Here is a 57,671-nt window from a genome sequence, read left to right on the forward strand (position 1 = left end):
TCTGTACTGCTGGAATACCAAGCATTCCACTCGCTCATTTGTGATAAGTGTTGCTGGCGATCGGCGATGATTTGACCTACACCCGGCACAAGCCCTGTGTAATAGTCTTGTAAACAGTAGGGCAAATCTTCATAACTGCGATTGATTTCTACAGGAACCTGAAGAAAAAGTTGTTGTAGCAAATAAAGGGGGTCGGTAGCGCCCTGCTGTAATGCATAATCCATTACATCCCGACCGGCTACAGGGCGCGGCCAGCTTTGGGTAAGCAGGTCCAGTAACGGTAACAAGCGCGCATCACGCAAAATAAATTGCCCAGATAAAGCACTTGTGACCGCATAACCACCATCTGCTAAAAGCTGCCAGGTAAACCAGCCGGCCAGACGCAGGTCAGCCACACGGGATAAGTCCGGCGCTACCGGTGTGGGGTAGCTTGTCTGATGCGTGAGGAGACTTTTTCTAAATGTTCTTCCTACCGCATAGTCTAAATACTGCAGCTGCTCTAAGCGGGATTTATGTTGAGTCAGCCTCTGAAACCTTGCATTTGTGGTGAGACCATAAGTTTGGGCTAAGTCTTCTTTAGCATCTGCCTCGCCCACAAAAGCCAAGCCATATTGCTGTGCTAACGCACAAAAATCCTTAAAATATAGCGGGTGATTATGCGTTTCTAAGTATTCGTGCGCCAAATAATAATCATTTTGTGCCGAGGCTGGCACCTGCTGTGCCAACTGCTGCAACACAGGAGCCAGCGGGTTCTGTACTGCTAAACCCTCTTGAATAAACGGCAATAAATCACGCGCTTGTTCAATACGCTCTTGGTAACAAACAGCGGGCTCAGTATGCCACATCATCCAATCACGTAGCAGCTCATGTGCTTTCCACCCGGGATACGTATTAAAACTGATATAAGCAATGCCCTGAGGGCTTAATAGTCGCTGGCAGGCATGAAGCAACTCCCGTTGCAGTGTTGGGGGAACCCAGCTAAACACCCCGTGCGCAATAATATAATCAAACGGCCCCCACGCGTCTGGAATATCCGTAAACGACATCGCGTGCAGCGAGATATTGGATAAGCCAGCTCGCGCAATGACCCCCTGTCCTTCACGAATTTGGACCTCAGAAATATCCACCCCTACAATGTGGGCATCTGGATATAAAAAAGCAGCGGGTAAACAATTGCCTCCGGCAGCACAACCGATCTCTAGAATACGAGCCGAAGCAACTGGAGGCGCATTTAGGCCATACAAATAGGCGACCGCACGAAGATGTCCCGGCGCGCACCATTTGAATGCATTAGAAAAATAAGGAAAAGCGTCATACGAGGTGGCTAACTGATGAAGAACGGCTTCTAGTTGTCCCATGCTCCTGCTCTACAGCTATAAATAAGTTAAAGCTATATACATTAGCCCAAAGACTGACAATACGCTATTTAGTGCAAACCACGCCAACGCGGCACGGCCGGCTCAGCACTCGCCCATTTCCACTGCTGCTGTTGTTTACAGATCACCGCCGTGTACGCTTGTGTCTGTTCTTTTTCCTCTACGGTAAACAATAACTCACGACAGAAGGCCAACGCATTAGGTATATCACGAATCACTTCGAGCTGCCCTTTTTCTCGACCATATGGAATCGTTCTATGTACCGCCCAAGCACGGCTTTGGCCTAATGGCAGCTCACCAGCAAGTTGAGCAATTAGGTCTTGCTGCTGCGTTGTCCAATGGCGCAGCACGGCTTTAATCGACGCATCAGTAGCCGCTTGCACCCCAATACCTACGGCATAGCCAACAGCGGGGTTAGCAGTAGCCGCGCTGGTGGCTAACCCGGACACGGCACCCACAGCGCTCCCGACTGAAGAGGTAGTACATGCCGAGAGCCACGATGCCATAGCTAATACAATAAACGCCATGATGCTGCGCATTATTGCAGTGCTCCCCACCGTGCTGTAGCGGGCTCAGCGCTTGCCCAGCGCCACGTTTTTCCATCTTGGCAAATCGTGCTCACATAAAACTGGCGCTCCGCCGCAGGCTCATCAGCAGATCTATCCACCACCGAAAACACCACCTCTTTACAGCTTAAGCCCATTCCACCGATCAAACGGCTAACCGTCACCTGCCCATAAGCATCCGGTTCCAAAGGCAACTGATGGGCCACCTGCCACTCAGCCACTTGCCCTACGGCTAATGGGCTCGCCGCCTGAGCAATCGCATCTTGTTCTTCGGCTCGCGTTTTTCGTTCTAAATATTGCAATGCTGCTTTAGCCCCAGCCTGCACACCCAAACCAATTCCTGTCGCAGCAGCAGCGTTGTCCGTGACTTGATCCGCAATGGCGACACCCGCTACTCCAGCCCCTGCGCTCACACCTTCGCTTAAAAACGAACTACAACCACTTAATAGCCACCCTACCCCAAAGATGAAAAATAATAATCTATGCATCCTATGTCCTCAGGCTTTGGCTTTACCGCTACCAGGCCACCTCTAAAATATCTTGTTGTGCTGAAATTAGACTTAGCCAGTGTAGCGAAAGGGCGACGACGATAAGGTAAAAGATCGTAAAGCACACCACCACGTCGCAACAAAGAAAAAATGATACAAACAACATTGACCTAGCATCACCATTTACCGCTATAATCAGCGCATCAAGGGGAGTAGCTTAGCTCCGTCGCATCGTCATCACGGTAAACCTCGGTTTCCCGGTGCGCGGGTAACGCACAATAGTGAAATGTGGCCTCAACCCACATCGTTACAAGCAAGACCTTGCCACTCAAAGGGCAAGGTGCGTTTACTCCAAACGAAATAGCCTGTCCTTTGTGGGATAGGCTTTTTTTATTGTTGGAGTTTTATATGTTGGAATTTTTTCAAACACTTAGCTGGGCAGCCGTCTTTCAAATCATTATGATCGACATTCTGCTAGGCGGTGACAATGCGGTGGTGATCGCTTTGGCTTGCCGTAATTTGCCGCATAAGCAGCGTATTCAAGGCGTACTCTGGGGCACCGCTGGCGCCATTATTCTTCGGGTAGTGCTGATTGCCTTTGCCCTAACCCTATTAACCATCCCCTATTTAAAAATTGTTGGTGCTGTGCTCTTAGCGTGGGTCGCCTTACGTTTACTCATCCCCCACGATGAGGAACACGGCAATATCCAAAGCAGTGTGAGCGTATGGTCAGCAGTCAAAACCATTATCATTGCAGACTTTGTCATGAGCTTGGATAACGTCATCGCGATTGCCGGTGCCGCAAAACTCGCCAGCCCGGATCACCAGCTCGGCTTAGTGATTTTTGGCTTAGTCATTAGTATTCCTATTATTGTCTGGGGCAGCACCCTGATTTTAAAGCTCATCGACCGCTTCCCTGCGATTGTGACGTTTGGGGCGGGCTTATTGGGCTGGATCGCCGGTGGGTTATTAGTGACTGATATTGCCTATATTGAGCATTTTGGTGAGCCCAGCTCTCTTGTGCATTATGGTGCGCAAGTAGCCGGTGCCCTTGTTATTGTTGTACTCGGCAAATGGTTAGCGCATCGTAAAAAAGCTGCGGCCGTCGCTTAATACCAAACTGATCCTCTGCTTTTCACACTTGCCCAAAACGCTTTTCGCTTTTTGGGCTTTCTTATACTCAGGATGATTGAGGTTTTACTCCAAATACCCTACCCCTTGAAAATATCCACCCCCACCCCATATATAAAAATAAGAAAGATATATTGAATGAGAAAGGAGAATGATCTATGACTAACTTTCCTATTCGCAGTCGTTTTATGAGTGATATTTTTAATGATTTAACCGATGGCTTTTTTATTAAACCCTTACAAGGTGAGCCATTACCAAATCGTATTGCAGTAGATATCACTGAAAATGAAAAAGCTTTTGAAATACAAGCCGAACTACCCGGCGTCAAAAAAGAAGATATCCATGTAGACCTCCATGGCGCTACTGTTAATATCAAAGCAGAAATCAAACAAGAGAAAAAATCTGAAGATAACCGAGTACTACGTACAGAGCGTTATGTAGGCAGCGTGGCACGCCGCTTTGAACTACCCGTAGAAATTGACGTGGATCAAGCCAGCGCCGATTACCAGGACGGGGTTTTAACATTAAGCCTACCTAAAAAAGACACGCTTCAAGGCGCACGCAAGCTACAAATCAAATGATCTTTATATGCCCACCCTCATGGTGGGCATTTTTATATTACACCACTACTAACGGGGCGCTTTTAGCCAGCGCTCAAACCGGCTGGGGTCTCCCCCCGCGGGCACATACCATACACGCTTTACCGGATCCCAACGAGCGCCACGCTGCTTGGCCTGATCTTTTTCAGCAAAGGGTACAACCAAATCAATACGCGGTGTTTTATAAACCGCTTGGGGTTCTCTCACCGTAGGCGCTCCCTTTTGCGCTTGTTGTGCTTCCACACGTAATTGTTGTAAACGCTGCTGCGCCAGCGGCTTCACCTGCTCTAAAGACATGGCTGCTACATAATCACTCACCCAATGAGCTTTGTCAGGCACAAACAAACTTAATCGCTTTTGCGCGCGCGTGATCGCCACATAAAAAAGATTCTGCTCGATAAGTGCGGGGCTTTGTGCTGAAGGAAACTCGCCTTGGGCTAAAAATGGTAGCAACACATGCTCAAACTCTTTACCTTTGGCCTGAGCTACACAACTCAAGTGCAAAGCCACCGATTGCTGATTGATTTTTTCTCTATCTATGCACCATTGATATAAACCATGCAAGTTGCTTTGCTGTTGACTGGCCAAATCCATAAAAGCGTCAATGGACTTTTGGATAACTTGCGCTTGATGCTCCAAAACATATAAACGTTTTGCTGTATGTACGGTATCCATTATTGCTACCGCCTCATTTAAAAAATCAAACGCCATATGATGAGGAGCCGAAGATTGCGCTAAAGCTAATATTTTTTCTAAACGTGATACATTTTTAATCGAAGATGTTTTTTTAACTTGATAACGTAAGAAAACAGGTAGTAACTGGGGGCTAACGAGTAAATCTTCCACTACCTCTTCAAACTCAGAGGGTAAAATATCAATTTCAAAAAACAAAACCAATGCGCGCAGCATTTGACGTCGCAAATCTAAACTTACTTCACCATAATCTTTTAAAGCCAAAGCTAATAAAGCGCGCAAAAATAAAATCTCATCACGCTGCAAATACCCAACCATACCCTCTAAGCGATAGGGAATATTCGCCGCCATCAGCGCATTTTCTATAGCAACAGATTGATGCGTATCACGCAAAAGCACGGCACACGCTGCTAAGGCTCCCCCTTGCTGCACCCATAGTTGGATGGCTTGCACAAGCGGTGTGGTCATTGCCTCCCCCGTCATAGCATAGGGGTGCACATGAATCTGTGTAGCCAATGGTAAGGCGCTCTCTACCCGTTTTTGCTTAAAAGCCCCCGCAGCGTAAGCCAAATATGGACCATGTCGATAAGTTTGGCTTAAAGGGTAGCGTGCAATCGAATCAAAATACGCCGCAAAGCGCTCATACAGATAAGTGGCCTCGGCAGCTAAGTCCTGATGAATGACCTGATCCTTATCTCCGGCCGCCACCAAATAACTTTGCTGGCGTGACATCAATGCCCGCAAAATTTGAAACGCCGCTTCGTTGGCATCATGCAATTCATCGACCACAATGACACGATACACAGGTATATGCGCTAATAGCTCGGGTTGATCTAGCAGGGCACACGCCAAATCATAGGTCGCATCAAAAGGCCCCCTAAACAATACCCCCTCGTAGGGGCTTTGGCGCAGGCGTTCGTATTGCTGCGCCCACAAAAAATCCGTCACTGTGACCCCGGCTAAGGCTGCTTTTTCAAAAAGATCCTCGTCCTCGCCCAAACGTAAATCCATGCGCGCTTTTAAGCGCAACTGACTTTGGTAAAACTGGCTCAGGGCTACATGATGTGAGCGTATTTCCAAGTAAAACTCTTCACGATGCGCATACCGCTGGCTCAGCATCTCTTGTGCTTCTAGCATCATCGGTTGCAAAGCGTGCATCTGCGTCATACGCGGCGGCTCTTGCTCCTCCCAATACGTCAAGACCTGCTGCGCAAAGTCCTCGACACGATACAAAGCCAAACGCCGCACCACTGCTGGCGCTACGCCCAACTCCAACAGCCGTTGTCGTAATACCTCCAAGGCCTCTGGAGTAAAAACCAGACCTAAGATTTGTTCCGGCGCCAAACCACGCGTCAAAGCCTCCCCAATGCGCAAGGCCAAAGTCGTGGTTTTTGCCGCACCAGCATTTGCCTCGATTAAGCTAATACGTTGCTGAGCACACTGAATCGCCTGCTGCTCGGGTGTTGGCAACAGGTTTTTAGGAAAAAAACGCGGTCGAATCATTGTCCTCGCGCAGAAAGGCGCTGCGCCAAGATATCCAGATTAGCCAAAGATAAACGATGCTGCTCAATCAACGCTAACGTACCGTTGTGATACATCTGCGCAATTTCCGCGTCCTCTAATGCCGCTACCTTATCCATATCAACCACCCAAATCCCAGCCAGGCTCTCTGAGTGATCCCCATCAGTTAATTGAATCGACTGCGGTTTTAGTAAGCCTTGGTTTTTCAACCGCATAACCCATTGCTGAGTTTGATCTAATTCCACCTGTAAGGTGCGTAATGCATGCACCAATTGCGTTAAATAGGCAGAGGGCGCCCCAGCCTCAAAAAAAGCCATGCCATCGCTATGACTTAAACCTGGGTACTGTTTATCCACATAGACCAAGGGCTGTTGTGTTTTTTCATCAAAGCCCAAATGAAAAGGATGACGTTTTACCCATGCCGGAATATAACAAAATGGCTCCCATGCCCCTGAGCTTTGGACAAAAGCATTATCTTGTGCCTGAAAACTGGTTAACACCACGGACTGTAAAGTATTGCCTTGTGCGTCGGCCGCGATAAACACAATAGGATAGTTTTTACAGGCAAGCTCATATTCGCTTTGCGCTAAAGGCAACGCATTCTGTGTTTTTGCAAAATCATAATGATCTGGACGCAAGGTGATTTTTAACTGGGTATCGCTCCCATCTAAAGCCAAAAGATCCGGCATCGCCATCTGCTGTGACATAAATCCCCCAATAAAAATTCCATTATATAGGCATAGGCAACTCCCTAGAAAATCCACTATACTAAACCATAGTAATAACTATTCTCATTTCTATTTATGTCTGCTGCACCCGCTACGCTTGCGGTTTACCAACAGGTTTTACACCGACGGCTATTTATTTTATTCGGGCTTGTACTCGCTATTGTATTGTGCTTAATTGCTGATTTCATGTTGGGCCCCTCTGGGCTCGCTTGGTCTGAGCTCTATCACGCCTTATTTAATCCCAGCTTGGCGGACCCCACTACACGTGTCATTGTGTGGGACATTCGTCTGCCTTACGCGCTGATGGCTGTTGCCATTGGTATGGGGCTAGGCCTATCAGGTGCCGAGATGCAAACCATCTTAAATAACCCGTTGGCTAGCCCGTTTACGCTGGGTATTTCTTCAGCGGCGGCTTTTGGTGCTTCTTTGGCCATTGTGCTGAACTTTTCTGTTCCCGGGGTGCCAGCCAGCTGGATGATTGCCACCAATGCTTTTATTTTTGCGGTATTCTCGGCTTTATTGCTCGATGCTGTGGCCCGTTGGGGCGCACTAAGCACGTCTTCTTTGGTGCTTTTTGGGATTGCGCTGGTTTTTTCCTTTAATGCCCTCGTGTCCTTAATGCAGTTTGTAGCTAGCGCCGAAGCCCTTCAAGGTCTGGTTTTTTGGACGCTTGGCAGCCTATCACGAGCAAGCTGGCCTAAAGTCGGCCTTATGTTTTTAATGGTGCTACTCCTATTTCCGCTCGCCATGCGCGATGCATGGAAGCTCACCGCCCTACGCTTGGGCGAAGAACGCGCTTTAAGCTTTGGTATTAATGTTCAACGCTTACGCCTTAGCTCATTATTACGCATTAGTCTGCTAGCCGCGTTGGCGGTGTCCTTTGTAGGCACTATCGGTTTTGTAGGGCTGATTGCTCCTCATATTGCACGCCGGCTCTTTGGGGAAGACCATCGTTTCTATTTGCCTGGCAGTGCACTGGTGGGCGCTTTAATTTTATCCATGGCCTCCATTGCCTCAAAAAACATCGTCTCCGGTGTCATTGTTCCGGTTGGCATTGTGACGTCTTTAGTCGGCGTGCCCTTTTTCTTATCCGTCGTATTACGTCGCCAAACCGCATAAAGGAGTCCTATGTTATCCATCGACCACCTTCAAGTTGGCTATGGCAACAAAATCATTTTGCAAGATATCCACGTCGACCCGATCGCTCCCGGTCAGGTTGTGTCACTGCTGGGAGCAAACGGCTGTGGCAAATCCACCCTACTCAAAAGTCTAGCGGGGTTAATCCGCCCCAAAAAAGGGCATATTACGCTCAATCACCAAGACCTTACCCAACAAAATTTTGAACAGCGCGCTCAACACGTGGTGTATTTACCGCAATCTTTACCAGCTTCAGTGCATTTACGTGTTTTTGAGTCCGTGCTTGTGGCGGCCAATGCCACGCTACGCCCTACCCAACAAAGCAGCGCCGATGCCGATCGCATCATGGCTTTGCTTGAGCGCCTCGGGATCGCGCATTTATCCATGCGTTATTTAGACGAGCTATCTGGGGGACAAAAGCAACTGGTCGGGCTTGCCCAAGCGCTGATTCGGCAGCCAACGCTATTGCTTTTGGATGAGCCGCTTTCCGCGTTGGATCTTAATTATCAATACCACGTTATGGAGCTGCTTAAAGAGCAGACGCAACAACAACAAATGATCAGTGTGATTGTGCTACATGATTTAAACGTTGCGCTTCAACACAGCCAACACTGCTTATTACTTAATCACGGGCATATCTTAGCCCAAGGTCCGGTTGAACAAGTCATCCACGCTGAGCATTTAGCTACGGCTTATGGGGTTCGCGCACGTATCGAAGCCTGCAGCCGCCAACAGCTCCATGTTTTTATTGATGGTCTCAGCACCAATGCCGAGGTAAACACATGAAACGTTTTTTCTTGTTTTTTTATGGGCTCCTGTTTGCTTGGCAAGCCCACGCCGCACCCATTACCGTTACGGATATTACAGGGCGCGAGGTCACGCTTGCCCAGCCTGCCAAACGTATTATCTTGACTCAGGCACGTCACATGCCTGTGTTAGCCTTATTACATCCTGACCCAGTGAGCTTGATTGCAGGCTGGTCGGATGAGTTTAAAACCGCGTTTGTCAACGAATACGAGCAATATCAGAAGCAGTTTCCTGCCATTCGCGACATCCCTACCGTAGGGCGTCATACCGCTGAAAGCTTCTCTGTGGAACAAAGTCTTGCCCTTCGTCCCGATCTGGTTGTATTGACCGCTCGCTTTGCGGGACTTTTACCGAATCAGGATCCCAACGAATCAGCACTCATTCGCCGCTTTGAGGCCGCTGGCGTGCCAGTGCTGATCGTAGACTTTTTTATGGATCCATTACAAAACACCGTACCCAGCCTAAAGGCTTTGGGGGCAGCCATCGGCGCAACGGAACGCACTCAAGCTTTTATCGATTTTTATCAAGAACAAATGCAAGCGGTACAACATCGGCTCCAAGATCTGGATGAACAAGAGCGCCCCCCTGTTTTTATCCACGCACACGCTGGCAGTACCGATTGTTGTAACTCACCTGGCACCGGCACATTTAACGATATGGTGCGCTATGCCGGCGGTCATAATATTGGCGTCGATGTGCTTAAAACCCCGACAGGTAAACTTAATTACGAGTTTATTAACGCGCGCAACCCCCATGTATATGTAGCCACCGGAACGGGCGCAAAACGACGAGAACAAGCCGGTGGATTACTGATCGGCACGGCCATTGAGCCCGAACAAGCGCAAAAGAGCTTACAACGTGTTATCCAGAGCAATAAACTCCAGCATCTGCGTGCGGTACAACAACACAATGCACACGGGATTTGGCACGCGTTTAATGATTCCCCTTTGCATATGATTTTTATCCAAGCCTTAGCCAGCTGGATTCACCCACAACGTATGCAAGGCCTGTCTGCCCAACAAACCTTAGATTATGTCAATCAGCATTTTCTAACCGTGCCCATGCAAGGCACCTATATTGTGGACTTACCCGCGTCCGGATTATGATGCAACACCAGTTTTTTCAGCTGCCCACTTCTTATACGCCCTCGGCTCCCCATACCGAACTATTGGCACAACCCTACCATATTCACCTATGGACCCCACCCTCCCAGCACGCCGTGCCTTTGTTGCTCTTACTGGATGGTGATTGGGTCCATAACCATGTGCAGCAATTTTTACAGCGTCAGCCCCGCCCACTTAATTATGCAATTGCTACGTTAGGATTTGGACTCGCACGCCCCGAGGCGCGCCAACGCCGCTCTTTTGAGTACACACCGATTCCACCTGCTCCCCGCCCTGCCGTCGACCCACGTGTGCCCAACTGGTTAGCGGGGGGGGCGCCGGCCTTATTACACACTATCCAAACACGACTTTTGCCTCTTCTCAACCAACATGCGGTGATTCACCCACAACGCCTAGGCTTATTTGGGCATTCTTATGGGGGGCTCTTTGTGCTATGGGCGTTATTGCAACAACCAGAGCTATTCCAACACTATATTTCCGCAAGCCCTTCGCTTTGGTGGTATCACCCGTTTATGCAACAACACGCCTCACACCTCCCACCGCTCAGCACACGCCTTCAGCTGGATCTGCTTATTGGTGAACAAGAACAATGGCGCCCTAAACCCGCCACCCCTGACGCCCCGCGTCCTGCGGGCATCCCCACATTGGGTTTTTTACAAGCCTTTTTACAACATTTACCTCGCTCAAGTCAGCTTAAGCAACAATTGCGGCTCTATCCCGAGGCCGATCATGGCGCCATGCTAGGCTTAGCCACCGAGTTTGCGCTCACGGAGTTCATGGCATGAACTACTGGTTGCTCTTGGATCGTCAACAAGCCCCCGCTATGTCCGCCTTTATGCCCTATTTACATGAAAGCGAATTTAAGCACGCCCAACGTTTACGCTCTTTAGCGCTACAACAACGCTATATCATTGGGCGCGCCGTTGTGCGCCAACAGCTGGCTGTACAACTGCATTGCTCTCCACTCGATATCGAGCTCGCCTACAACCCTTACCAAAAACCCTTGGTCAAAAATCACGACCACTGTTTTTTTTCTATTAGTCATAGTCAGCAATACACTGCTGTGGCGTTCAGCTCAACGGTTATTGGGGTAGATATTGAGCATATCGCGCCCACCATCGACCCAGCTTTACTCGATGTAGTGCTGACTACGCATGAGCGCCCTCATGTCCAAAGCGCTACTGACTTTTATGCTTATTGGTGTGCCAAAGAAGCCATACTCAAAGCCCATGGGACGGGTTTTCTTACCAACCCACTGCAACTGCATTTACATAACCATCAGGATTGGACTTTTCAAGCAGAACTAGCCAATCAAAATTTTTATGCTCAGTGTGCTTTACCCGTTACGGGACTTATGAGCTGCGTGGCATCGCCTTTACCTCTACCAGACTTACCTCCACAAGGATGGGAGGTGTTGACTTTTTCTCTGCCTAAAGTGATACACTAATATAATTAGTAATCATTCTCATTATCATGACCAGTCACATTCCACTTCAACAAATTTGGCCTACTGAGTTCGTTCAAAAGTACACCCAAGCCGGATACTGGGAAGGTCAGTGCTTTGGGGATCTATTAGCACAACGGGCACAAGACTATGCCGACCAGCTGGCGGTGATTGGCCCGCAAGAACAATGGAGCTATGCTCAGCTAAATCAAAAGGCTTCTCTAGTCGCCGCCGGCTTACAGCAGCTTGGGCTCAAACAAGGCGCACGGGTTTTGGTGCAGCTGCCCAACATCCCTGAATTCATCAGTGTAGTTTTTGGCTTATTTCGGGCCGGCATGATTCCTATTTATGCTCTGCCCGCTCACCGCATCACTGAACTCGCGCATTTTGCTGATCAAGCCCCTGCCGACGCCTATATCGGCGTGGATCATTTTGATGGGTTTGATTACGTACAACAGGCTCAAACGCTGCAAAGCCGCTGCCCTCAATTACAACATGTCATTCTCGTTGGCGAGGCCGGCCCTTTTATATCGTTAGAGCAGCTCATGCACCAAGGTCAAGGTATCACCGTCCCCGATAATGTCTCGCGTGCAACCGATGTCGCCTTTTTGCAGATTTCTGGCGGTAGCACAGGCTTATCCAAGCTTATCCCACGCACTCACAATGACTACATCTACACCCTGCGTGAAAGCGCACGCATTTGTGGTGTTAACGCCCAATCCCGATTTTTAGCTGCTTTGCCTATTGCACATAATTTTCCGATGAGCTCACCGGGGTTTTTAGGTACGTTATATGCAGGAGGTTGTGTGGTGCTTAGCTCAACCCCCGAACCCGAGGCCTGCTTTGCCCTGATTGAAAAACACCGGGTCAGTTTTACTAGCTTGGTACCACCACTATTATTGATGTGGCTTGAATACGCCCCCCATAGCCGCTATGACATCTCATCGCTGCAAACCATACAGGTTGGGGGAGCAAAACTCATCCCCGAGGTCGCAAAACGCGTCACCCCTACGCTGGGTGTGCAACTACAACAGGTTTTTGGGATGGCAGAGGGGCTAGTGAACTACACCCGCTTACACGATGATGCGTATCTGGTTACTCATACTCAGGGTCGCCCCATTAGCCCAGATGATGAAATGCGTATTGTGGATGACAACGATCAGCCTGTTGCTCCTGGACAAGCTGGCCATTTGCTTACGCGCGGGCCCTATACCATTCGGGCTTATCACAACAACCCAAGCGCAAATGCACGCTCCTTTACTGCCGATGGTTTTTATCGTACCGGCGATATTGTGCAGCTTACCGAGCAAGGGTATTTAATTGTCCAAGGGCGTGCCAATGACCATATCAATCGCGCTGGGGAAAAAATCTCTGCCGAAGAAATCGAAGACCATCTATTAGCTCATCCGGCTGTTTTTGATGCGGCCGTTGTTTCTGTGCCTGATGACTACCTGGGCGAGCGTAGCTGTGCTTTTATTATCCCAAAAAGCGACCACGCTAAACCACGTGCCCTTGATATCAAACGCTGGATTCGTCAACGTGGTCTTGCTGATTTTAAAGTTCCGGACCAAGTCATTTTTGTAGATAAATTCGATATTACAGCGGCGGGAAAAATTAGCCGCAAACAACTACGTGCCCAACTTAGCCAACTGTTACAAAATCACCATGACTGATCAACACACTGTATTACCTATCACTATAGAAACCATGCGCGCCGATGTGGCTGCCATGCTCCACGAAGATCCAACCGAAATTCTCGATGACGATAACCTGATGGAATGGGGGCTCGATTCAATGCGTGCTATGAGCCTAGCCGCTCGTTGGCGCAAAGCCGGCGCTCAAATTGAGTTTGCCGATATGGCCGCCGAACCCACCTTGGCTCACTGGTGGGATGTCATCAATCGTCATCACATTTAAATCGTTGTCAGTGTATGTCTTCTTGTTTTGCTCTTAGCTCTGCTCAGCAAGGCCTTTGGTACGCCCAGCACCTTGATCCGAGCAATCCGATTTTTAATACCGCGCACTATGCCGATATTCAATCACCTTTAGACGTCTCGTTATTCACACAAGCCGTCAACCGCGTCCTAGAACAAGCGGATGTATTGCGCTTGCGCCTTTGCATTCAAGATGACATGGCCCAACAATGTTTTGATGGTCCCCAACCGGTCTTAGAGGTCCATACCGCTTGCTCTACCACTGAAGAAGCTTTAACCCACATGCGTGCAGACCAGCAACAAGCTCTTGATTTGCGTTACGACAGTGTCTCACGCTTTATTTTGTTTGTACTCAACACCCATCATTTTATTTTTTATATGCGTGTTCATCACTTAGCCGCCGACGGCTATGCCATGAACCTACTGGAAACACGCATCCTACAACATTACTTAGCGCTCACCGAAGGTAAACCCTGCCCCGCCCCCCTAAGCTCTATCCATCACGTTTTAGCCGATGATCAACGCTATTTACACAGCCCAAAATATCAAAAAGATCGGGATTTCTGGTTAGAACAGCTTCAGCCTGATCTGGATGTAGCTAGCTTAGCATCCACTACCGCACTGAGTGCGCCTACGTTTTTAGCTCATCATCAACCAGTCAGCACACAATGGAGCCAAAAACTGCTCCAGTTTTGTGCTACCCACCAATACCCATGGCCAGACGTGCTAACTCTGCTTAGCGCTGTATATATTGCACGCCATACGGGTCAATACGATTCGGTCTTTGGGGTCCCCTACATGGGACGCATGGGTAACCAAAGCGCGCTTGCTATCGCCACCGTGATGAATGTTGCCCCTTTGCCGCTACAAATTGACGAGCAGTTATCTATTCCCGACTTTTTACACCAAGGCATGAAAGCGCTGATGCGCACACGTCGTCATGGCCGCTACCGCAGTGAGCAATTACGCCGAGACTTAGGTCTGCTCGGTGAAATGCGCCGCCTACATGGGCCACTGATCAATATCTTGCCTTTTGATACGCCCTACGATCAGACTCCGCTGCATGCAACTTCACATGTGTTGTGCGCTGGTCCCGTCGAAGACCTTAATATTACATTTAGGGCCGGTACGCAGGCGCAAGGCATGCGCTTAGAAATCGAGGCCAACCCCAAACTCTATTCACTGGACATGCTGCAAGCGCACAGTGATCGCTTACTCACCTTTATCGAAAAAGCCTGGGATGCCCCTACTCTACAAGCCATCCCAACCCTGACCCCAAGCGAACAACATTATTATGTGCATACGCTTAACCACACTGACCACCCTGTTCCGGTAACCACGCTCAATGCACTGATCGCAGACACGGTATCCCTGCATGCTCAGCAAACCGCCCTAAGCGATGACAACCATTCCTATACCTATACCCAATATCAACAACGGGTAGAAGCACTTTGTCTGCAACTCTATCAAGCGGGGGTGCGCCGAGGCGATATTGTGGCTGTGGGCATGACACGCCGTGCGGAGCGGGTTTTATTGCTGCATGCTATCCTGCGTGCGGGTGCCGCATACTTACCTCTGGATCTTAGCCAGCCCCCAGCGCGCTTAATCAATGTCTTGCAACAGGCTCAGCCCGTCCTTTGTATTAGCGATACGACCATTGCTTCTGCTGACCCACTACCCTGCCCCACGTTGCCTATAGATGCTTTGCCCTCGGTCGCACCGCACCTTCGTCTTCAGCAGATAGAGAGCGCACACGCCACGGACGCAGCCTATGTACTATTTACTTCCGGTTCTACTGGTGACCCCAAAGGCGTGGTTGTCTCCCACCAAGCCATTGTGAATCGTCTACTATGGATGCGTGAACACTATGCTATCCAAGCAGGCACCCGCTTTATACAAAAGACCCCTTATACCTTTGATGTGTCTTTATGGGAATTGTTTTTACCCTTTATCAGTGGTGCCCATTTATACGTAGCGCCCCCCGAAGCGCATAAAGACCCCCAACAGCTGGCGCAACTGATTTGCCAGCACCATATTGAGGTCATTCACTTTGTGCCCTCTATGCTCGCTGCGTTTTTAGCCGATGCAAGCAGTCAGGGGCTAAGTATTCCTTTGGTTTTTTGCAGTGGCGAGGCCTTACCCGCTTATTTACGTGATCGCTTTTACACTCGCATCCAAGGCCAACTGCATAACCTATATGGTCCAACCGAAGCGGCGGTCGATGTCAGCTACTGGCATGCCAGCGCACAGGATCAAAGCGATCCTATCCCCATTGGTTTTCCGGTATGGAATACCGCCTTATATATTTTAGATGAACAACTACGACCCGTTCCTGCTGGTATCAGCGGTGACCTGTATATCGGTGGTGTGCAACTGGCCGACGGCTATTTAGGGCGCCCTGATTTAACCGCCGCGAGCTTTATCCCCCATCCTTTTGCCACAGGACGTATTTATCGTACGGGTGATAAGGCACGCTGGCGCACCGATGGGGCCGTAGAATATCTCGGGCGTGCGGATTTTCAAGTCAAATTACGCGGTTTACGTATTGAGCTAGAGGAAATTGAACAGATCCTACAGCAGCACCCTGCCGTACAGCACTGCGTCGCTCTGGTGCGCGAGGACCAACCTGGTCAACAACTGCTCGTGGCCTATGTGGTATTAACCACCCCAACCAACCCCGAAGACCTACTTGAGCAGTGTCGCCAATACTTACCTGACTATATGGTGCCAAGCCACCTCGTCATTCTGGATACCTTGCCCTTGAATCGCAGCGGCAAACTGGATCGCAAAGCGCTACCGGCTCCGGCACGGCAAAATCAGGCGGGCACCCTGCCTACCACCGCAACGCAGCAACAGATCGCGGCCTTGTTTCAACACGTGCTACAGCTGCAGCACCCTGTATACATTGAAGATAATTTTTTCCGTCTTGGCGGACACTCTTTACTAGCAGCGCAACTGATTGCCCAGTTACGTCAATCCTATCCCGAGCTTAACTTAGGGGCGATTTTTGCGCATCCCAGTGTGGCGCAATTAGCCCATTATCTGGATCACGAACTAGCCACCCGCACACATAGTGCTGGCTTTGAGCCGATGTTGACCTTACACCAAGGGGACTCACAGCGCCCAGCGCTATTTTGTATCCACCCAGCGGGAGGGCTCAGCTGGTGCTACGGGGCACTGGCACGCGCCGACTTAGATCAACGCTCAGTTTATGGGCTGCAAGCAGATACATTCCATAATGAGTCTACCTCTCAAACTCATTTGGATACGATGGCACAACGCTATGCCGACCGTATTCAAGCTTTGCAACCCACTGGCCCCTATCACCTGTTAGGCTGGTCTGTAGGTGGTATTCTTGCCCACGCCGTGGGCGTCACGCTCCAACGTCGCGGGGAATGCCTTGGTCTGATTTGTTTATTAGACGCTTACCCAAGCTCCGCGTGGCGCGCCCAACCATTACCAGCCGCCAATGCTATCTACAAAGCCTTATTACATATTGCTGGCTTTGATCCTAATGAGCTGCCTCATGTCGCCTTAACGCGTCAAAGCGTTATTGATTTTCTGCGCCAACAAAATCACCCTCTTGGTGCCTTAGATAACACACAACTCAATGGTGTCTTTGAGGCGGTAGCCCTAAATAATGCCGCCGTACGGGAACATCAGGAACAAAAGCTACATGCCAAGGTGCTGTATATCCAAGCGGGCTTAGATCACAAAGACACCGATTTAAACCCGGCTATGTGGCAACCATGGGTGGAACAACTTCATGTTCACACCCTGCCTTTTCTACATGCACACCTGACTGGCTCCGAAGCCTCAGCTCAAATCGCACCGCTGCTCAAGCATGCTTTACAGCAGTCAGAAACACACCCTACCTTATCTATGGAATCATGAGTCGTTTTTTATTAGATATCAGTCCTTTACGCCAAAGCCGTGCTTTTCGTTACGCTTACGCCGCCCGTACAGCCACCGTGTTAGTCACTGGCATGCTCATGGTGGCCGCCAGTATTCAGCTGTTCGAAATGACGGGATCCAGTATTGCAGTCGCCGGACTCAATGCGTCCATGGCAATCCCTATGGTTTTGGCTCTGATGGTTGGGGGCGTGCTTTCGGATCGCATGGACCGACGCAAGCTGATGCTGTATTCACGCAGTGTGTATGTATTTAGCGTGAGCCTGTTTTTAATTAATGCCCTCTTACCCAGCCCCACCATTTGGCTTATTTATCTTGCCGCCACCATTGGTGGTGCCGCCGGCGGTATTAGTGTGCCTGCCATGATGTCTGCAACACCGGCCTTAGTCGGTCGCGAACACTTGGCCGCCGCCGCTGCTCTTTCAGGGTTATCCATGCAGATTGGTGGCGTGATCGGCCCATCACTTGCGGGTTTGATTATCGCGGGGCCGGGCTTAATTTTTTGTTATGTAATTGTGTTGGCCGCCGTCCTCACCACCCCTTTTTTCTTAAAACAATTACCCGCTTTACCCCCTAAAGGGACACAGCCACAACAACCCGCCATATTCCATGCCTTTATCGAAGGTTTTACCTATATGGCTAAACAACCCCTTTTGCGCTCTTTACTGCTTATTGACCTGACGGCGGTGGTGCTGGCTACCCCTTTGGCCTTGCTTCCTGAATGGGGAACACAGGTTTTGCAACTAGGCCCCGAAGCCACTGGGCTTCTGTATTCTGCCCCAGCGGTGGGCGCTACCCTAATGGCATTAAGCTCTGGCTGGACCAAAACCGTAAAACATCCTGGACGCTTTATTATCGCGGCTGTGATGCTTTGGGGTGCCGCTGTGTTTGCCCTTTCCCAGTGGGTCTGGTTGCCTTGGTCTTTGCTTTGCCTTGCCTGCATGGGAGCGGCCGACACCGTCTCTAAAATCTTGCGTATGGCACTTGTACAAAAACACACACCAGATCACCTGCTAGGCCGTATGTCCAGTCTCTGGATGACCCAGTCGGCATTAGGCACGGCGGTAGGCAATATGCAAATGGGTGTGGTTTCACGTTGGTCCAATCCGACTACGGCTTTTTTCATTGGTGGGGGTGCCTGTTTTCTACTGAGCAGCGCCTTTGCTTGGCGTAATCGAAGTTTAAAACACATCGAAAACTAATCCATGTTAACTCAATCCTGTACTTACTCTCTTTTTAGCGAGCTATAGAAATGCAAATCAATCTTATTACTAAAAACAACACGTGGAAGCGTTTTGCGCTAAGCACAGCCGCCCTCCTTTTAAGCACCCAACTGTTTGCACAAAACGCTGTGTTTGACCAGCCTGACCCTGATTTTAATGCCATGCTCGGTGTCAGCGGCGTGGTGCACCCAGGCGATAAAGCAGAAGTATGGGGGCGTGGATTTAAACCCGGCCAAGAAGTACAGCTTATGCGTAATGGCCAAGTCCTAACCGGAAACCAGCCAGTAGTTGCCGACGATCAGGGGCAAATTCGTGTAGAAATCCATATCCCCCACGATGCGGCGCTAGGCTTACACCCCATCATTGCACAAGTGGCTAAACCATCGGCGGCTACGGTTTTTGATCTAAAAGTCTCGCCCAAAATTGAGGCCACCGGTGAGGACAAGTTCACCCTGACCCAAGCCCCCGTCACCGCAGGTTTATATCAAGTGGCCTACAGCGCTAAAAACGATGTGCTCTTTGTGACATCTGCCGTAGGACGCCCGCCCGTTAAACAATCTCAGCTTAGCAAGGTCGATCCAAAACAACTCAAAATAACACAACATATCACGCCCGCTGCGGACCCTGCACGTGAGGGGCAAGTCATGGCCGTCTATGGGATAACGGTTGACGACAAGCAAAATACCGTATGGGTGACTAATACTCGGGCTGGCACTGTCGCTGTCTATAGTCAGGATGATCTCAAACTGCTTAAACAGTTTGAACATGGTAGCGCGCCTCATGCTCGCGATGTAGTTGTGGACGAAACGCAGCAAAAAGCGTTTGTGTCTTCGCCCACCTCTAACCAACTCTATGTTTTTGATAGCAAAGCGCTCAAAGCACTTGATCCCATTACGATTCCTTCTAAAACCCGTCAAAATTTTGCGGCGATGAGCTTAGCTTATGATGCCAAGCAGCAACGCTTATACACCGTTAGCCGCAGCACAAACGAGCTCGCTGTCATAAACACCAAAACCAATGCCGTTGAAACCGTTGTGGCGCTTTCTGGTATTAAAAATGCCTCTGGGATTGCCATCGCCCCCGAACACCAACGCGCTTTTGTGACCGGACAATCCACCGATAACGTGGTCATCGTCGATCTAAAAGACAACAGCATTTTGCACAACACACCTGTAGGCGCAGGCGCACTGAATGTCGCTTGGGATGAGGCTTCTCAGCTTGCCTATGTCGCCGTTCGTGGCGCAGATGCCGTCACCGTCATCAACATCAACGGCGAGCTGGTTGCACACCTACCCATTGGCAGTTTCCCCAACCACATCACCACAGATCAAAAAGGCCATGTATATGTGGTGAATAAAGCGCGCGGTCAAGAAGATGAAAGCGCTGATCAAATAACACGGATTCAACCTAAATAATTTTTAAAAAGGGGCTAGGTGTACACCTAGCCTATTTGCTATGAATGTGTTGCAGATGTACGAACCACACAGTGCCTTATTTGCAAGCCCCATGGGCACCTTATTAACTTACGGTAGCAAAAAACGTCTGTTTTTTACTAATGCCTCTGGACTGCTCACCCAACAGGCACGGCAACTACTGCGGGCACACCCTGAGGTCGAGTACATGGTGGGTTTGCTGCCCTTTAATACTAACCAGCCCGCCCAGCTGCTTATCCCCGAGCAGGCCCATTACACTAAAGGCTATTCCTATGCAAAAAACACCACTTACGCCTCCACCGCCATCCAGCATATCCAAGCCCGCCCAACCGCCGCTGTCTTTGAAAAACAGGTTGAGCAGGCTCTGGCCGCATTACAGCAAACCCCGCCATTACAAAAATTGGTCATGGCTCGACACTTGGATTTGCAGCTCTCGCAGGCCTTAGATCGTACAGCGCTTTTAGATGCCCTGTGGCAAAAAAATCCAAAGGGTTATACCTATGCCATTCCTTTAGACAACAGTACTGACCCAGCTACCTTTTTGGGAGCCAGCCCAGAACTGCTGCTACGCAAGCAGGCAAACCGTGTTTATCTGAATCCCTTAGCAGGTACCGCTCTGCGCGACTTAGCAGACCCAGAACAAGACCAACGCATTGCCCAGCAGCTTCAAGCTTCTGCCAAAGACCGGCATGAGCATGCCATTGTTATTGAAAATATTTTAGAAGCCCTAAGTCCTTTTTGTGATCACTTAACGGCCGCGACAACCCCTAGCTTGGTGTCTACCGCAACGTTGTGGCATTTATCTACAGAAATTCATGGTGAACTCAAATCACCATATGCAGATGCGTTGACTTTGGCTTTGGCTGTGCATCCCACCCCCGCCGTATGTGGTCACCCCACTTTATTAGCACGCGATCTTATCGAAAGCATCGAATCTGAACACCGTGGCTTTTTTGCAGGAGCAGTCGGCTGGATGAATCAGGCGGGTGATGGCGAATGGGCGGTTGCCATTCGTTGTGCGCACTATCAAAACCAACAATTACGTCTTTCTGCAGGAGCAGGCATCGTGATTGGCTCTGGCGCACAAGCCGAACGCATCGAAACAGGGAACAAGTTACGCACTATGCTCAATGCGTTACAGATCCCTGACGAACAAATTCAACAAGGAATTACCCAATGACAGAAAAAACCATTGCCGCTATCCCTAGCTACCCCATGCCCAACAGCACACGCCCCAATCGCGTGAATTGGACCATACAACCACAGCGGGCAGCCTTATTAATCCATGATATGCAGTATTATTTTTTAAAGAAATACAATATGGATCAGGCGCCTATTCCTGAGCTAATCAAAAACACGCAGGCCTTATATCAGGCATGCAAACAAGCAGGCATTCCCGTTTTCTATACCGCTCAACCCAAAGATCAAGACCCTAAAGACCGCGCGCTTTTAAATGATTTTTGGGGCTCGGGTGTAACGGCTCCCCACTTTCAAGCAGAGCAACCTATTATCGATGCTCTGCATCCCGCTGCTGACGATATCCTATTAACCAAATGGCGTTACAGTGCTTTTGTGCGGTCTGATTTCCAAGAACAGCTCGCTCAACGGGGGCGTGACCAGCTCATCATTACCGGCATTTATGCTCATATTGGCTGCATGACCACAGCACTCGATGCGTTTATGCGAGACATTCAGTCTTTTTTTATTTTGGATGCAACCGCAGACTTTAGTGCGGCCGAACATCAAATGGCTATTGACCATGTTTCACAGCGCTGCGGTGTCAGTCTGAATACCGCCACGGCACTGACTCAAATCCAGGAGTAAAACATGAGCGCTATTCAAAAAACCATTTTAATCACCGGAGCGGGAAGCGGTATTGGCGCAGAAATTTGTGCGCAGCTGCTCGCTCAGCAACACACGGTATGGGCCGTTGATAAAAATACATCCGCGTTAGCATCGTTACAGCAACAATACCCAAACCAGCTCTATTGTCAGGATTTAGATATACGTGATGCCCCAGCCGTGCAACGCTTTTTAGCGGATTTGCTTGCCCAGCAAACCATCGATACGTTGATCTGCGCGGCCGGCGTATTGCAGATGGGATATGGACATACGCTGAGCTTAGCGCAGTGGCAGGACGTGTTTGCGGTCAATACCCAAGGCGTTTTTTTATTTTGTCAGCCGGTTGCCGCGCAAATGCGCTCGCGTCAACAAGGCGCTATTGTCATTATTAGCTCAAATGCCGCCACCACCCCCCGCATCAATATGGGGGCTTATGCCGCCTCTAAAGCGGCGACCACTCAGTTTGCTAAATGCTTAGGGCTAGAATTAGCGCCTTTGGGAATACGGGTCAATATTGTTTCACCAGGGTCAACCGATACCCCCATGCAACAAGCCATGTGGCAACAAGGCAGTAGCCAACAAACCGTTATCGCTGGGAATGCGAAAGATTTTCGTTTAGGCATACCATTACAAAAAATCGCCACGCCAAAAGATATCGCACAAGGCGTACTTTTTTTGTTAAGCGATGCTGCCGCTCACATTACATTGCACGATCTACGTATCGATGGTGGTGCTACTTTAGATAGTTAATCATATGGTAGCACCGACCATTCCCTGAGTTATTTACGCCTCGGCGATAACTGAAAGACTTATTTTTCTAAATTTTTAGCTGCGTCTGCTAGTCGAGCTTTTAACTGATCCGCAGGCAACCAGCCATTGGCACGCGAACCGTCCTCAAAGAAAATCGCTGGTGTGCCTTGTACCCCTAGTTTCATACCAAACTCTAGGATTGCATCAATGGGGGTATCGCAAGTTTTCTCTGCTGGTTTTTTATTGTCTTTCATCCAAGCAGACCACGTTGCCGCCCGATCATCGGCACACCATACATGCTCAGATTTTGTACGCGAATCAGGGGTTAATATAGGAAATAAAAACGAGTACACAGTAATGTTATCGATTTCGTCTAAAGTTTGGTGGAGACGTTTGCAATAAATACAGTTCGGGTCCTCAAACACAGCGATTTTTTGACTGCCATCACCTTTGACCATTTTAATTGCATTATCTAAAGGCAACTGGGCAAAGTCGACTCGATTGAGCTCCTCGATACGCTGAGCAGTTAAATCAGTACGGGTTTTTACATCCACCAATGAGCCTTGCAACACAAAATCTACATTCGGATTCGTGTAAAGCACATCATTACCCAAACGTAGTTCTAAAATATCTTGGAATGGAGTGGGCGAAACCTCGTCAATCACAATGCCATTGAACTCGGTCTCAAAGCGTTTTTTGGCCTGCTCTAATACCGCCGCAGATACCGTTGCCGACTGAGATTGTGCCCAGACATTCCCCCCCACCATTCCCACAGCACACGCAACCGTCGCTGCGACAAAACGCAATTTCATTCTGACTCCTGCTTTGTTTTTGCCTGTATTAGGCCGTTAAATCATTAAAATTAAAATAGTCCAGAGGTTTTACCCGCCGCTCCCGCGATTAAATGACGCTTAACAAAAGGAAGCTTATCAACTACGTTCATACCCACATTGCGTATTAACGCCGCAGGCGCCCCCGGCAAAGCAAAGAGCTGATGTAATCCATGTGTTACCCAACGCATGGCTAGAATCGGCTCGGAGCGTACGCGTCGGTAACGCTCTAATACACGTAGCTCCCCTACGGACTGATAAGAGGGTTTGTCTACTAAAACACGAATAAGTTCCTCGACATCAGCTAAACCTAAATTTAGCCCTTGCCCTGCCAAAGGATGCACCCGATGAGCCGCATCCCCAACCAAAGCCACTTTAGGTGCAATCATGTCACTACGCTCTAAGGTAAGAGGAAAAGCAAACGGCTGGCTACGCAACGATAATGTGCCCAACCGGTACTGACTCAACGCACTGATATAAGACTGTATATGCTGAGCTTGAGCGGCCTCGTCCATTGCCATAAAAGCATCCGCTTGATCTTGTTTTACGGACCACACCATAGATACCTGTGGCCCTTGATCGGTATCAGGCATGGGCAACAAAGCCAACACCGCATCCCCAGTGAACCACTGATACGCCACATGTTGATGAGGCAGACTAGCATTCAAATGCGCCACAACCCCACTATAGCCGTAGGGTTTACAGTCATGGTTAATATGAGCTGCCCCTCGAACCTGCGAGCGCGCTCCATCCGCGCCAATAATAAGATCAGCGGGCAATTCAGCACCTGAAGCTGTCACCACCCCTTTAGGGCTCAAACGTGCAAATAGGTCTGTTTTCCATGGTACGTTATAGACCTGTAGCGCCTGATGTAACACGCGCTCCATTTCGCCGGATTCTACAATCCACGTCAAATCAGACTGCGCGTTTTGCCATGCATCCAGCTGCATAAAACCATCACCGTCGCCATATAGCTCCATCCCTTCGACGGCGGTGATGCGCTCTGCTCGCATCAGGCTCCATACCCCCAGTCGCTCTAAAAAAGCACGACTGGTCGCTGATAGTGCATAGACGCGCGGATGATATTGATGAGAAGCTAAACCCCAAGGAGTATAAGCAGGTGCTAATAACTGCACCGCAAAATTGGCTTTTTTTAAACCCAGAGCGGTAGCCATACCGGCAATCCCGCCCCCGCAAACAAGAATGGATTGTTGTGTCATCGTGCACTTGGAGCGCCAGCCTGTTTAGGCCATAACACCCACATTTCTCCGGTTTGTTTCATTTTGCCAGCCTGTGCACCGGCTTGATCGCCCGTGCCCCAATAAAAATCCGTGCGCGCCGCCCCTTTAATCGCCGCCCCCGTATCTTGGGCAAAAACCAGTTTACGTAATGGCTGCTGTGTACCTGGGTAGGTGGTCGCCAAATACACCGGTGCACCTAAAGGCACAAAGGTTGGATCCACCGCTACAGCTCGCTCCGCAATCAAAGGAATACCGTAAGCGCCTTTAGGGCCTAATAATGGATCAGTAATGGTTTCCTCATTGAAAAATACCATGGCCTTATTCACATTGAGCATCTCGTGCACCCGATGTGGATTCTCTTTTGCCCATTTTTTTATATTTTGCATCGAGGTTTGTGCCAACGGGAGCTCCCCTTGGTCGGCGAGCCACTTACCAATAGAACTATAGGGGTGCCCATTGTGGTCGCCATAAGCCAAACGCACTGCGGCTCCTGTATCCAGCACCGCCCGCCCGGACCCTTGGATTTGTAAGAAAAACGCCTCGACCGGATCATCGGCCCACACTAATACTTTTGGTTGACGAGCTGGGTTAGCGGTAATTTCCCCGCGGGTGTCATAAGGGACGACGCGATTACCATCTACGATTTTGCCACGTATACGCTTGCCGGCTAACTCTGGATATAAGCCACCTAGATCGATGGTTAACAAATCATTAGGCACCGCATAGAGCGGCCATTGATAAGGCCCGTGCTGACGTTTTGAAGCGCGAATTAATGGTTCGTAATAGCCCGTCACTGTATTTTTTGCGATCTTCCCATTGGCATCGAGTAAACGCCAAGGTTGTAAATGCGTTTCTAAAAACTGACGTATACGTTGGGTATCATTGCTATCAGGGCGAATACCACTGTTGTGCGCCGCCAAACAAACTGGCTGCCACGCTCTAGGCGCTGCACGCGCGGGCATGGCCAACGAGCCACTGACTGGCCGCATCAACCCTTTACAATTATTGATGAAACCTTTCCAAACGTGCTGCAAGTCGTCATTTGCCCAGCCCGGTAATGCCCCCCACTGTACCGCCTGGTATTTGCCCACCAAAGGGCGTACTGGGGTTTCTGGCAGTTGGGTTAAATCAGGCACCTGTAAAGGTTGAGTCGCAATATCAGTTTTGGGAGCGTGTACACCCCCTAGCCCCACAGGTCGAGTTGAGTCTGAAGTCGTAGTAGAGCAAGCAGAAAGCAGTACCGCGATCAAACCTAAACTAAAATTTCTTAATGCTGTCATCGTTATCTCAGATTAATGCAAGGTTCGAGGCATAGCCAACACAAACTCAGCAATCGGCACATCAAAAGGCACCCCGTTTTCTCCCACAAAATGAAATGCTCCTTTCATGGTGCCAAGTGGGGTAGGTAAAGGGCAAGCGCTGGTGTATTCAAAAGCATCACCAGGAGCAATCAAGGGCTGTTTGCCAATCACCCCTAAGCCTCGCACCTCTTGTACGCGCTGTTGAGCGTCCGTGATGACCCAATGACGACTGATCAGTTGTGCGGCTTGTGTGCCATTATTACGTATTTGCACATGATAAGCGAACAAAAAACGTTGCTGGCTGGGCTCAGACTGATCAGGCAGATAGTGGGGGGTAACAGTGACTACAATATCGTCAGGCTGCATAGAAATAAGCTCGCTCCATGTCTAATTGCTGTTTACAATGCATGATATGTATTACACCACAGCAGAGTGAAATTCTCATCGTCTGTGCCCATTGTACCTTTGATTTTTATCACCCTATCACTATGTCTCACATACAACCAGCTATTATTGCCCCCAGTATTCTCGCTGCCGATTTTGCTCGTCTGGGCGACGAAGTACGTCAGGTAATTGCCGCGGGCGCTGATTGGATTCATTTTGACGTGATGGATAACCATTACGTGCCTAACCTGAGCTTTGGCCCCATGGTCTGTGCGGCGATCCGTCCTTATACGGATGCGCCTATTGATGCCCATCTCATGGTAGAGCCTGTGGATAGTCTGATCGCGCCATTTGCAAAGGCTGGAGCGAATCTAATCAGCTTTCACCCCGAAGCTTCACGTCACCCTGATCGCACGCTTGCGCTGATCCGTGATCACGGCTGTAAGGCCGGACTGGTTTTTAACCCTGGTACACCTCTTCATTATTTGGACTACCTCATGGATAAAGTCGACCTGATCCTGCTTATGTCAGTCAATCCTGGCTTTGGGGGGCAGTCGTTTATACCAACCACCTTAGATAAAATTCGCCATGCCCGTGTTCGCATTGATCAATGGGTCGATCAAGGGGGGCAACCAATCCGTTTACAAGTCGACGGTGGAGTCACAACGCAAAATATCCGCGCTATTCGTCAGGCCGGCGCAGATGCTTTTGTAGCGGGGTCAGCGATTTTTGGCAAACAAAACTACGCTGAACAAATTACTGCTATGCGTCAGGAAATCACTTACGCTGATAGCATGTCGGCTTAGATCAGCCAGTCACGCGTCTCACAAATCATCACTGGCTCGCTGACCTGACTCATGCGCCTATTATCGAAGCTAAAAATTAGCAAGGTACACTATTAGCTATTCATTCATCTCTCAGGAGTTTGTTCATGCGTTATCGTGCTGTGCTATTTGATTTAGATGGCACATTAGTTGACTCTATCCCTGATATTGCCCAAGCCGTCAATCACATGCTCGAAGAAATGGGGCACCCTACACTCAGCCCTCAAAAAATCAGTACTTTTTTGGGCAAAGGAATGGATCACTTGATCTGGCTAGCGTTAAATGAACTGACCGACGCCCCCGCCCCTGCTCCCGAAGACTACCAAAAAGGCCGAGAGCTGTTTGCTAAGCACTATGATCTTCAACTCCAACAGCCAAGCTCTACCTTATTTGATGGTGTTAAAGAGGGACTGGACGCTTTTCAAGCAGCGGGTTGCCAGCTTGCCATCGTGACCAATAAGCCTATCGAGTTTGTCCCAGCTTTAATTCAACATGTGGGTATTGATCATTACTTTACCTGTCTGGTTGGTGGCAACACATGTGAAGAAAAAAAACCACATCCTATGCCTTTCCTTTATGCGTGCGAAAAACTCGGCGTAACTCCGGCAGAGGCCTTAGTTATTGGGGATTCCAGCAATGACAGCATCGCCGCACGTGAGGCTGGCATTGATGTACTGATCGTGCCCTACGGCTATAACGAGGGCGAAAGTGTGCAAAATCTCGATTGTGATGGTATAGTTTCCAATATCAGTGAAGCTGCTCAATGGGCGGCTCAACCTAAAGGACATTAATACCTATGCAACTGAACCGTAACTCTTACTCCATCTATGGCGCCTATTGGCGCTGGTGGCGTTTGGGTTCCGGGTCAGCTGTATTCTCGCCCGTGTTGATCATGCACTAATAGCGGTACTTTTGCACAACACGCGCCCTAAAAAGCCCGGAACTCGTTTAGAGCTGGGCTTTTTTGTATGCATAGCTCGGCTCTTGGTAACGTTTAACCACCTCAGTAGGCCTTAGCTATGACAGAAATCGAATTTAAAGCACTCGCTGCCCAAGGTTTTAACCGCATTCCCTTAATTATTGAAACCTATGCCGACTTAGACACTCCGCTTTCTATTTACCTAAAACTCGCTCATAACAGCAGCGAACATGGTGCCAATAGTTGCTTGATGGAGTCAGTAATTGGAGGAGAGCAATTCGGGCGTTACTCTTTTATCGGGCTTCCCGCTAAAACCGTGATTCGTGCCACTGGCACCACCACCGAAGTCCTTCACGCTGGTCAGGTAGTAGAAACGGTGGAAGGCAACCCCCTCGATTTTATTGAACAATATCAACAACGCTTTAAGGTGGCCTTACGTCCAGGAATGCCACGTTTTTGCGGTGGGCTAGCAGGCTATTTTGGCTATGATACTGTCCGCCACATCGAGCCTTCTTTAGGGGTCAACACCAAGCCCTTTCCCGACGGTCAAACGGGTACGCCCGATATCATGCTGATGCATATCGACGAGCTCGTCATCGTGGATAATTTGGCTGGGCGCACGTACTTAATTGTGTACGCTGACCCAAATGAACCCGAAAGCTACACCAAAGCCCGCCGTCGTCTACGCGATTTACGCGAAAAGCTGCGTCATCCGGTCACTATCCCTTATGCCTACGCCAGCATGGAGACCTTTGAGCAGCGCAATTTCAAAAAAGCGGATTATTTAGCGGCGGTTGCCCAGGCAAAACAATACATTACAGATGGCGAAGTCATGCAAGTACAAATTGGGCAAGTCATCACCAAGCCTTTTCGTGATGCGCCACTTTCTTTATACCGCGCTCTTCGCTCGCTTAACCCTTCACCTTACATGTATTTCTGGAATTTTGATGATTTTCAGGTGGTGGGGTCTTCCCCGGAAATTCTCGTGCGCCGCGAGCAAGTGGTAGAGCAAGGCCAAGAAAAACAATATGTCACTATCCGTCCACTCGCCGGTACCCGTAAACGGGGTGCCACCCCAGAAGAAGACGCACAGCTCGCCGCTGAACTGCAAGCGGATCCCAAAGAGCGCGCCGAACACGTCATGCTCATTGATTTAGCACGTAATGACATTGGACGTATTGCTAAGCCTGGCACTGTTGAGGTCAGCGATACGATGAGTATCGAGCGTTATTCCCATGTTCAACACTTGGTCTCGAATGTACGTGGTGAGCTTAAAGACGATATGAGCAATATGGATGTACTCAAAGCCAGTTTCCCCGCTGGTACCTTAACCGGAGCACCTAAAGTACGCGCTATGCAGATCATTGATGAGCTTGAGCCTGTGCGTCGCGGTATCTATGGGGGAGCAGCGGGTTACCTTAGCTACACCGGTGAAATGGATTTAGCCATTGCGATTCGCACAGGTGTTATCCAAGACGGTATGTTACATGTACAAGCCGCCGCCGGCATCGTGGCGGACTCGAATCCTGAAGCCGAATGGCAAGAAACGGAAGCCAAAGCCCGCGCGCTATTACGCGCTGCCGAACAAGTGCAGTTTGGCTTAGACGAACCCATTTAAGGGAACACCCCGAGGGCTTCATGCCCTCTATGCCAGCCTTCTATACTCATAAGGATTCCATCATGTTGTTTATGCTCGATAACTACGACTCTTTTACCTATAACCTGGTTCAGTACTTTGAAGAACTGGGGATGCCAGTTACTGTCGCTCGTAATGACCAGTGCAGCATTGCTGATATTGAAGCCCTAAACCCTGACTATATTTGTCTTTCTCCTGGGCCCGGCAACCCGGATAGCGCCGGTATCACACTAGAGGTCATCAATTATTTTGCAGGGAAAAAACCCATTTTGGGCGTCTGCCTAGGTCATCAAGCCATTGCCCAAGCCTTTGGCGGTAAAGTCATTCACGCCAAAGAAATTATGCACGGCAAAGTCTCCCCTATCACCCACCAACAGCAAGACGTATTTGTCGGCTTACCAAGCCCAATGACCGTCACGCGTTACCACTCTTTAGCTGTAGACGCGAGCCAGTTACCGGAATGCCTTGAGATCACCGCACAAACCGCCGATGGTGAGATCATGGGGCTACGTCATAAAACACTGCCCATTAGTGCGGTACAGTTTCACCCTGAGTCCATTTTGAGTGAACACGGCCACCAGCTTCTCAAAAACTTTCTGAATCAATAAGAGACCTGCCATGAAACAAGACAAAACCATTACCATCACACCTACTGAAGCCTTAGTTCGCTGTATTGAACACCGCGAAATTTTCCATGACGAAATGCTCCATTTAATGCGTATGCTGATGCGCGGAGAAATGTCACCCGTGATGGCGAGTGCTTTACTCATGGGCTTACGTGTTAAAAAAGAAACTATTGGTGAAATCGCCGCCGCGGCCGAAGTCATGCGCGAATTTGCGCTACCCGTTGAGGCCCACGATCCAGATAATCTCTTAGATATGTGTGGCACAGGGGGTGATGGTAGCAACACGTTTAATATCTCCACAGCGGCAATGTTTGTCGTAGCTGCCGCCGGTGTCAAAGTCGCTAAGCATGGGGGGCGCAGCGCTTCCTCTTCTTCGGGTAGTGCCGATGTATTAGAAACGCTCGGTGCAAACCTCGATTTACATCCAGAACAGGTTGCTCAAAGTATCGAAGATATCGGTATTGGGTTCATGTTTGCCCCTGCCCACCACTCCGCGATGAAAAACATCGCCGCTGTACGCAAAGAGTTGGGGGTACGCACCATTTTTAATATACTAGGGCCATTAACTAATCCGGCACGTGCAGCCAACCAGCTAATGGGGGTTTTTCACCCTGACTTGGTTGGTATTCAAGTACGCGCTATGCAACGTTTAGGAGCCAAGCATGTACTGATCGTACATGGTAAAGACGGCATGGACGAGGCCTCTACAGGGGCTGCCACTATGGTGGGTGAGCTCAAGGACGACCGCGTCTACGAATACGAAATCCACCCCGAGGACTTTGGGATGGCGATGAGTTCAAACCGTAGTATTCGAGTGAACTCCAGCGAAGAGTCCGCACAAATGATAAAAGAAGCGCTTGCCAACACCCCTGGCACGGCTCGTGATATCGTGGCATTTAATGCTGGCTTAGCTATTTACGCAGGCAATGGCTGCGACTCTATTGAGGCCGGTCTAAAGATAGCTTTTGAAACCATTGCTAGTGGTGCAGCGCGCGCCAAACTTGATGAATTTTGTACGTACACTCGGAAATTAAAGGCATGAACGATATTCTCGCAAAAATCCTCCAAACCAAAAAAGAAGAAGTCGCTGCAGCACGCCAGCTACGCAGCGAATCTGACGTATTACGCGAAGCAAAAAGTCGCAAAGATGTACGTGGGTTTGCACGAGCTCTTAAATATAAAATTAGCCAAAACCAGCCCGCCGTGATTGCCGAGGTCAAAAAAGCCTCACCATCCAAAGGCGTGATCCGTGAAAATTTCAATCCCACTGAAATTGCTACCTCTTATGCCGCTCATGGTGCTGCATGTCTTTCTGTACTTACGGATATGCAGTACTTTCAAGGCTCCTACGATCATTTACGCCAAGCCCGTGCCGCGTGTGCTTTGCCCGTACTCCGTAAGGATTTTATGATTGACCCATACCAAATCATTCATGCTCGGGCCATTGGTGCGGATTGTATTTTGCTTATCGTCGCTGCGCTCAGTCTTAATCAGCTTTTAGAATTTGAAAGCCTAGCTCATGAGCTCGGTATGGATGTTTTGGTCGAGGTGCATGACCAAGCTGAATTAGAAACCGCCTTAAACATGAAAAGCACACTATTGGGGATTAACAACCGAAATCTGCGTAGCTTTGAGACCAGTATTCAAAACACCATTGATTTGCTTCACTTAGTGCCTGAAGACAAGCTAGTCATCACAGAAAGTGGTATTCTTAATGCTGAAGACGTAAAAACCATGCGCGATCATGATGTGAACGCGTTTTTAGTGGGTGAGGCTTTTATGCGCCAGCCCGACCCAGGGGTGGCATTGGAACAATTGTTTTTTAACTAAACACTCGTATCCCCTATGCACATGCAACAACTAGGGCTGCTCGATCAGCCAGAAACGCTTAATCAACTCACCGGCTCCCTTCAGCCTTTGGTTGCGGCATTGTCTTCTTCGTGGCAGCAGGTGCTTCAGCAAGAGCCCCTGCAGTCTAAACTTCAGCTTCTGGACCATTGGCTCAAGCAGCGTTTAGCGGCTGGTGCTGTGATCTACCCAGCTAACCCTTTTTATGCGCTAACGCTTTGTCAGCCCGAAGACATTAAAGTCGTTATCTTAGGCCAAGACCCTTACCACGGCCCGGGCCAAGCCCAAGGTCTTGCTTTTTCAGTGCCAGACTATGTGCCTTGTCCACCAAGCTTACGTAATATTTACGAAGAGCTCCATCTCGAATACCCCGAATACGCTAACCACCCCCCGCGCCATGACCTGACACCATGGGCACAACAGGGCGTATTGCTGCTCAACACCTCGCTCACAGTAGAGGACGGTAAAGCGGCATCTCATGCCAACAAAGGCTGGGAATACATTAGTGACGGTATCCTTGAACACATTCTAAGCTACCCCACCCCAAAAGTTTTTATGCTATGGGGTAACCATGCTCAAGCCAAGCAACCCTTGGTGGATGCTCACGCTAGCGGTCCTGTTTTGTCTTTGCATGCGAACCACCCCTCGCCCCTTTCTGCCAAAAGAAAACCCACACCCTTTATTGGATGTGGGCATTTCAAAGCCTGCAATCAGTGGCTAGAACAACAAGGCCAAACGCCAATTAACTGGTTCTAAGCCACTACCCCAGCCGCTTCGGCTTGTTGATCCGCATGATAAGACGAACGCACCATGGCACCAATGGCTGCATGCGTAAAGCCCATGGCATAGGCTTGTTCCTCTAGGTATGTAAACTCGTCTGGGGTGACGTAACGCAACACAGGTAAATGGTGTTCAGAGGGCTGCAAATACTGACCAATGGTCAACATATCGACATTGTGTTTACGTAAGTCACGCATTACCTCGAGGATTTCCTCGTTGGTTTCCCCAAGCCCTACCATCAGGCCAGATTTTGTTGGCACATCTGGGCAACGAGCTTTGAAATCAGAGAGCAGCTTTAACGAGTGTTCATAATCTGCACCGGGACGGGCTTGCTTATATAAGCGCGGCACCGTTTCGAGGTTATGGTTCATCACATCGGGGGGTGTTTGCTCAAAAATATCCAATGCCCGATCTAAACGCCCACGAAAATCGGGCACTAAGACCTCGATGGTGGTGTGTGGAGAATGTTCGCGGACTTTGGCGATACATTCCGCAAAATGCGCCGCACCGCCATCGCGTAAGTCATCACGGTCTACAGAGGTGACCACCACATAGGATAAACGCATGGCACCAATTGCTTTGGCTAAGTTAATAGGTTCTTCTGTATCAAGCGGGTCGGGACGACCATGTCCCACATCACAGAATGGGCAACGACGGGTGCACTTATCCCCCATAATCATAAACGTTGCCGTACCTTTACCAAAGCATTCGCCAATATTAGGACAAGAGGCTTCTTCGCAAACCGTATAAAGATTTCGTTCGCGCAAAATGGTTTTAATATCATAAAAACGCGAGCTAGGTGCAGCCGCTTTAACGCGGATCCAATCCGGTTTTTTGAGGCGTTCCGTTTGAACGATTTTGATCGGTAGGCGCGAGGTTTTGTCTTCGGCTTTTTGTTTACGAGTAGGATCGTAATCGCGCGGACGCACAGTAGGTTTAGGAGGAGTAACGTTATTCATAAGCGTTTTCAGTGGTTGCGCTAAATTGCTGTTTTAGCTGTAAAGACAAGACGTGAGCCACCTGATCTAACGGGATAATTTGCCCACACGAACGCATATCAGTGGTGCCTAAGCCGGCATAACCACATGGATTGATGCCATCAAAAGGACGCAAATCCATGTTTACATTAAGCGATAAACCATGATAGGAGCGACCATTTCTTATTTTAACACCCAAGGCTGCAATCTTCACCAATTCATCAGCAGCGTAAAGGGCATTTTTTACTGACTGCCCTAACACATACACCCCAGGCGCTCCCGGTTTACGCACTGCCGTCAAATCAAAATGAGCTAAGGTGGCAATAATGGCGTCTTCGAGTTTCTCCACGTATTGGCGCACATACAGGCCTTGGCGGCGTAAATCGATTAAGCAATAAGCGATAAGCTGACCCGGTCCATGGTATGTGACCTGACCACCACGATCAGTCTGTACCACGGGAATCGAAGCCGCATTTAATATATGCTCTCTTTTGCCTGCTTGCCCCAAGGTATACACCGGCGGATGCTCTAGCAACCAAATTTCATCGGGGCTCTGGGCTGTGCGGGCATTAGTGTAATCCTGCATGGCTTGCCATACCGTAGAAAACTCCGGCAAGCCAGCGATGTGACGAACAGAAAGCGGTATCATCCCAGTCGTTTAGAGCACAATGGAAACCAGTGGATGGCCATGCAATGCTTTATACAAGTTATCAAGCTGTTCGCGCGAAGTAGCCCAAACACGAAACGTGAGCCCTACATAGTTTCCTTTGCCACTCGGGCGCATTTCTACTGTAGCAGGATCAAATTTTGGATCATGCGCGAGCACCACCTCGGTTAAGGTTTGTACGAATTCGGGCACCGCTTTGCCCATGACCTTAATAGGAAAATGGCAAGGGTATTCAATTAGGGAGTCTTCGGGTTTGATTTCCATTGTTTTATCCTTCGTGCTTAGCGAGCACCTCATCATAGCCGGCGCGTAATGCTTGGTATACAGGACCAGGCTGCCCTGTCCCCACCGGTTTGCCATTGTATTGCACGATGGGCAATACCTCTTTGGTTGCCGAGCTCAGCATAAGCTCATCGGCCGTATCGACCTCGGCTTGTGCGATAGGGCGCGCTTCAAAGGGAATCCCCGCCTTGGCGGCTAAGTCCTCGAGCAAGCGGTAACGTACCCCCTCAAGAATTAAATGATTACGTGGGGGAGCCAATAAAACACCGTCTTTTACTACCCAAATATTGGTCGATGAGCCTTCGGTCATAAAGCCATCTCGAAACTGTATGACCTCGTCTACGCCTGCTTCTACTGCCTGCTGACGTGCCAGCACATTCCCCAACAAGGAGATCGACTTGATATGACACATCAACCAGCGCAGGTCTTGAACGCCAATCGCACTCAAGCCCTTTTCTCGTGCTACGGTAGGCCGCTCGAACGGGGTGACCATACAGAAAATGGTTGGTGTACTTTGTGCAGGGAAAGCATGATCACGCTTTGCTGGCCCGCGGGTAACATGTAAATACACCATGCAATCCTGCCCACGCCCCACACGCGCCAACATATCCATCACCAGCTTTTCCCAGTCTTGGCGGGTATAGTCCACCTTAAGATCGATCAGCTTTAAACTGCGCTCCAATCGACCTAAGTGCTCATCAATACGAAAGGGTTTACCTTTATACGCCGGCACCACATCGTAAATACCATCACCGAAAATAAAGCCGCGATCCAACACCGAGACTTTAGCATCGGCTAAGCGCATATAGTCGCCATTCAAAAAGACAATGGTGTCTGGATCTACGTTTGGAATCATGAAAAACCTCGCCAACAAGAAAAGGGGAATTAGTTAAACCACATACGGACTTTGTCTATCATACGCCCAACAAAGCCGGCTTGGGGCACAGCGTTCAACGCCTGCAATGGCTCATTAGCAATAATATGATCATCTAGGCTAAATGCGACGGTGCCTACTTGCTGATCCTGCGCCACGGGTGCGATCAACGGCTGGGTATAATGCGCCACGGGTTTAATGTCATTACTACGGCCACGTGGAACCGTAACCCATACAGAGCGCTTCAAACCCAAGCCAACTGTATCAGTTTCACCTTCCCAAATGCGTGCGGTCACAATTGGCTGATTCGGCTGATAGAGCTCTACAGTTTCAAAATTTTGATAGCTCCAGTTTAAAAGCCGTAAGCTGTCTTCGGTACGAGCGGCATCATTAGCTGTCCCTGTTACCACGGTAATAATGCGGCGCCCATCACGTAGCGCTGTTGTAATCAGCCCATAGCCAGCTGATTTCGTGTGCCCGGTTTTTAAACCATCTACTGTATTGTCCAACCAAAGTAATCGGTTGCGATTCGGCTGGTTGATTTTGTTATATAGAAATTCTTTTTGGCTGTAATAGTGTAAGTACTGGGGGAAATCTTTAACCAGGTTTTTTGCCAGAATTGCCAAGTCTCGCACAGTGGTAAGATGATCTGGGTGTGGCAAACCACTGCTGTTTTCAAAATGCGTATTGGTTAAGCCTTGGCGTTTGCCTTCTTCGTTCATGAGCGCGGCAAATGCTTCTTCGCTACCAGAAATGGCTTCTGCCAAGGCTACGGTGGCATCATTACCAGATTGTACAATCACCCCCTGTAATAACTCGTGGACGGTTACTTTGGAGTTGGGGTTTAAAAACATACGCGAACCTTCGGTGCGCCATGCTTTTTCGGATACCAAGATCTCTTGATCTAATGTCAAACGCCCAGATTCTAGGGCATCAAACACCAAATATGCCGTCATCAGCTTTGTTAAGGAAGCTGGCTCAATGCGCTCATCGGCATTATGTGTTGCAATGATTTGATCACTGTTTACATCTAAGCTAAGCCAGGCTTTAGCCCCCAAAGTGGGAGCAGGAATAGAAGAAAGCTCACTTAAAAACACAGGCTCCGTCACACTCGCGCCAGAGTCTTGTGCAAACAAAGCCAGCGGAGCAAAGCTCAACGCTAGGGCCGCGACATAGCGGCGTAAAGAAGCACGACCTAATTTGAACATAGTCATTTTTATCGAAGTAAAGCTATAAAAGGGATGCTTATCATTATAGGCATGCCACAACGGTCTGCGCCCATTCTCACGCAGAGTAAAGGCGATAAACTGAAACAAAATACAACTAAGTGTTTCTAAGCAAGCCTAGCTGCCACTGGGCGGATACGAGCTCTCGCAATAAGATGAGCTTGCCATGGAAAAAATGCCCTGCTTCGGGAATCACATGAACGGCTAAATCATGGGCTTGAGCAAAGCTCATGCTTTCTGACAACGGCACCACTTCATCTTGTTCCCCATGCACCAAATAAGTATGTGTGGGAATAGTTAGCGACTCTAAAAACCGAAAGCGCTCCACCGCACACCCTGCTAAAACTAAAGCTTGGGGCAAGCGTTGCTGCTGTTGCGCCAATAAACTATAAAGCTGAGCGGCGACCGAGGTACCAAAAGAAAACCCACCTAGCACAAAATGCCCTTGTGCTAGGGATTCAAACTGGCTTTGGAACTGCTCTACCACGGCGAGCATATCCCAGGTTTCCCCTTGCCCTTGATCGAACTGCCCATCACTTTTCCCCACCCCCCGAAAATCGGGTCGCACAGCGACTAGACCAAGTTGTGTAGCAGCACGACTCATGGTGGTCACCACCTTATTATTACGGGCGCCACCGTGCAAAGGATGTGGGTGTAAAATAAGCGCCCAACCAGAGGGGGTGGGAGAGGTCGGCCAGTCGAGCGCACAATCAATGCTACCCGCCTGCCCTTGAAATTGAATGGTTTGCATACGTTCCATGTCTAAAATGCCATAATAGAGTCAATTTCATCTATTTTAACGAAATCCTTTTACTTTGCTTGTGAACCTGAGTATGTCCTCTCCACACTGCTCGGCTGCGCTAGGGCTTGCTGATCCTGCAGCAATGCAAAAAAGCCTCCAAAGCCAATTGCCTTTTTTCCCAACTATTCATTGGGTCGATAGAACTGAATCCACCAATGGCGATCTACTTTCTCAAGCGCGCGCAAGCTCAGGACAACTGATTCGGCCTTGGCTTTTAGGCGCTCACTTACAAGACCGTGGTCGCGGTCGCGCTGGGCGTACTTGGCAAAACCAGCGTGGTGCGAACTTAATGTTCTCTTGTGCTTTTGATGTATTTTTACCAGCACGCCAGCTAGCCACCTTATCCCCCCTTGCTGGTGTTAGTGCCTGTGAGGCTTTACGTGCTTTTTTGCCCATACACGAGGCACCAAAACTCACCATGAAATGGCCAAATGATTTGCAATGGCATCAAGCAAAGCTTGCCGGGATCCTTACTGAAGTCACGCGTGCTAGCACCTCTCCACTGAGCGCCGATCACCATGTAGTGATCATTGGTATTGGCATCAATCTTAATGATGCCCGCGCCCTCAGTGCATCACTAAATCGTCGCATTGCTGACTGGTCTGAAATCGTCAGCGATGTGCCTTCGCTCAAACACATTACCGCTGTAGACATCGTGACACGCATTGCTCAAGCCTGGTACCAAAGCATGAATGAGGTAACCGCCTTTGGGTTTACGGATTTACCGGCTCGCTACCAAAAAATAGATGGTTTACGTGACCAACCTCTTTCTATTATGGATAATAATCGGGTTGTGTTATCTGGCCTAGGCTCGGGGATCAATGAACACGGGCAGCTACTGGTTCGCCAAGGCTCCACAACGCATGCCATTTCTGTGGGCGAGGTCTCAGTTCGTCCCGTCTCTGCTAACACTGCGCCATGAGTCTTTTAATCGATATTGGCAATACCCGCATTAAAATTGGCTATGCGGGCTCCGATGGTAGGCGTCAACAGCAACATACCTTAGCCCTACCACATCAACAAATTGAAGCCATCCTGCCGTGGCTAGAAGAACATGGGCTACGCCCTACTCGGGCGCTTGGTATTTCTGTGGCTTCCAAAGCCCTCATGTATCAACTAGAAGGTCTGCTGCAACATATCCAATGCAACATGAGCTGGCTTGATGCTACCACCCCTTGTCCACTGCTCCATAACAACTACGAACAGCCCGATCGCCTTGGCGCCGATCGCTGGCTCGCTATGATCGGTGTGCTTGCACAACAACACCAACACCGCTCACGCCCTATTGTGCATGTGAGTTTTGGTACAGCCACCACCATCGACACTATCATGCCTGCCACCACTTGCGCCGCCCAGTTTATCGGCGGACTTATTTTGCCCGGTCCCCAGCTGATGTATGACAGCTTAGCCGACAACACGGCCCAGCTTGGTAACGGCTTAGGCAACATCACCGCCTTCCCCCTTGCTACCCGCTCGGCAATTAGCAGTGGCGTTGCCGCCGCTCAAAGCGGCGCCGTGCTGCGCCAATGGCAGCTTGCTTGGCAGCAACACCGAGGTACTCCTTTGTTAGTCTGTAGCGGTGGTGGCTGGGATCTGATACAGGAGGAAATACAAAATGCCTACCAACAGCAATTACAGCTGTTACACTTAGCCGTAGAGCCTGTTATTTGGCAACCTATGCCCGTTTTAGATGGTTTAGCCTATATGACGACATCATTTCGCAACCCTTAGCAAGCGCTTATCTCTATGCGTACTCTTGCCTTACTCCTGCTGCTATTTAATGTTTTTCTTTTAGCCTATGGCCAAGGTTTTTTTGGTATAGCCCCTCATGATTTAGGCCGTACCCCAAGTCCTAAGCCCTTTTTTAACCACGCCAATATTCATGTTGGCAGCCCCATAATATCTAAATAGGTCTTGTATGAAGCCCATTCGTAAAGCCGTTTTTCCTGTTGCCGGATTAGGCACTCGATTTTTACCCGCTACCAAGGCAATGCCCAAGGAAATGCTGCCCATTGTGGATAAGCCTCTCATTCAATATGCGGTAGAAGAAGCCATCGCCGCTGGGGTTACTGAACTCATCTTTATTACAGGACGCAATAAGCGAGCCATTGAAGATCATTTTGATCGCACCCCAGAGCTGGAGGCTGAGCTAGAAGCTAAGAAAAAAAACCAGCTTTTAAATATAGTGCAAAATGTGCTTCCCCCACACGTCAACTGTATTTATACCCGTCAATCCACGCCATTAGGCTTAGGTCATGCGGTGTTATGCGCTGCCCCCATCGTAGGCAATGAGCCCTTTTTAGTGTTATTGGCCGATGACCTGATTGATGCCTCGCCTTCTGTATCTCTACAAATGGTCGAAGCTGCCCACCAGTACAATGGCAGTATTATTGCCACCCAACAGGTGGCTGCTAACGAAACAGATAAATACGGTATTGTTTCTGGCGAGGCCATGGATGCACAAACGATGCGCTTACACGGCATTGTAGAAAAACCCGCACCCGATAAAGCCCCCAGTCAATGTGCTGTGGTGGGACGCTATGTGCTCGAGCCAGAGATCTTTGATCATTTACGCCAAACCCAACCCGGTGTAGGTGGGGAAATTCAGCTAACGGATGCCATCGCTAGCTTACTCAAACAAAAACCGGTATATGGTTTTGAGTACCAAGGAACACGTTACGACTGTGGTAGCAAAGCGGGCTTTTTTAAAGCAACCGTAGAATTTGGTCGTAAATACCACGGTCTAAGTACGGATTAATCCTCAGTCCGATTTTCAGCAATCAGACGTCGCAATGTCAATTTTAGCGCCTCTACATCTAAAGGCTGTAGACGGCGCACTACCTCGTCTTCGTGCTTTTTGGCTTCTACAATTAAGCCGGCAATGAGCTCCCGCCCTGTTTCCGTAATCTCCACTAAAGTGACTCGCCTGTCTCCATGATGAGCGACACGATGCACATAGCCCGCATTGACCATTTTATCGACCACCCGAGTTACTGTAGGCTGTTTACTCGTAGCAATACGTGCTAAATGCCCAACGCTCACTACTCCTGCCCCAGATAACGTCGATAACACTCGCCACTCAGTAATCGACAAGCCATTTTTTTGCACCACTTGATGAAACTCTGTGGAAATAATTTGGCTCGCTTGTGCCAACAACGCTGGCAAATAATTATCTACAAATACCGCTTCTGTACCCACAAGCTCTTCACTCTCATTGTAATTAACAAATAGAAACCGGCTTAACTATACCTAAGCTTAAGCCTTTGGTGTTTGATCTAGCAAAAAAAACGCCATTATAGGGAAAACCATTAGGCTTGATATATTGAGTTCTAAATATATTCATATGAAAATAATAATCATCACTTAATTCAAAACTATTGCAGTACCACGAGGAGGACAACATGGCTGAACGCTCATTTGTCGAAGAAGTCAAAAAACTACGCCTGGGAGACGGCGAGGTTTTTAGTGGGGAAGGCATTCTTGCCGTCACTAAAGCTTTGCTGGAGTCCGGTGTTTCTTATGTGGCGGGCTACCAAGGCGCCCCCATTTCTCACTTAATGGACGTATTAGCCGATGCTCAAGACATCTTGACTGATTACGGCATTCGCTTTGAGAACAGCGCATCAGAAGCCACGGCAGCAGCCTCTTTGGCAGCTTCAGTCAACTACCCCTTACGCGGAGCGGTTACCTTTAAAGCCACGGTAGGAACTAACGTAGCCTCCGATGCTTTGGCTAACTTAGCCTCTGGTGGGGTGAAAGGCGGTGCCTTAATTATTGTGGGTGAAGACTACGGCGAAGGCTCCTCTATCATGCAAGAGCGCAGTCATGCTTTTGCGATGAAGTCGCAGATTTGGATGCTTGACCCTCGCCCTAACCTACCCTGTATTGTGCAAGCGGTAAAAGACGGCTTTGACCTTTCCGAAGCCAGTAACACTCCCGTTATGCTGCAATTGCGAATTCGAGCCTGTCATGTACATGGCCAGTTCGTGGCGTCGGACAACAAACGTGCTAAGTTCTCCTTAAAAGAAGCCATGGAGCAACCTGAACGCGACATTGATCGCATTGTGTTGCCCCCCGCTAGCTTCCTGCACGAAAAAGAAAAAATTGAACAACGCTGGCCAGCAGCGATTCGCTTTATCGAAGAACGCCAGCTCAACGAGTTCTTTGGTGATGACAACGAGGATATTGGCTTAATTGTTCAGGGTGGTGGCTATAACAGTGTCATCCGTGCCTTAGAGCATTTAGGTTTAGCTGATGTATTTGGCGAATCCAAAATCCCGCTCTATGTGATGAACGTCGCCTATCCGCTCATTGATTCTGAGCTGATTAAATTCTGCGAGGGCAAGCGCGCCGTCTTGGTGTTAGAAGAAGGACAACCTAACTTTGTTGAGCAAAATATCACCGCGATTTTAAATCGTCACAAATGCCAGACCGAACTACACGGTAAAGACTTCTTACCCATGGCAGGTGAATACAACACCCAAACAATGCTCAAAGGGATTCGAGCATTCTTAGAACACTATGGCCGCATTGAACCCTTACCGGCTCCAAAACCCACTGTGGTGCCACGCGTAGAAGATAACAAACGCAAGGTTGAAGTCAGTGACTTAAGTCAAGCGGTAGAAGCTGCAGAGGTCAAACCCATGGGTTCGTTAGATGAAAACGTCCATGCTCGTCCTCCTGGCTTTTGTACAGGCTGCCCAGAGCGTCCGATTTTTACTGCCATGAAACTGGTAGAGCGTGAGCTCGGCGAGCATCATGTCAGTGCAGATATTGGCTGTCACTTATTTTCGATTTTGCCTCCTTTTAACCTAGGTAATACCACCATGGGTTACGGGTTAGGTGGGGCCGGTGCCGCCGCACTGAATACAGATCAATCAGAAAAACGAGCCATTTCTATTATGGGCGATGGTGGCTTCTGGCATAACGGTCTAACCAGTGGTATTGCGAACGCGGTTTTTAACCAGAGCGACAACCTAACGATTGTGGTCGATAACAGCTACACCGCCGCAACGGGGGGGCAGGATATTCTCTCCTCTAAAGCCCAGAACCCCACACGTAGCACAGGGCATTTGATTGAAAAAGCCGCCCGTGGTGTTGGCGTGAAATGGTTGCGTACCATTAAGCGCACCTATGACCTTAAAGCGATGACCGAAAGTTTACGCGAGGCCTTAACCACCAAAACCAAAGGCCCCAAAGTCATCATCGCGCAAAGCGAATGTATGCTCAACCGTCAACGTCGCGAGCGCGGTCAGGTGCGTAAAGCCATTGCGGCAGGTGAGCGTGTCGTGCGCGAACGCTTTGGGGTTGATCCCGATACATGTACTGGGGATCATTCCTGCATCCGCTTGTCTGGCTGTCCTTCCTTATCAATTCGCCCCAACCCGGATGCCTTACGCACAGATCCCGTGGCGACAGTGATGAATAGCTGCGTAGGCTGTGGCTTATGTGGTGAAGTGTCTCATGCCGCGATTTTGTGCCCTTCTTTTTATCGTGCCCAAATCATCAGTAACCCAACCGGCATGGACAAATTCCGTGAAAAATTACGCCGTGGGATTATTGGCTGGTTTCAGCGCCGTAGCGCTGCCAAACGTGAACAATACGCATTCTAATACGCTAGAGGTCTAACGCAATGCAAGCAAAACCAATCAAAATTGCCATTTTAGCGATGGGGGGTGAAGGCGGTGGCGTATTAGCCAACTGGATTGTCGCCCTCGGTGAGCATAACGGTTACATCGCTCAAACCACCTCGGTGCCCGGGGTGGCCCAGCGTACAGGTGCCACTATTTATTACGTAGAGCTTTTCCCAAAAAGCCAAATTAAAGGGGATAAAGCTCCAGTTTTAGCCCTAATGCCGATGCCTGGCGATGTGGATGTGGTGCTTGCCTCTGAGCTAATGGAGGCAGGCCGCGCCGTACAACGGGGCTTTGTGACCCCCGACCGCACAACACTGATCACCTCTACCCATCGTGTATATTCCATTGCAGAAAAAACAGCCATGGGTGATGGTCGTGTAGATAGCGAGGCGCTCATCGAACACACCCGTGCAGCCGCCAAGAAATATATTCATTTTGATATGGCAAAAGCAGCGGAAGAAGCCGGCAGCGTGATCAGTGCTGTACTTTTTGGCGCACTCTCTGCCTCTGGTGTTCTACCTTTTAGCCGCGAACAGTTTGAGCAAACCATTGAGCGCGGCGGGGTCGGGGTAAAACCAAGTTTACGCGCTTTTGCCAATGCCTACCGCCGTGTAGGTAATGAGGGAGCTGCCGATGAACAAACCGATGCCAAAATCCGCGACCTGAGCCAAATCAACCCTAAGCACCCTAAAGTTGCCGCTTTAGTCAACCAAGTGCGTCAGCAATTCCCCGAAGACAGTCAAGCCATTATTGTGGAAGGGGTACGGCGCCTGATTGATTTCCAAGATGTGGACTATGCCCAGCTTTATGTGCAACGTCTTTTACAAGTTCAGCAAAAAGCACATGCGGATGACACCGCACTCCTTCGCGAAACCGGACGCTATTTAGCCTTGTGGATGTCATTTGAAGACGCCATCCGTGTTGCCGAGCTCAAAACCCGTAGCAGTCGTTTTGAGCGCGTACAGGATGAAGTCAAGCTCGCTGATGGTCAAATTCTCACCATCAATGAATACATGCACCCCCGCGTCGAGGAAATTAGTGAAATCCTTCCCTGTACGAAGCTAGGACGCTGGTTGCTGAAGCCAAGCTCATGGGGGCATAAGCTATTACGTAAGTTCACTCAAGAAGGTCGCGTGATTCAAACCAGCTCCCTGCGTGGCTTTTTGATGTTGCATACACTTGGTGGTCTCAAGCGCTGGCGTCGTAAAACCCTACGCTACCAGGTGGAGCAAGAGCGTATTGAAAAATGGTTAGCGCGTATTGAGCAAAATGCGGGGCCCCACCCAGCACTAGCCTTAGAAATTGCTCGAACTCAGCGTCTGGTCAAGGGATACGGCGATACGCATTTACGTGGTCTTAAAAACTTCCATACGGTGATGGAAGCCTTAGATCGCCACCAAAATCGTATTTCTCCCAATATCTTACAAGCCCTGCGAGATGCGGCATTAGCTGATGAGCAAGGCAAAGAGTTAGACAAAACGCTCAAAGCACATGCTTTGGCTTAACCCCTGAGGCATCTTATGGTTAACCATAGCTCACAATTGCTTCACTACTAAACTATTTATAGTAGAATACATTTTAAAGCAATGGAACAATGACAGCGGAATAATCCTTACTTATGGTTAACCATTTTGGTGTGTAAAAGCACCAAAATGCACAGGAATACGAATCATGAAGCAAAACGCAGCGACACATGACGAGGTACTAGAACAAAACCAAGACAGTGGCTACGAAGGGCGTATTGGTCCTAAAGACCCAGCGAGTCTACGTTTATGGCTCCGCCTTATGACATGTACCAAACAAATCGAAGACGAAATCCGCCGTCGCCTAAGAAGTAATTTTGATATTTCTCTGGCTCGATTTGACTACATGGCTCAGCTCTACCGTTACCCGGATGGTCTCAAAATGGGCGAGCTTTCTCGCTACTTAATGGTCACAGGGGGTAACGTCACTGGCTTAACCGATGAGCTCTCTCGCGAAGGACTAGTCTCTCGTCAAAGCAGTCCCACTGACCGCCGCGCTTGGCTTTTACGTTTAACCCCTAAAGGCAAAAGCACTTTCGAACAAATGGCAAAACAACACAATCAATGGATTGCGGAGCTTTTCGAAGGGTTGGATCACGACGCTATCGACAGCGTACACCAACATTTAGGGCAATTACGTGTGCATTTATTGAGCGTCATCAAATAAAGCACACCTAAAAACATGATAAAGCTTTGGTTTGGGTTTGCACTTCCTGTTTGCTTGACCCAAACCTTGATTAACTAAAGTGCAAACAGCGCTTCACGTTGTAAAGGTAAATGCATGGGATCAAAGCTGTACACAACTGAACATCGTATTCGTTTTTCTGAATGCGATCCGGCTGGCATTGTTTTTTATCCGCAATATTTTGTGTTGTTTAACGACCTCATGGAGCAATGGATTGATTCCATGATCCCCGAAGGGTTTAGCGGCCTCATTGCTCATAAAAAAGTGGGTATGCCAACCGTTCACCTCGAAGCCGATTTTCGCTCTATCAGCCAAATGGGTGATGATGTCGTTCTCAGTATCGGGGTGAAACACATCGGTAGCCGCTCCTTACAGTTGCGACTGCAATGTGTAGGTAAAGATGGTGTGTTACGTATGGAAGTGCAGCAGGTGATTGTGACCACCTCTCTGGTAACCCACCAAGCGATCGAGGTGCCTGAGTTTCTTCGTGAGCCAATGCAGCAGTATTTATTGCCTGCCGAAGAAGCCTTGGCCAACTAGGACATCACTTGGACACAAAGCAGGATACCAAGTCATTTTTTAGGTTTTTACTTTACCTAAATACTTTACTTGTATACTATTTATCAATAAATATACTGACTTGAATACATCAAGTCCGTAACATAACCATACGGGAAAGCTATGAAAATCGTATGTATTGGTGGAGGCCCAGCTGGCCTATATTTTGGTCTGCTGATGAAGTTACAAAACCCCGACAATGACATCGTGGTCGTTGAGCGTAACCGTCCTTATGACACGTTCGGCTGGGGTGTGGTGTTTTCTGATGCCACAATGGAAAACTTGCGTCAAGCAGATCCTGTATCCGCGCAGACAATTGGTGATGCGTTTAACCATTGGGATGACATTGAAACGCATTTTAAAGGCCGTGCTATTCGTAGCAAAGGCCACGGCTTTATTGGCATTGGGCGTAAAAAACTTCTCAATATTCTTCAGGCTCGCTGTGAAGAGGTAGGTGTAGAACTCGTTTTCGAAACCAACGTTGAAGATGAAATCGAGGTCGCTCGCAAATACAATGCCGATCTGGTCATTGCCTCAGACGGTATCAATAGCCGTATACGTAATAAATACCCTGAAAGCTACCAACCAGATATTGATGAACGTAACTGTCGCTTTGTGTGGCTCGGTACCAAAAAAGTCTTCGATGCGTTTAACTTTATTTTTGTAGAAAACGAGCATGGCTGGTTCCAAGCTCATGCTTATCGCTTTGAGGATGGTCTCTCTACTTTTATTGTCGAAACCCCCAACGAAACCTGGGAAAAGGCCGGCATTGAAAACATGAGCCAAGAAGAAGGCATTAAGTACTGCGAAGCACTTTTTGCCCCTTACTTAGACGGTAACGAACTAATCAGTAACGCCTCGCACTTACGCGGCTCAGCCATTTGGATTCGCTTCCCTCGCGTCATTTGTAATAATTGGGTGCACTGGGCTGATGTGGATAACAAAAAAGTCCCATTTGTACTGATGGGTGACGCCGCCCATACCGCTCACTTCTCCATTGGCTCGGGTACAAAACTGGCCTTAGAGGACGCAATCTCTCTTGCGGAGCACCTTAAAAATGATGCCACGTTAGAACAAGCCCTAGAAGAGTACAGCGCCGCCCGCAGTGTAGACGTGCTTCGTATTCAAAATGCCGCTCGCAACTCCACGGAGTGGTTTGAGAACGTAGCCCGCTATGCGCATATGGAGCCAGAGCAGTTTACGTACTCAATGCTCACACGCTCGCAGCGTATTTCTCACGAAAATCTACGTCTACGCGATGCCGAAGGCATTGAGCAGTTTGAGCGCTGGTTCGCTCAGCAAGCCGGCATGACGCTATCCGCAGAACAAACTCCACCACCGCCGATGTTCACGCCCTATGCGCTGCGTGATATGAAACTCAAAAACCGTATCGTTTTTGCTCCAACTCTCATGTACAGCGCCGAGAACGGTGTGGTGAATGCGTTCCATCAAAATCACTATAGTGCTCGCGCTCTAGGCGGTGCAGCCCTTGTCATGGCAGAAATGACAGCGGTTACCCCCGAGGGTCGCGTCACCCCTGGCTGCGCCGGTTTATGGAACGACGAGCAAATGACAGCTTGGCGTGAGGTGGTTCAGCAAGTACAACAAAATGGCGCATGTATGGGCATCCAGCTCGGACATGCAGGTCGCCGAGGCTCCACACAACGCGGCTGGGAAAACGTAAATAAACCACTGCAATCTGACAACTGGGATCTGCTCTCGGCCTCAGCTATTGCCTATGACCAAGACAGTGCCACCCCTGCCGCGATCACTCGCGAGCAAATGGATACCATTCGTGATGCTTTTGTCGCCGCTACCCAACGTGCGGACCAAGCTGGCTTTGACTGTATTGAGCTTCAAGCGGCACATGGCTATTTGCTTTCTAGCTTTATTTCGCCCTTAACCAACCAGCGTACAGACGAATTTGGCGGCAGTTTAGAAAACCGCATGAAATTCCCCTTAGAGGTCTTTACAGCCATGCGCGCGGTTTGGCCAGAAAATAAACCCATGTTCGTGCGCATCTCTGCCACAGACTGGGCAGAGGGTGGAACTACCGTGGATGAAGCCGTCGAAATTGCACGCTTATTCAAAGCCGCCGGAGCGGATCTCATTGATGTTTCCAGCGGCGAGGTCGTCAAAGCACAAAAACCCATTTATGGTCGCATGTTCCAAACCCCTTTTGCGGATCGCGTGCGTAACGAGGCCGGCATTGCTACCATGGCAGTAGGCGCCATCTTAGAAGCCGACCATGCCAACAGCATTATCGCTGCCGGTCGCGCTGACCTATGTGCGCTATCTCGTGGGTTCCTCGCCAATCCAAACTGGCCCTTACACGAGGCCGCTAAGCTTGGTTATCACCAGGTCGCTTGGCCAAAACAATATCAGTGGGGTCAAGACTGGTTGGAACGTAATGAAAACCGCCCTGTCTTACAAGGCTAAAGGAGACAACCATGACAACCGAACGTTATGACATCTACAAAGAGGACGTAGCGGGTCGTGCTAATGTCAGCGACACCCCTGAGCTTGTCCAATACTATAAAGACCTCGAAAAGTTTGAAGCCGGGGCTCTGTGGAACGTAGCCAATAAAATCGAGCCGTGGGAACCCAAGTCCCAGTCTGTTCCTGTTTTGTGGCGCTATCAGGATCTGCGTGAGTACGTATTGCGCTCTGTGGATTTAGTAACCCCTGAACAAGCGGGTCGCCGTGTGATTTATCTTAATAATCCAGGGCGCCAAGATGTGTCGGCAGCCGTAGGCTGGCTCTATTCTGGATTGCAGGTGATGCATCCTGGCGAAGCTGCTTCCGCTCACTCACACTCCTCTTCCGCACTACGTTTCATTATGGAAGGCTCTGGTGCCTATACCGTTGTAGACGGTCACAAGATGACCTTAGGCGCCAATGACTTTGTCTTAACGCCAAATGGGGCGTGGCATGAGCATGGTGTCAGTGAGGACGGCACCACCTGCATCTGGCAAGACGGCCTAGACATCCCCTTTGTCAATGCCATGGAAGCCGGCTTTTACGCTGTCCACCCCGACTTATCACAAGCGGTCACCTTTCCTGTGAATGATGCTTCCCATATTTGGGGGAACCCGGGCTTAAAACCTGTGCTACATGACTGGCAAAAACCCTACTCCCCACTCTTGAAATATGAGTGGGAGCCCACCTACGAAGCCTTATCGCGTTATGCCAAAGTCACCGATGGCAGCCCCTATGATGGCATTATCATGGACTACACCAACCCCTTAACGGGTGGTCCCGTCATGGCAACCATGGGTGCAAGCATGCAAATGCTGCGGCCCGGCGAACACACCAAAGCACACCGCCACACAGGTAGCATCATCTACCAAGTGGCCAAAGGTCATGGTTACTCCATCATCAATGGCAAACGCTTTGATTGGCGCGAGCGCGATATCTTCTGCGTACCCTCTTGGATGTTCCACGAACACGTTAACGGGTCCAGCAGCGATGATGCGTGCTTGTTCTCATTCCACGATCTACCTGTGATGCGTGCGCTCAACCTCTATTACGAAGAAGCGCTCGCAGATAATGATGGTCACCAGATCATCACCGAATAATTCATGAATCCGATGTGTTGCCTCGGCAACATATCTTGCTACTCTTGGAGATAAAAATGCGTCTTGTTACTTATCGCAGCGAAGTTGCTGCTGCTGGCCGCTTAGGTGCTATTGTTGGCGATCTCGTCGTTGACTTATTCGAGTTTGGCTTAGCCACTGGCCACCCCCTACCCGACAACATGCTCGATTTCATCGACATGGGTCCAGCTGCGGTTAAAGCAACTAGCCGTTTGCTCGACGAGCATGCTGACGATATGCCGTTAGGCGTGGCCGTACCCTTGGCTAACGTAAAGCTTTTGGCACCTATCCCACGCCCACGTAAAAACATTTTCGGTATTGGCTTGAACTATGTAGAGCACGTTGCCGAATCCAGCCGTACTTTGGACACCTCTGCCGACTTGCCTAAAGAGCCAGTCATTTTCTCCAAGCCCCCAACCACTGTTATTGGTCCTGGCGATGCCATTGAGCACAATCGCAACATCACCCAACAAATGGACTGGGAAGTTGAGCTTGCCGTGATCATGGGCACACGAGCACAACGTGTCAGCAAAGAAGAGGCGCTGAAATACGTCTTTGGCTACAGCGTCATGATTGACGTTAGCGCGCGCGACTGTCGTCGTGCTGGTCAGTGGATTTACTCCAAGGGCCAAGACACCTACGCTCCCTTTGGTCCTGTGATCGTAACCGCCGATGAGATCACCGATCCACACAACCTGAATCTGAGCCTCACCCTAAACGGTGTGACCAAGCAAAGCTCCAACACCAAACATATGCTCTTTAATGTGAATGACCTTATTGCTGACATCAGCGCTGGTATCACCTTAGAGCCCGGTGACATTATTGCTACCGGTACACCTGAGGGTGTTGGGGCTGGTCGTGACCCACAAGAATGGATGTGGCCTGGCGATGTGGTCGAAGCCGTCGTCGAAGGTATCGGTACGCTACGTCACCCCATCGTGGACGTTACCCCCAAAAACTAAGGAGAACATGCATGCTTGAATTGCCAAAATTCAAGGCTGCAGCTGTTCAGACCGCGCCGGTGTTTCTTAACACCGACGCGACCGTTGAAAAAGCTTGCCGCCTGATCCATGAAGCCGCCGACAACGGTGCAAAACTGGTTGCCTTTCCTGAGGTATTCATTTCCGCTTATCCGTATTGGAGCTGGGTCATGAATCCTGTCGAGGCCAGCCCTTGGTTCGAAAAGCTGGTTTTATCCGCTATCGAAGTGCCTGGTCCGGAAATTCAAAAAATCGCTCAGGTGGCAGCTCAACGCCAAGTTAACGTAGTCATTGGCGTTAACGAACGCAACCCAAATAGTATCGCAACGCTCTATAACACCTTGGTGACCATTAACCACGAAGGCCGTATTATCGGTCGCCATCGTAAGCTTGTCCCCACCTGGGCAGAAAAGCTCACTTGGGCTCCCGGCGATGCCTCTTCCATGCGTGTACATAAGACCAACATTGGTCCATTGGGTTCGCTCGCATGTGGTGAGAACACCAACACCCTCGCGCGCTTTAGCTTGCTTGCTCAGGGCGAAATGGTACACACCGCCAACTACATTGCTCTACCGGTTGCACCTAAAGACTATGACATGGCCGAAGCGATTCGCTTACGTGCTGCTGCGCATTGTTTTGAGGGCAAGGTGTTCACTGTGATCTCTTGCTCCACCATTTCTGAAGAAATCGTGGAACTTATGAGTGCCTCACACCCTGAAGCTCGCGAACTGCTGGCTCGTAAAAATAGTGCCTTCTCAGGCATTATTGGTCCCGACGGACGTACCGTAGGTGAACCGCTCATTGATGATGAGGGGATTGCTTACGGAGATATCGATCTATCGCGCTGCATCCAGCCGCGCCAGATGCACGACGTCACTGGTCATTACAACCGCTTTGATGTGTTTAACCTCCAAGTGAACCGCCGCGCTCTGACCGCAGCGACTTTTGTCAATGACAACTTTAACGTTGATGAGCTCAATCCCGACCCAGCGGATTTTGATCCCAGCGACAACTAATGCATGACCTCTCAGGGCAATATGAAATTGCCCTGAGCCATATTTATAAAATACATAATGGAGACAGCCATGAGCAACGCGCTTAGCCTCATGATTGATGCCCTGAACAATAATCAAGTTAAGGTTATTGATCTTACCCATACACTGAACGAATCTTTTCCATCCCTACAGTTACCTGAGCAATTTGGTCAAACCGCTGGCTTTAGTATGCAACGCATCAGTCAATATGACGAAGCCGGTCCAGGCTGGTACTGGAATAACTTTACCTGTGGTGAGCATACCGGAACACACTTCGATGCACCGGCGCACTGGATTTCCGGTAAAGATCATCCCCAAGGTACGGTAGACACCATTCCTGCCGAAAACTTTATACGCCCAGCCGTCGTGGTAGATGCAACAGCAGAAGTCGCTCAAGACGACAATTGGATACTTACCCCCGAGTTTCTCCAAGCCTGGGAAGAAAAACACGGACGCATTCCTGCCCGCTCTTGGGTGTTTTTACGCACTGACTGGTCCAAACGCCTTGAAGAGCAAGGTCCAGAAGCCTACGTCAACATGAAAGAAAACGGCCCGCATACCCCTGGCCCTTCGCAAGAAGCCGTCGAATGGATGATCCACGAACGCGATGTCCATGGCTTTGGTGTAGAAACCATCAATACCGATGCAGGTCAATCTTATGCCTGGCCTGTCGCCTACCCTTGTCATACGCTAATGCATGGTGCTAACCGCTATGGCCTGCAGTGCCTGCGTAACTTAGATCAGTTACCCCCTACAGGTACTCTTATTCTCTCGGCGCCACTTAAAATCGAAGGTGGCTCAGGCAGCCCACTACGCGTACTGGCTATCGTCAACGCGTAGCAATTTTCTTATCGTACATCCGCATTTTTTGCCCCTTGTCCTAAGGGGCTTTTTTTATGCCTAAAGCTCTAATGGTTTTCCATTACATTCTCAAGAATATATTGATTACTAAACTATTCACTACTAGAATACATCACATATTAATAACGATTTTCAGTGATGAGGCTTTCTGCCCAAAGCCACAGTCATCAAGCTGACGGAGACAACCCATCGGGAAGGCATGCTGCCGCCCAGAGATGGAAAATAGCCTATGGTTGTGGTTATGCGTCTGCCCCTCATCACCCAGACCGGAAGGCTTACGATGCAAACATTTGACCTCCTTATTCAAGAAATCCGTGATGTATCCCCACTCATTCGCGAGTTTGTTTTAACTGCAAACACCAACACGGCACTTCCTCCCATACAGCCTGGCGCTCACTTACAAGTTCAAATTCCTGAACTAAATGACCACCGCTGTTACTCATTAATTGTCACAGAGCCAGACTACAACTGGCATGCTTCCCCCCAGCAATACCGCTTAGGTGTACGTCTGGAAGAAAATAGCAAAGGGGGCTCCCTGTTTATGCATCAACGCCAAGTCGGTGATGTCTTAACAGTCAAAGGACCCGTCAATGATTTTCCTTTAGCCGAAGCCCAACCGGATGAAAAGCCCATCGTATTAATTGCTGGTGGCATTGGCATTACCCCTATTGCCAGTATGGCACACGCGCTCACACAACAAGGCCGTTCCTGTACGCTTCATTACAGTGCGCGCAGCACAGAACAACTGGCTTTTGCTGATGAGCTGCGCTCGCTACTTGGGGAACAACTGCACTGCTACACCAACGATCACCACGCATTAGACTTATCGACACTTTTTGATGGCTTAAGCCCTGATCAACATATTTATGTTTGCGGTCCGCAAGGCATGATTGATGCGGTCATTGCACTAGCTAAAGACCGTGGCTGGCCCCGCTGTCATATCCATTTCGAGCTTTTCATAACCGCTGCACCGGTTGCGGGCGACCAACCCTTTGAAGTAGAACTGCGCCAGTCTGGGCTGAGCTTTGTAGTTCCTGCAGATAAAACCATCATCGATGTGCTCGAAGAAGCGGGTGAGGATCCGATGTATGACTGCAAACGGGGCGAATGTGGGGTCTGTACGGTAGATGTACTCGAAGGCATTCCGGATCACCGTGATTACTTTTTAACCGACAAAGAAAAAGCCAGCGGCAAAGTCATGCAGATCTGTATTTCTCGCGCAAAATCTCAAAAACTTGTTCTCGATATGTAAGGTGCTTGCCATGAATCTTTATCGCAATAATCCAGATGCTATCCGTCAATTGGTCCGCGACACAGAAGTCCACAAAGACCTCTACATTAACGAGGAATTGTTCCAGCTTGAAATGGAACAACTCTTTGCCAATACGTGGGTGTATGTGGGCCACGCTAGCCAAATCCCTAATAAAGGAGATTACTTCACCACCACGGTCGGCACCGAAGAAGTCATTATGGTACGGCACAGCGATAACAGCATTAAAGTGCTGTATAACCGCTGTCCCCATAAAGGCGTCAAAGTCGCTGGTGAAACCTGTGGGAATACAGGCAAATTTTTCCGCTGTCCTTATCACGCATGGACCTTTCGCACCGACGGGCGTTTACTTGCCATCCCTCTTAAAAAAGGCTACGAGGACACCGGCTTTGAATGTTCTGAAGCCAGCCGCGGCATGGCGGCAGTAGAAAACGTGATGGTCTATCGCGACTTTGTCTTCTGTCGTTTAAGTGCGGAAGGAGAAAGTTTTGAGGACTTTTTCGGCGAGTCCTTGTCAACGATCGATAATATGGTTGACCGCTCACCTGAGGGCAAACTGGAAATTGCCGGTGGTGTAATGCGCTACATGCACCACTGTAACTGGAAAATGCTGGTAGATAACCAAACCGATACCTGTCACCCAATGGTTGCGCACGAGTCCTCGGCGGGCACCGCCGTCAAAGTTTGGGAAAATGCGCCAGAAGGCACGCCCAAACCCATGGCAGTTGAGCTTTTTGCTCCTTTTATGTCCCCTTACGAATTCTTTGAAAACATGGGGATTCGCGTCTGGGAAAACGGTCATGGCCATACAGGGGTTGCAGACTCCATTCATGCGGAATACTCCGATATTGACGGTTATTGGGACCAAATGGTTGCTGCGTATGGCGAAGAGCGCACCAAAGAAATCCTCGGTGATGTACGTCATAACACCGTGTACTTTCCTAACATCATGATCAAAGGCCCAATCCAAACCCTACGTATTTTTAAGCCCATTGCCGTAGACAAAACCTTAGTGGAGTCATGGACCTTCCGTTTAGTCGGCGCCCCCGACAAGCTCTTAGAGCGTACGCTCATGTATAACCGTCTCATCAACGCCCCCACCTCTGTGGTTGGCCATGATGACCTAGAGATGTACGAGCGCGCCCAACAAGCCCTAAAAAGTCGCGGACGCGACTGGCTAAATGTGGGTCGACTGTATGACCCCGCTGAAAAAGAACAAAAAAATGTGGTTATTAATGGCACCAGCGAAATGCAAATGCGAGCTCAGTTCCGAGCGTGGTTGAAATACATGGGCATTGACGCCTAAACCTATAGCTCATTGATAGAAAGGACGCATCATGACACAACTTACCGCTCAAGATTTAATTGATTTTGTCTACCACGAAGCCGACCTGCTCGATGAACAACGTTTTGACGAGTGGCTCGATTTATTTACCGATGACGGCTACTACTGGATGCCGCTCGCGCACGGACAAACCGACCCCATTTTGCACGCCTCTTTACTCTACGAAGACAAGCTTTTGCTTCAGGTTCGTATTGAGCGTCTTGCTGGGCAACGTACCTTTTCGCAGCAACCTAAAAGCCGCTGCCACCATCTGCTACAACAGCCTCGCGTCATTCACTTTGATCCCAACGCCAAAGAGCATCAAGTACGCACTGCTTTTCACTACACCGAAACCCGAGGTGATGAACAAACCTTTTATGTTGGCTGGGCAACGCATCACCTTGTCCAAGATAACGGCCAACTGCGCATCAAACTCAAACGCGTCGATTTACTTAACTGCGATGCCCCCTTTGGCAACATTCAGCTGTTTATGTAGGAGAACACTGTGGGACAAACCATTTACGCCGCCTTTAAACAAAGCGCTCAGCAGTGGCCTGATCATGATTTTATGTTGGTGCTTCCGGAAACGGCTGATATCTATGGCATCGAGGCAGGCCCTATCCGCTACGCCCAAGCCCAAGCCCAAATTGATCAACTCGCCGAACAATATCAAAAAGCAGGCTATGGTCATGGCCATCGTGTAGGCATGCTTTTAGAAAATCGCCCTGCTTTTTTCTTACATTGGCTAGCGCTCAATAAGCTAGGGGCATCCATTGTGCCCATTAATCCAGATCTACGCGCAGCCGAGCTTGAATACCTGATCGGGCACTCAGAAATGATCTTAGCGGTGGCTACCTCTAATCGTCATGCGGATTTACAAGACGCTGCCGCCAAAGCAAAGCAGCCCTTAGCGTTAATGACACCTGAGCAAGCGGTTCCTTCCGCTTTAAGCCCTGCTCGTCATGCCGATCAAGCCATCACCATCGATAGTGAATGTGCGCTGATGTATACCTCGGGCACAACAGGCCGTCCTAAAGGCTGCATGCTCCCAAATCAATATTTCCATGATGCAGGAGACTGGTACGCGAATGTGGGGGGGCTCGCTACCCTTTATAAGGGTCGCGAACGCATGTTAACCCCCCTTCCATTATTTCACATGAATGCGCTGGCCTTTTCCGCCATGGCAATGATTAAAACGGGGGGCTGTCTTATCGTGTTAGATCGCTTTCATCCCCGTACATGGTGGGAATCCGTGCGCAAATCCGAAGCTACGGTCGTTCACTATCTAGGGGTTATGCCAGCGATTTTAATGAAGCTCGAAGCCACTGAAAGTGATAAAAACCACTCTGTACGCTTTGGCTTTGGAGCAGGCGTGGATGGCGCGCTGCATCAACCTTTTGAGGCGCGTTTTGGCTTTCCGCTGCTCGAGGCTTGGGCCATGACCGAAACCGGTGCAGGCGCATGTATTATTGCCAACGAAGAACCACGCTTTATCGGTACCAACTGCTTTGGTAAAGAAAGTGATCAAGTTGAGGTGCGACTCGTTGATGACGAGGGTAACCCTGTGGCCAATGGGGTAGATGGCGAGCTTCTCGTTCGTCACGCTGGACCAAATCCACGCCGTGGCTTTTTTGCTGGCTACTGGAAAGACCAAGCCGCAACTGAAGAAGCCTGGGCCAATGGCTGGTTTCACACGGGCGATATTGTACGCCGTGATGAGCAAGGTTATCTTCACTTCATTGACCGTAAACGAAATGTGATCCGTCGTAGTGGCGAAAACATTGCGGCCGTCGAAGTCGAAAATGTCATGCAACAATATGCAGCGATCCGTTCTATTGCTGTAGCGGCGGTTCCGGATGCAATTCGCGGTGACGAGGTGATGGCGCTTATTGTTCCTAATAAGCCCGTAGACAGTCACGCCGCCAAAGCACAATTGGCTACAGAAATTGTGCAATGGGGGCTCACGCAGTTAGCTTACTTTAAAGTACCCGGCTACATTGCTTTTGTTGACCAGCTTCCCCTCACTTCGACCAACAAAATCCAACGGGGTGAATTAAAAACACTTGCCCTATCACTGCTTGAGCACCCTGACTGTATCGATACCACTCACTTAAAAAAACGGCAGGAGGTTTAATGGTTACCCGCTCTGCTTATCGTGATGTGGTACTGGTTTGCCCCGTAACCATTCCTTATGTTCGCTTTTCCGAACAAAGCGCCCACCGTTGGCTAGGTACCGCCTTAAAACAGCTCCTTAGCCACAGTGGTTTACAGAAATCGGA

55 protein-coding genes (1 of these 55 running past the window's edge) are annotated in these 57,671 nt (G+C 49.4%); 39 read left to right on the plus strand and 16 right to left on the minus strand.

Annotation, left to right across the window (positions count from 1 at the left end):
• The 3 genes from Q1V74_RS07300 to Q1V74_RS07310 all read right to left on the minus strand — a co-directional run.
• A partial coding sequence (locus Q1V74_RS07300) for a class I SAM-dependent methyltransferase (RefSeq protein WP_300647723.1) occupies positions 1 to 1,358 on the minus strand: 1,358 nt, incomplete at its 3' end.
• Between the two features lie 68 nt (positions 1,359 to 1,426).
• Positions 1,427 to 1,903: a hypothetical protein gene (locus Q1V74_RS07305; RefSeq protein WP_300647725.1), complete on the minus strand. Its 477-nt coding sequence runs from the start codon at positions 1,901 to 1,903 to the stop codon at positions 1,427 to 1,429.
• 11 nt (positions 1,904 to 1,914) lie between these two features.
• On the minus strand, positions 1,915 to 2,430 hold the full coding sequence (locus Q1V74_RS07310) for a hypothetical protein (protein WP_300647726.1): 516 nt from the start codon (positions 2,428 to 2,430) through the stop codon (positions 1,915 to 1,917).
• Positions 2,431 to 2,838: 408 nt separating this feature from the next.
• On the opposite strand from Q1V74_RS07310, the gene Q1V74_RS07315 reads away from it, so the two are divergent.
• Both Q1V74_RS07315 and Q1V74_RS07320 read left to right on the plus strand, forming a co-directional pair.
• Positions 2,839 to 3,543: a TerC family protein gene (locus tag Q1V74_RS07315; RefSeq protein ID WP_300647728.1), complete on the plus strand. Its 705-nt coding sequence runs from the start codon at positions 2,839 to 2,841 to the stop codon at positions 3,541 to 3,543.
• A gap of 176 nt (positions 3,544 to 3,719) precedes the next feature.
• A complete protein-coding gene (locus tag Q1V74_RS07320; protein ID WP_260650240.1) occupies positions 3,720 to 4,142 on the plus strand; it encodes an Hsp20/alpha crystallin family protein in 423 nt (140 codons plus the stop codon).
• A gap of 48 nt (positions 4,143 to 4,190) precedes the next feature.
• Here the strand turns inward: Q1V74_RS07320 and Q1V74_RS07325 are convergent, their stop codons facing one another.
• Complete coding sequence (locus tag Q1V74_RS07325; protein WP_300647730.1) at positions 4,191 to 6,356, minus strand: ATP-dependent helicase; 2,166 nt, start codon at positions 6,354 to 6,356, stop codon at positions 4,191 to 4,193.
• The gene (locus tag Q1V74_RS07330; RefSeq protein ID WP_300647732.1) at positions 6,353 to 7,081 is read right to left on the minus strand and encodes a SapC family protein; all 729 of its coding nucleotides are present in this window, start codon (positions 7,079 to 7,081) and stop codon (positions 6,353 to 6,355) included. The genes Q1V74_RS07325 and Q1V74_RS07330 overlap by 4 nt, the downstream gene beginning before the upstream one ends.
• Positions 7,082 to 7,177: 96 nt before the next feature.
• Here Q1V74_RS07330 and Q1V74_RS07335 point away from each other — a divergent pair, with 96 nt between their 5' ends.
• The 13 genes from Q1V74_RS07335 (at position 7,178) to dhbA (ending at position 22,708) form a co-directional block, all read left to right on the plus strand.
• Positions 7,178 to 8,221 (plus strand): iron ABC transporter permease, encoded by a 1,044-nt coding sequence (locus Q1V74_RS07335; RefSeq protein WP_300647734.1) that lies wholly within the window; start codon positions 7,178 to 7,180, stop codon positions 8,219 to 8,221.
• 9 nt (positions 8,222 to 8,230) lie between these two features.
• Positions 8,231 to 9,025, plus strand: coding sequence for an ABC transporter ATP-binding protein (locus tag Q1V74_RS07340; protein WP_300647736.1), 795 nt, complete (start codon positions 8,231 to 8,233; stop codon positions 9,023 to 9,025).
• Complete coding sequence (locus Q1V74_RS07345; protein WP_300647738.1) at positions 9,022 to 10,152, plus strand: ABC transporter substrate-binding protein; 1,131 nt, start codon at positions 9,022 to 9,024, stop codon at positions 10,150 to 10,152. The genes Q1V74_RS07340 and Q1V74_RS07345 overlap by 4 nt, the downstream gene beginning before the upstream one ends.
• Positions 10,149 to 10,955, plus strand: coding sequence for an alpha/beta hydrolase-fold protein (locus tag Q1V74_RS07350; protein WP_300647740.1), 807 nt, complete (start codon positions 10,149 to 10,151; stop codon positions 10,953 to 10,955). The genes Q1V74_RS07345 and Q1V74_RS07350 overlap by 4 nt, the downstream gene beginning before the upstream one ends.
• Positions 10,952 to 11,617 carry a 4'-phosphopantetheinyl transferase superfamily protein gene (locus Q1V74_RS07355; protein ID WP_300647742.1) on the plus strand — a complete coding sequence of 222 codons (666 nt, stop codon included), beginning with the start codon at positions 10,952 to 10,954 and terminating at the stop codon, positions 11,615 to 11,617. Before Q1V74_RS07350 ends, Q1V74_RS07355 begins: the two co-directional genes overlap by 4 nt.
• Before the next feature lie 26 nt (positions 11,618 to 11,643).
• Positions 11,644 to 13,287, plus strand: a complete 1,644-nt coding sequence (locus Q1V74_RS07360) for an AMP-binding protein (RefSeq protein ID WP_300647744.1) — start codon at positions 11,644 to 11,646, stop codon at positions 13,285 to 13,287.
• Positions 13,280 to 13,531: a phosphopantetheine-binding protein gene (locus Q1V74_RS07365; protein WP_300647746.1), complete on the plus strand. Its 252-nt coding sequence runs from the start codon at positions 13,280 to 13,282 to the stop codon at positions 13,529 to 13,531. The genes Q1V74_RS07360 and Q1V74_RS07365 overlap by 8 nt, the downstream gene beginning before the upstream one ends.
• A gap of 14 nt (positions 13,532 to 13,545) precedes the next feature.
• Positions 13,546 to 17,442 carry an amino acid adenylation domain-containing protein gene (locus Q1V74_RS07370; RefSeq protein ID WP_300647747.1) on the plus strand — a complete coding sequence of 1,299 codons (3,897 nt, stop codon included), beginning with the start codon at positions 13,546 to 13,548 and terminating at the stop codon, positions 17,440 to 17,442.
• On the plus strand, positions 17,439 to 18,662 hold the full coding sequence (gene entS, locus Q1V74_RS07375; protein ID WP_300647748.1) for an enterobactin transporter EntS: 1,224 nt from the start codon (positions 17,439 to 17,441) through the stop codon (positions 18,660 to 18,662). The genes Q1V74_RS07370 and entS overlap by 4 nt, the downstream gene beginning before the upstream one ends.
• Positions 18,663 to 18,712: 50 nt before the next feature.
• Entirely contained in the window at positions 18,713 to 20,098 is a 1,386-nt protein-coding gene (locus Q1V74_RS07380) for a YncE family protein (protein WP_300647749.1), read from the plus strand.
• A gap of 91 nt (positions 20,099 to 20,189) precedes the next feature.
• Entirely contained in the window at positions 20,190 to 21,296 is a 1,107-nt protein-coding gene (locus tag Q1V74_RS07385) for an isochorismate synthase (protein ID WP_300647750.1), read from the plus strand.
• Positions 21,293 to 21,940: an isochorismatase family protein gene (locus tag Q1V74_RS07390; RefSeq protein ID WP_300647751.1), complete on the plus strand. Its 648-nt coding sequence runs from the start codon at positions 21,293 to 21,295 to the stop codon at positions 21,938 to 21,940. The genes Q1V74_RS07385 and Q1V74_RS07390 overlap by 4 nt, the downstream gene beginning before the upstream one ends.
• Before the next feature lie 3 nt (positions 21,941 to 21,943).
• Entirely contained in the window at positions 21,944 to 22,708 is a 765-nt protein-coding gene (gene dhbA, locus Q1V74_RS07395) for a 2,3-dihydro-2,3-dihydroxybenzoate dehydrogenase (protein ID WP_300647752.1), read from the plus strand.
• Between the two features lie 59 nt (positions 22,709 to 22,767).
• On the opposite strand, the gene Q1V74_RS07400 is transcribed toward dhbA, so the two are convergent.
• From Q1V74_RS07400 to apaG, 4 genes are read right to left on the minus strand one after another with little or no spacing between them, the layout of a single operon-like run.
• Complete coding sequence (locus tag Q1V74_RS07400) at positions 22,768 to 23,520, minus strand: DsbC family protein (RefSeq protein WP_300647753.1); 753 nt, start codon at positions 23,518 to 23,520, stop codon at positions 22,768 to 22,770.
• A 50-nt stretch (positions 23,521 to 23,570) separates the two neighbouring features.
• Positions 23,571 to 24,758, minus strand: a complete 1,188-nt coding sequence (locus Q1V74_RS07405) for an FAD-dependent monooxygenase (protein WP_300647755.1) — start codon at positions 24,756 to 24,758, stop codon at positions 23,571 to 23,573.
• Positions 24,755 to 26,059: an MltA domain-containing protein gene (locus Q1V74_RS07410; protein ID WP_300647756.1), complete on the minus strand. Its 1,305-nt coding sequence runs from the start codon at positions 26,057 to 26,059 to the stop codon at positions 24,755 to 24,757. Before Q1V74_RS07410 ends, Q1V74_RS07405 begins: the two co-directional genes overlap by 4 nt.
• A gap of 12 nt (positions 26,060 to 26,071) precedes the next feature.
• Positions 26,072 to 26,446: a Co2+/Mg2+ efflux protein ApaG gene (apaG, locus tag Q1V74_RS07415; RefSeq protein ID WP_300647758.1), complete on the minus strand. Its 375-nt coding sequence runs from the start codon at positions 26,444 to 26,446 to the stop codon at positions 26,072 to 26,074.
• Between the two features lie 122 nt (positions 26,447 to 26,568).
• Between apaG and rpe the strand changes: the two genes are divergently transcribed.
• The 7 genes from rpe to Q1V74_RS07450 all read left to right on the plus strand — a co-directional run bounded on the left by rpe (position 26,569) and on the right by Q1V74_RS07450 (position 33,073).
• Complete coding sequence (gene rpe / locus Q1V74_RS07420) at positions 26,569 to 27,270, plus strand: ribulose-phosphate 3-epimerase (protein ID WP_300647759.1); 702 nt, start codon at positions 26,569 to 26,571, stop codon at positions 27,268 to 27,270.
• Between the two features lie 125 nt (positions 27,271 to 27,395).
• Positions 27,396 to 28,079: a phosphoglycolate phosphatase gene (locus Q1V74_RS07425; protein ID WP_300647760.1), complete on the plus strand. Its 684-nt coding sequence runs from the start codon at positions 27,396 to 27,398 to the stop codon at positions 28,077 to 28,079.
• A 228-nt stretch (positions 28,080 to 28,307) separates the two neighbouring features.
• Entirely contained in the window at positions 28,308 to 29,825 is a 1,518-nt protein-coding gene (gene trpE, locus Q1V74_RS07430; protein ID WP_300647761.1) for an anthranilate synthase component I, read from the plus strand.
• A 62-nt stretch (positions 29,826 to 29,887) separates the two neighbouring features.
• On the plus strand, positions 29,888 to 30,451 hold the full coding sequence (locus Q1V74_RS07435) for an aminodeoxychorismate/anthranilate synthase component II (RefSeq protein WP_300647763.1): 564 nt from the start codon (positions 29,888 to 29,890) through the stop codon (positions 30,449 to 30,451).
• 28 nt (positions 30,452 to 30,479) lie between these two features.
• Positions 30,480 to 31,511, plus strand: a complete 1,032-nt coding sequence (trpD, locus tag Q1V74_RS07440; protein ID WP_300647816.1) for an anthranilate phosphoribosyltransferase — start codon at positions 30,480 to 30,482, stop codon at positions 31,509 to 31,511.
• Positions 31,508 to 32,299, plus strand: a complete 792-nt coding sequence (gene trpC / locus Q1V74_RS07445) for an indole-3-glycerol phosphate synthase TrpC (protein ID WP_300647764.1) — start codon at positions 31,508 to 31,510, stop codon at positions 32,297 to 32,299. Before trpD ends, trpC begins: the two co-directional genes overlap by 4 nt.
• A gap of 21 nt (positions 32,300 to 32,320) precedes the next feature.
• The gene (locus Q1V74_RS07450) at positions 32,321 to 33,073 is read left to right on the plus strand and encodes a uracil-DNA glycosylase (protein WP_300647765.1); all 753 of its coding nucleotides are present in this window, start codon (positions 32,321 to 32,323) and stop codon (positions 33,071 to 33,073) included.
• On the opposite strand, the gene lipA is transcribed toward Q1V74_RS07450, so the two are convergent.
• The 6 genes from lipA to Q1V74_RS07480 all read right to left on the minus strand — a co-directional run bounded on the left by lipA (position 33,070) and on the right by Q1V74_RS07480 (position 37,883).
• On the minus strand, positions 33,070 to 34,056 hold the full coding sequence (gene lipA, locus Q1V74_RS07455) for a lipoyl synthase (protein WP_260650265.1): 987 nt from the start codon (positions 34,054 to 34,056) through the stop codon (positions 33,070 to 33,072). The genes Q1V74_RS07450 and lipA overlap by 4 nt on opposite strands.
• On the minus strand, positions 34,049 to 34,723 hold the full coding sequence (gene lipB, locus Q1V74_RS07460; RefSeq protein ID WP_300647767.1) for a lipoyl(octanoyl) transferase LipB: 675 nt from the start codon (positions 34,721 to 34,723) through the stop codon (positions 34,049 to 34,051). The genes lipA and lipB overlap by 8 nt, the downstream gene beginning before the upstream one ends.
• Before the next feature lie 9 nt (positions 34,724 to 34,732).
• A complete protein-coding gene (locus Q1V74_RS07465; protein ID WP_300647768.1) occupies positions 34,733 to 35,005 on the minus strand; it encodes a DUF493 family protein in 273 nt (90 codons plus the stop codon).
• Between the two features lie 4 nt (positions 35,006 to 35,009).
• Positions 35,010 to 35,879, minus strand: a complete 870-nt coding sequence (locus Q1V74_RS07470; protein ID WP_260650268.1) for a D-amino acid aminotransferase — start codon at positions 35,877 to 35,879, stop codon at positions 35,010 to 35,012.
• 29 nt (positions 35,880 to 35,908) lie between these two features.
• Positions 35,909 to 37,111 (minus strand): D-alanyl-D-alanine carboxypeptidase family protein, encoded by a 1,203-nt coding sequence (locus Q1V74_RS07475; protein WP_300647770.1) that lies wholly within the window; start codon positions 37,109 to 37,111, stop codon positions 35,909 to 35,911.
• Between the two features lie 109 nt (positions 37,112 to 37,220).
• On the minus strand, positions 37,221 to 37,883 hold the full coding sequence (locus tag Q1V74_RS07480; RefSeq protein WP_300647771.1) for an alpha/beta fold hydrolase: 663 nt from the start codon (positions 37,881 to 37,883) through the stop codon (positions 37,221 to 37,223).
• A gap of 73 nt (positions 37,884 to 37,956) precedes the next feature.
• Here Q1V74_RS07480 and Q1V74_RS07485 point away from each other — a divergent pair, with 73 nt between their 5' ends.
• From Q1V74_RS07485 to galU, 3 genes are all read left to right on the plus strand, one after another.
• Complete coding sequence (locus Q1V74_RS07485; protein WP_300647773.1) at positions 37,957 to 38,847, plus strand: biotin--[acetyl-CoA-carboxylase] ligase; 891 nt, start codon at positions 37,957 to 37,959, stop codon at positions 38,845 to 38,847.
• Positions 38,844 to 39,656, plus strand: a complete 813-nt coding sequence (locus Q1V74_RS07490) for a type III pantothenate kinase (RefSeq protein WP_260650272.1) — start codon at positions 38,844 to 38,846, stop codon at positions 39,654 to 39,656. Before Q1V74_RS07485 ends, Q1V74_RS07490 begins: the two co-directional genes overlap by 4 nt.
• A 187-nt stretch (positions 39,657 to 39,843) precedes the next feature.
• Entirely contained in the window at positions 39,844 to 40,683 is an 840-nt protein-coding gene (gene galU, locus Q1V74_RS07495; protein ID WP_300647774.1) for a UTP--glucose-1-phosphate uridylyltransferase GalU, read from the plus strand.
• Here galU and Q1V74_RS07500 read toward each other — a convergent pair.
• Entirely contained in the window at positions 40,680 to 41,123 is a 444-nt protein-coding gene (locus Q1V74_RS07500) for a MarR family transcriptional regulator (protein ID WP_260650274.1), read from the minus strand. The genes galU and Q1V74_RS07500 overlap by 4 nt on opposite strands.
• A gap of 203 nt (positions 41,124 to 41,326) precedes the next feature.
• Here Q1V74_RS07500 and Q1V74_RS07505 point away from each other — a divergent pair, with 203 nt between their 5' ends.
• From Q1V74_RS07505 to Q1V74_RS07570, 14 genes are all read left to right on the plus strand, one after another.
• The gene (locus Q1V74_RS07505; RefSeq protein ID WP_300647775.1) at positions 41,327 to 43,537 is read left to right on the plus strand and encodes an indolepyruvate ferredoxin oxidoreductase subunit alpha; all 2,211 of its coding nucleotides are present in this window, start codon (positions 41,327 to 41,329) and stop codon (positions 43,535 to 43,537) included.
• 20 nt (positions 43,538 to 43,557) lie between these two features.
• Positions 43,558 to 45,066 carry an indolepyruvate oxidoreductase subunit beta family protein gene (locus tag Q1V74_RS07510; RefSeq protein ID WP_300647776.1) on the plus strand — a complete coding sequence of 503 codons (1,509 nt, stop codon included), beginning with the start codon at positions 43,558 to 43,560 and terminating at the stop codon, positions 45,064 to 45,066.
• A gap of 166 nt (positions 45,067 to 45,232) precedes the next feature.
• Positions 45,233 to 45,751 carry a MarR family transcriptional regulator gene (locus Q1V74_RS07515; RefSeq protein WP_260650277.1) on the plus strand — a complete coding sequence of 173 codons (519 nt, stop codon included), beginning with the start codon at positions 45,233 to 45,235 and terminating at the stop codon, positions 45,749 to 45,751.
• A 114-nt stretch (positions 45,752 to 45,865) separates the two neighbouring features.
• Positions 45,866 to 46,309, plus strand: coding sequence for a thioesterase family protein (locus Q1V74_RS07520; protein WP_300647777.1), 444 nt, complete (start codon positions 45,866 to 45,868; stop codon positions 46,307 to 46,309).
• Positions 46,310 to 46,450: 141 nt separating this feature from the next.
• On the plus strand, positions 46,451 to 48,766 hold the full coding sequence (locus tag Q1V74_RS07525) for a bifunctional salicylyl-CoA 5-hydroxylase/oxidoreductase (RefSeq protein ID WP_300647778.1): 2,316 nt from the start codon (positions 46,451 to 46,453) through the stop codon (positions 48,764 to 48,766).
• A gap of 11 nt (positions 48,767 to 48,777) precedes the next feature.
• Positions 48,778 to 49,905: a cupin domain-containing protein gene (locus Q1V74_RS07530; RefSeq protein ID WP_260650280.1), complete on the plus strand. Its 1,128-nt coding sequence runs from the start codon at positions 48,778 to 48,780 to the stop codon at positions 49,903 to 49,905.
• Between the two features lie 56 nt (positions 49,906 to 49,961).
• Positions 49,962 to 50,885 carry a fumarylacetoacetate hydrolase family protein gene (locus Q1V74_RS07535; RefSeq protein WP_300647779.1) on the plus strand — a complete coding sequence of 308 codons (924 nt, stop codon included), beginning with the start codon at positions 49,962 to 49,964 and terminating at the stop codon, positions 50,883 to 50,885.
• 11 nt (positions 50,886 to 50,896) lie between these two features.
• A complete protein-coding gene (locus Q1V74_RS07540; protein WP_260650282.1) occupies positions 50,897 to 51,919 on the plus strand; it encodes a carbon-nitrogen hydrolase family protein in 1,023 nt (340 codons plus the stop codon).
• 69 nt (positions 51,920 to 51,988) lie between these two features.
• Positions 51,989 to 52,777, plus strand: coding sequence for a cyclase family protein (locus tag Q1V74_RS07545; RefSeq protein WP_300647781.1), 789 nt, complete (start codon positions 51,989 to 51,991; stop codon positions 52,775 to 52,777).
• 301 nt (positions 52,778 to 53,078) lie between these two features.
• Complete coding sequence (locus tag Q1V74_RS07550; RefSeq protein ID WP_300647782.1) at positions 53,079 to 54,050, plus strand: PDR/VanB family oxidoreductase; 972 nt, start codon at positions 53,079 to 53,081, stop codon at positions 54,048 to 54,050.
• Positions 54,051 to 54,060: 10 nt separating this feature from the next.
• Complete coding sequence (locus Q1V74_RS07555) at positions 54,061 to 55,374, plus strand: aromatic ring-hydroxylating dioxygenase subunit alpha (protein ID WP_300647783.1); 1,314 nt, start codon at positions 54,061 to 54,063, stop codon at positions 55,372 to 55,374.
• 31 nt (positions 55,375 to 55,405) lie between these two features.
• On the plus strand, positions 55,406 to 55,888 hold the full coding sequence (locus tag Q1V74_RS07560; protein ID WP_260650286.1) for an aromatic-ring-hydroxylating dioxygenase subunit beta: 483 nt from the start codon (positions 55,406 to 55,408) through the stop codon (positions 55,886 to 55,888).
• A 9-nt stretch (positions 55,889 to 55,897) separates the two neighbouring features.
• The gene (locus Q1V74_RS07565) at positions 55,898 to 57,526 is read left to right on the plus strand and encodes an AMP-binding protein (protein WP_300647785.1); all 1,629 of its coding nucleotides are present in this window, start codon (positions 55,898 to 55,900) and stop codon (positions 57,524 to 57,526) included.
• Positions 57,526 to 57,671: the 5' end (the start) of a thiolase family protein gene (locus tag Q1V74_RS07570; protein ID WP_300647787.1), read on the plus strand. The gene runs 1,027 nt beyond the window's last position; the window shows 146 of its 1,173 coding nt (coding positions 1–146); it begins with the start codon at positions 57,526 to 57,528; its stop codon lies off the right edge, out of view. The genes Q1V74_RS07565 and Q1V74_RS07570 overlap by 1 nt, the downstream gene beginning before the upstream one ends.

It is taken from the genome of Paenalcaligenes sp., assembly GCF_030152715.1.
GTDB lineage: Bacteria > Pseudomonadota > Gammaproteobacteria > Burkholderiales > Burkholderiaceae_B > Paenalcaligenes > Paenalcaligenes hermetiae.

Coding starts and splice junctions, on each gene's coding strand:
- Q1V74_RS07305 (WP_300647725.1), bottom strand. CDS start 1,903: ATGGCGTTTATTGTATTAGCTATGGCATCGTGGCTCTCGGCATGTACT.
- Q1V74_RS07310 (WP_300647726.1), bottom strand. CDS start 2,430: ATGCATAGATTATTATTTTTCATCTTTGGGGTAGGGTGGCTATTAAGT.
- Q1V74_RS07315 (WP_300647728.1), top strand. CDS start 2,839: ATGTTGGAATTTTTTCAAACACTTAGCTGGGCAGCCGTCTTTCAAATC.
- Q1V74_RS07320 (WP_260650240.1), top strand. CDS start 3,720: ATGACTAACTTTCCTATTCGCAGTCGTTTTATGAGTGATATTTTTAAT.
- Q1V74_RS07325 (WP_300647730.1), bottom strand. CDS start 6,356: ATGATTCGACCGCGTTTTTTTCCTAAAAACCTGTTGCCAACACCCGAG.
- Q1V74_RS07330 (WP_300647732.1), bottom strand. CDS start 7,081: ATGTCACAGCAGATGGCGATGCCGGATCTTTTGGCTTTAGATGGGAGC.
- Q1V74_RS07335 (WP_300647734.1), top strand. CDS start 7,178: ATGTCTGCTGCACCCGCTACGCTTGCGGTTTACCAACAGGTTTTACAC.
- Q1V74_RS07340 (WP_300647736.1), top strand. CDS start 8,231: ATGTTATCCATCGACCACCTTCAAGTTGGCTATGGCAACAAAATCATT.
- Q1V74_RS07345 (WP_300647738.1), top strand. CDS start 9,022: ATGAAACGTTTTTTCTTGTTTTTTTATGGGCTCCTGTTTGCTTGGCAA.
- Q1V74_RS07350 (WP_300647740.1), top strand. CDS start 10,149: ATGATGCAACACCAGTTTTTTCAGCTGCCCACTTCTTATACGCCCTCG.
- Q1V74_RS07355 (WP_300647742.1), top strand. CDS start 10,952: ATGAACTACTGGTTGCTCTTGGATCGTCAACAAGCCCCCGCTATGTCC.
- Q1V74_RS07360 (WP_300647744.1), top strand. CDS start 11,644: ATGACCAGTCACATTCCACTTCAACAAATTTGGCCTACTGAGTTCGTT.
- Q1V74_RS07365 (WP_300647746.1), top strand. CDS start 13,280: ATGACTGATCAACACACTGTATTACCTATCACTATAGAAACCATGCGC.
- Q1V74_RS07370 (WP_300647747.1), top strand. CDS start 13,546: ATGTCTTCTTGTTTTGCTCTTAGCTCTGCTCAGCAAGGCCTTTGGTAC.
- entS (WP_300647748.1), top strand. CDS start 17,439: ATGAGTCGTTTTTTATTAGATATCAGTCCTTTACGCCAAAGCCGTGCT.
- Q1V74_RS07380 (WP_300647749.1), top strand. CDS start 18,713: ATGCAAATCAATCTTATTACTAAAAACAACACGTGGAAGCGTTTTGCG.
- Q1V74_RS07385 (WP_300647750.1), top strand. CDS start 20,190: ATGGGCACCTTATTAACTTACGGTAGCAAAAAACGTCTGTTTTTTACT.
- Q1V74_RS07390 (WP_300647751.1), top strand. CDS start 21,293: ATGACAGAAAAAACCATTGCCGCTATCCCTAGCTACCCCATGCCCAAC.
- dhbA (WP_300647752.1), top strand. CDS start 21,944: ATGAGCGCTATTCAAAAAACCATTTTAATCACCGGAGCGGGAAGCGGT.
- Q1V74_RS07400 (WP_300647753.1), bottom strand. CDS start 23,520: ATGAAATTGCGTTTTGTCGCAGCGACGGTTGCGTGTGCTGTGGGAATG.
- Q1V74_RS07405 (WP_300647755.1), bottom strand. CDS start 24,758: ATGACACAACAATCCATTCTTGTTTGCGGGGGCGGGATTGCCGGTATG.
- Q1V74_RS07410 (WP_300647756.1), bottom strand. CDS start 26,059: ATGACAGCATTAAGAAATTTTAGTTTAGGTTTGATCGCGGTACTGCTT.
- apaG (WP_300647758.1), bottom strand. CDS start 26,446: ATGCAGCCTGACGATATTGTAGTCACTGTTACCCCCCACTATCTGCCT.
- rpe (WP_300647759.1), top strand. CDS start 26,569: ATGTCTCACATACAACCAGCTATTATTGCCCCCAGTATTCTCGCTGCC.
- Q1V74_RS07425 (WP_300647760.1), top strand. CDS start 27,396: ATGCGTTATCGTGCTGTGCTATTTGATTTAGATGGCACATTAGTTGAC.
- trpE (WP_300647761.1), top strand. CDS start 28,308: ATGACAGAAATCGAATTTAAAGCACTCGCTGCCCAAGGTTTTAACCGC.
- Q1V74_RS07435 (WP_300647763.1), top strand. CDS start 29,888: ATGTTGTTTATGCTCGATAACTACGACTCTTTTACCTATAACCTGGTT.
- trpC (WP_300647764.1), top strand. CDS start 31,508: ATGAACGATATTCTCGCAAAAATCCTCCAAACCAAAAAAGAAGAAGTC.
- Q1V74_RS07450 (WP_300647765.1), top strand. CDS start 32,321: ATGCAACAACTAGGGCTGCTCGATCAGCCAGAAACGCTTAATCAACTC.
- lipA (WP_260650265.1), bottom strand. CDS start 34,056: ATGAATAACGTTACTCCTCCTAAACCTACTGTGCGTCCGCGCGATTAC.
- lipB (WP_300647767.1), bottom strand. CDS start 34,723: ATGATACCGCTTTCTGTTCGTCACATCGCTGGCTTGCCGGAGTTTTCT.
- Q1V74_RS07465 (WP_300647768.1), bottom strand. CDS start 35,005: ATGGAAATCAAACCCGAAGACTCCCTAATTGAATACCCTTGCCATTTT.
- Q1V74_RS07470 (WP_260650268.1), bottom strand. CDS start 35,879: ATGATTCCAAACGTAGATCCAGACACCATTGTCTTTTTGAATGGCGAC.
- Q1V74_RS07475 (WP_300647770.1), bottom strand. CDS start 37,111: ATGACTATGTTCAAATTAGGTCGTGCTTCTTTACGCCGCTATGTCGCG.
- Q1V74_RS07480 (WP_300647771.1), bottom strand. CDS start 37,883: ATGGAACGTATGCAAACCATTCAATTTCAAGGGCAGGCGGGTAGCATT.
- Q1V74_RS07485 (WP_300647773.1), top strand. CDS start 37,957: ATGTCCTCTCCACACTGCTCGGCTGCGCTAGGGCTTGCTGATCCTGCA.
- Q1V74_RS07490 (WP_260650272.1), top strand. CDS start 38,844: ATGAGTCTTTTAATCGATATTGGCAATACCCGCATTAAAATTGGCTAT.
- galU (WP_300647774.1), top strand. CDS start 39,844: ATGAAGCCCATTCGTAAAGCCGTTTTTCCTGTTGCCGGATTAGGCACT.
- Q1V74_RS07505 (WP_300647775.1), top strand. CDS start 41,327: ATGGCTGAACGCTCATTTGTCGAAGAAGTCAAAAAACTACGCCTGGGA.
- Q1V74_RS07510 (WP_300647776.1), top strand. CDS start 43,558: ATGCAAGCAAAACCAATCAAAATTGCCATTTTAGCGATGGGGGGTGAA.
- Q1V74_RS07515 (WP_260650277.1), top strand. CDS start 45,233: ATGAAGCAAAACGCAGCGACACATGACGAGGTACTAGAACAAAACCAA.
- Q1V74_RS07520 (WP_300647777.1), top strand. CDS start 45,866: ATGGGATCAAAGCTGTACACAACTGAACATCGTATTCGTTTTTCTGAA.
- Q1V74_RS07525 (WP_300647778.1), top strand. CDS start 46,451: ATGAAAATCGTATGTATTGGTGGAGGCCCAGCTGGCCTATATTTTGGT.
- Q1V74_RS07530 (WP_260650280.1), top strand. CDS start 48,778: ATGACAACCGAACGTTATGACATCTACAAAGAGGACGTAGCGGGTCGT.
- Q1V74_RS07535 (WP_300647779.1), top strand. CDS start 49,962: ATGCGTCTTGTTACTTATCGCAGCGAAGTTGCTGCTGCTGGCCGCTTA.
- Q1V74_RS07540 (WP_260650282.1), top strand. CDS start 50,897: ATGCTTGAATTGCCAAAATTCAAGGCTGCAGCTGTTCAGACCGCGCCG.
- Q1V74_RS07545 (WP_300647781.1), top strand. CDS start 51,989: ATGAGCAACGCGCTTAGCCTCATGATTGATGCCCTGAACAATAATCAA.
- Q1V74_RS07550 (WP_300647782.1), top strand. CDS start 53,079: ATGCAAACATTTGACCTCCTTATTCAAGAAATCCGTGATGTATCCCCA.
- Q1V74_RS07555 (WP_300647783.1), top strand. CDS start 54,061: ATGAATCTTTATCGCAATAATCCAGATGCTATCCGTCAATTGGTCCGC.
- Q1V74_RS07560 (WP_260650286.1), top strand. CDS start 55,406: ATGACACAACTTACCGCTCAAGATTTAATTGATTTTGTCTACCACGAA.